At 67.7% G+C, this 40,797-nt stretch carries 33 protein-coding genes and 2 pseudogenes (1 of these 35 only partly in view); 24 read left to right on the top strand and 11 right to left on the bottom strand.

All coding sequences use genetic code 11. The features are described from left to right. The 4 genes and pseudogenes from GOALK_RS24240 to GOALK_RS24590 all read left to right on the top strand — a co-directional run. A pseudogene (locus GOALK_RS24240) lies at nt 1–233 on the top strand (Hsp70 family protein); the annotation flags it as partial. A 10-nt stretch (nt 234–243) separates the two neighbouring features. Continuing rightward, nucleotides 244–2,730, top strand: a complete 2,487-nt coding sequence (locus tag GOALK_RS24500) for a helix-turn-helix domain-containing protein (protein ID WP_040004125.1) — start codon at nt 244–246, stop codon at nt 2,728–2,730. A 224-nt stretch (nt 2,731–2,954) separates the two neighbouring features. Then, the gene (locus GOALK_RS24595) at nt 2,955–3,251 is read left to right on the top strand and encodes a hypothetical protein (RefSeq protein ID WP_306302398.1); all 297 of its coding nucleotides are present in this window, start codon (nt 2,955–2,957) and stop codon (nt 3,249–3,251) included. Between the two features lie 78 nt (nt 3,252–3,329). After that, nucleotides 3,330–3,620 carry a hypothetical protein gene (locus GOALK_RS24590; protein WP_006358889.1) on the top strand — a complete coding sequence of 97 codons (291 nt, stop codon included), beginning with the start codon at nt 3,330–3,332 and terminating at the stop codon, nt 3,618–3,620. A gap of 129 nt (nt 3,621–3,749) precedes the next feature. Here the strand turns inward: GOALK_RS24590 and GOALK_RS10980 are convergent, their stop codons facing one another. The 6 genes and pseudogenes from GOALK_RS10980 to GOALK_RS10960 form a co-directional block, all read right to left on the bottom strand. Continuing rightward, nucleotides 3,750–4,214, bottom strand: coding sequence for a hypothetical protein (locus GOALK_RS10980; RefSeq protein ID WP_006358888.1), 465 nt, complete (start codon nt 4,212–4,214; stop codon nt 3,750–3,752). Nucleotides 4,215–4,504: 290 nt separating this feature from the next. Further along, nucleotides 4,505–5,788, bottom strand: a complete 1,284-nt coding sequence (locus GOALK_RS10975; protein WP_006358887.1) for a sensor histidine kinase — start codon at nt 5,786–5,788, stop codon at nt 4,505–4,507. A 10-nt stretch (nt 5,789–5,798) separates the two neighbouring features. Next, entirely contained in the window at nt 5,799–6,437 is a 639-nt protein-coding gene (locus GOALK_RS10970) for a response regulator (protein WP_006358886.1), read from the bottom strand. Between the two features lie 57 nt (nt 6,438–6,494). After that, a complete protein-coding gene (locus GOALK_RS24230; protein WP_006358885.1) occupies nt 6,495–6,647 on the bottom strand; it encodes a hypothetical protein in 153 nt (50 codons plus the stop codon). A gap of 33 nt (nt 6,648–6,680) precedes the next feature. Continuing rightward, the gene (locus GOALK_RS24495) at nt 6,681–6,815 is read right to left on the bottom strand and encodes a DUF4286 family protein (protein ID WP_269724175.1); all 135 of its coding nucleotides are present in this window, start codon (nt 6,813–6,815) and stop codon (nt 6,681–6,683) included. Between the two features lie 31 nt (nt 6,816–6,846). Continuing rightward, a pseudogene (locus GOALK_RS10960) lies at nt 6,847–7,739 on the bottom strand (hydroxymethylglutaryl-CoA lyase). A gap of 239 nt (nt 7,740–7,978) precedes the next feature. On the opposite strand from GOALK_RS10960, the gene GOALK_RS10955 reads away from it, so the two are divergent. The 5 genes from GOALK_RS10955 to GOALK_RS10935 all read left to right on the top strand — a co-directional run bounded on the left by GOALK_RS10955 (nt 7,979) and on the right by GOALK_RS10935 (nt 13,423). Continuing rightward, nucleotides 7,979–8,674: a GntR family transcriptional regulator gene (locus tag GOALK_RS10955; RefSeq protein WP_006358883.1), complete on the top strand. Its 696-nt coding sequence runs from the start codon at nt 7,979–7,981 to the stop codon at nt 8,672–8,674. A 208-nt stretch (nt 8,675–8,882) separates the two neighbouring features. Further along, nucleotides 8,883–10,106, top strand: a complete 1,224-nt coding sequence (locus GOALK_RS10950; protein WP_006358882.1) for a CoA transferase — start codon at nt 8,883–8,885, stop codon at nt 10,104–10,106. Between the two features lie 46 nt (nt 10,107–10,152). Further along, entirely contained in the window at nt 10,153–11,190 is a 1,038-nt protein-coding gene (locus GOALK_RS10945; protein WP_006358881.1) for an ABC transporter permease, read from the top strand. Continuing rightward, nucleotides 11,190–12,764, top strand: a complete 1,575-nt coding sequence (locus tag GOALK_RS10940) for a sugar ABC transporter ATP-binding protein (RefSeq protein WP_006358880.1) — start codon at nt 11,190–11,192, stop codon at nt 12,762–12,764. The genes GOALK_RS10945 and GOALK_RS10940 overlap by 1 nt, the downstream gene beginning before the upstream one ends. After that, entirely contained in the window at nt 12,761–13,423 is a 663-nt protein-coding gene (locus tag GOALK_RS10935) for an isochorismatase family protein (RefSeq protein WP_006358879.1), read from the top strand. Before GOALK_RS10940 ends, GOALK_RS10935 begins: the two co-directional genes overlap by 4 nt. A 227-nt stretch (nt 13,424–13,650) precedes the next feature. Here the strand turns inward: GOALK_RS10935 and GOALK_RS10930 are convergent, their stop codons facing one another. Then, nucleotides 13,651–14,712, bottom strand: coding sequence for an alpha/beta hydrolase (locus GOALK_RS10930; protein WP_006358878.1), 1,062 nt, complete (start codon nt 14,710–14,712; stop codon nt 13,651–13,653). 585 nt (nt 14,713–15,297) lie between these two features. Between GOALK_RS10930 and gltB the strand changes: the two genes are divergently transcribed. From gltB to GOALK_RS10915, 3 genes are all read left to right on the top strand, one after another. After that, a complete protein-coding gene (gene gltB / locus GOALK_RS10925) occupies nt 15,298–19,881 on the top strand; it encodes a glutamate synthase large subunit (protein WP_006358877.1) in 4,584 nt (1,527 codons plus the stop codon). Next, nucleotides 19,874–21,328, top strand: coding sequence for a glutamate synthase subunit beta (locus GOALK_RS10920; protein WP_006358876.1), 1,455 nt, complete (start codon nt 19,874–19,876; stop codon nt 21,326–21,328). The genes gltB and GOALK_RS10920 overlap by 8 nt, the downstream gene beginning before the upstream one ends. Nucleotides 21,329–21,461: 133 nt before the next feature. Beyond that, the gene (locus GOALK_RS10915; RefSeq protein WP_006358875.1) at nt 21,462–22,349 is read left to right on the top strand and encodes a cutinase family protein; all 888 of its coding nucleotides are present in this window, start codon (nt 21,462–21,464) and stop codon (nt 22,347–22,349) included. A gap of 566 nt (nt 22,350–22,915) precedes the next feature. Here GOALK_RS10915 and GOALK_RS10910 read toward each other — a convergent pair. Continuing rightward, nucleotides 22,916–23,134: an RNA-binding S4 domain-containing protein gene (locus tag GOALK_RS10910; RefSeq protein ID WP_006358874.1), complete on the bottom strand. Its 219-nt coding sequence runs from the start codon at nt 23,132–23,134 to the stop codon at nt 22,916–22,918. Nucleotides 23,135–23,276: 142 nt separating this feature from the next. On the opposite strand from GOALK_RS10910, the gene lysX reads away from it, so the two are divergent. The 8 genes from lysX (at nt 23,277) to GOALK_RS10870 (ending at nt 34,741) form a co-directional block, all read left to right on the top strand. Then, the gene (gene lysX / locus GOALK_RS10905; RefSeq protein ID WP_040004124.1) at nt 23,277–26,690 is read left to right on the top strand and encodes a bifunctional lysylphosphatidylglycerol synthetase/lysine--tRNA ligase LysX; all 3,414 of its coding nucleotides are present in this window, start codon (nt 23,277–23,279) and stop codon (nt 26,688–26,690) included. 3 nt (nt 26,691–26,693) lie between these two features. Beyond that, a complete protein-coding gene (locus GOALK_RS10900; protein WP_006358872.1) occupies nt 26,694–27,611 on the top strand; it encodes an alpha/beta fold hydrolase in 918 nt (305 codons plus the stop codon). Between the two features lie 34 nt (nt 27,612–27,645). Further along, complete coding sequence (gene rraA, locus GOALK_RS10895) at nt 27,646–28,134, top strand: ribonuclease E activity regulator RraA (RefSeq protein ID WP_005200809.1); 489 nt, start codon at nt 27,646–27,648, stop codon at nt 28,132–28,134. Nucleotides 28,135–28,193: 59 nt separating this feature from the next. Then, nucleotides 28,194–29,747 (top strand): succinic semialdehyde dehydrogenase, encoded by a 1,554-nt coding sequence (locus GOALK_RS10890; protein ID WP_006358871.1) that lies wholly within the window; start codon nt 28,194–28,196, stop codon nt 29,745–29,747. 58 nt (nt 29,748–29,805) lie between these two features. Next, the gene (locus GOALK_RS10885) at nt 29,806–31,026 is read left to right on the top strand and encodes a PQQ-dependent sugar dehydrogenase (protein WP_040004123.1); all 1,221 of its coding nucleotides are present in this window, start codon (nt 29,806–29,808) and stop codon (nt 31,024–31,026) included. A 38-nt stretch (nt 31,027–31,064) separates the two neighbouring features. Further along, nucleotides 31,065–31,913, top strand: coding sequence for an alpha/beta fold hydrolase (locus tag GOALK_RS10880; RefSeq protein ID WP_006358869.1), 849 nt, complete (start codon nt 31,065–31,067; stop codon nt 31,911–31,913). Between the two features lie 246 nt (nt 31,914–32,159). Next, the gene (locus GOALK_RS10875; protein WP_006358868.1) at nt 32,160–33,257 is read left to right on the top strand and encodes a ferredoxin reductase; all 1,098 of its coding nucleotides are present in this window, start codon (nt 32,160–32,162) and stop codon (nt 33,255–33,257) included. An 83-nt stretch (nt 33,258–33,340) separates the two neighbouring features. After that, the gene (locus tag GOALK_RS10870) at nt 33,341–34,741 is read left to right on the top strand and encodes a fatty acid desaturase family protein (protein ID WP_006358867.1); all 1,401 of its coding nucleotides are present in this window, start codon (nt 33,341–33,343) and stop codon (nt 34,739–34,741) included. Nucleotides 34,742–34,745: 4 nt separating this feature from the next. On the opposite strand, the gene GOALK_RS10865 is transcribed toward GOALK_RS10870, so the two are convergent. Together GOALK_RS10865 and GOALK_RS10860 are read right to left on the bottom strand one after the other, a co-directional pair. Next, nucleotides 34,746–35,327 carry a hypothetical protein gene (locus tag GOALK_RS10865; RefSeq protein ID WP_006358866.1) on the bottom strand — a complete coding sequence of 194 codons (582 nt, stop codon included), beginning with the start codon at nt 35,325–35,327 and terminating at the stop codon, nt 34,746–34,748. A gap of 98 nt (nt 35,328–35,425) precedes the next feature. Further along, complete coding sequence (locus tag GOALK_RS10860; protein ID WP_006358865.1) at nt 35,426–36,118, bottom strand: DUF6474 family protein; 693 nt, start codon at nt 36,116–36,118, stop codon at nt 35,426–35,428. Nucleotides 36,119–36,234: 116 nt separating this feature from the next. Here GOALK_RS10860 and GOALK_RS10855 point away from each other — a divergent pair, with 116 nt between their 5' ends. After that, entirely contained in the window at nt 36,235–37,881 is a 1,647-nt protein-coding gene (locus GOALK_RS10855) for a TM0106 family RecB-like putative nuclease (RefSeq protein ID WP_006358864.1), read from the top strand. 23 nt (nt 37,882–37,904) lie between these two features. Here GOALK_RS10855 and GOALK_RS24225 read toward each other — a convergent pair whose 3' ends face one another. Continuing rightward, nucleotides 37,905–38,798, bottom strand: coding sequence for a hypothetical protein (locus tag GOALK_RS24225; protein WP_232283163.1), 894 nt, complete (start codon nt 38,796–38,798; stop codon nt 37,905–37,907). A 346-nt stretch (nt 38,799–39,144) separates the two neighbouring features. Here GOALK_RS24225 and GOALK_RS10845 point away from each other — a divergent pair, with 346 nt between their 5' ends. The 3 genes from GOALK_RS10845 to GOALK_RS10835 all read left to right on the top strand — a co-directional run. Next, the gene (locus tag GOALK_RS10845) at nt 39,145–39,720 is read left to right on the top strand and encodes a helix-turn-helix transcriptional regulator (RefSeq protein WP_040004141.1); all 576 of its coding nucleotides are present in this window, start codon (nt 39,145–39,147) and stop codon (nt 39,718–39,720) included. A gap of 182 nt (nt 39,721–39,902) precedes the next feature. Further along, nucleotides 39,903–40,415 carry a hypothetical protein gene (locus GOALK_RS10840; protein WP_006358861.1) on the top strand — a complete coding sequence of 171 codons (513 nt, stop codon included), beginning with the start codon at nt 39,903–39,905 and terminating at the stop codon, nt 40,413–40,415. Next, nucleotides 40,406–40,797, top strand: partial view of an MAB_1171c family putative transporter gene (locus GOALK_RS10835; RefSeq protein ID WP_035754201.1) — the beginning only. It continues 829 nt past the right edge of the window; 392 of the gene's 1,221 nt are visible here — the first part of the coding sequence; its start codon is at nt 40,406–40,408; the stop codon falls past the right edge of the window. Before GOALK_RS10840 ends, GOALK_RS10835 begins: the two co-directional genes overlap by 10 nt.

Below are 40,797 nucleotides of genomic sequence, written 5' to 3'. Positions count from 1 at the left end.
CGGCACCGGCGGCTCCACCGGCCGCATCACCTGCGCCCGCGCCCGCGCCGGCGCCGGCGGACCCCGGAAGCGCACCCGTCCCGGATACGAACCCCGCCCCGGCGAATCCCGGACAGCCGAGCACGGGAGGCGATTCGGGCGGCGGCCGGCCGGGCGGTGTCCTGCAGGTGCCCGGCAAGATTCTCGACGGCACCGGTCAGGTCCTGTGTGGCGTCACCCGTGTCGTCTGCTGAAGCCGGGCGGGTGACTGCCTCGCCCTCGCCGACGGTCGGTGATCGTCGGGACTCCGTGTCGGTGTGGGTCGACGACGTCCTCGACCGTGCGCGCACGAGGCTCCCGCTCTGCGCGATCGCCGTCGGCTTCCCGGGAAGCGGACGCACCGGACTGCTGAACGTTGTGTCCGAGGGGTTATGCGAACTCGACGTCCCGGTCAGCGTCGGCATGCCGACCGGGGGCGATTCGGCCGGTCCGACGGTGGTCCTGGCCGACGACCTCCACACCTGGCCGAGTGACCTCGTCGCACGGATGGCGACGATGGTCGATGCCGGAACCATCGGACTGATCGCCACGGCGGAACCACGTGAAACCGACCCGATCCTCCGCGCGGTGCTGGATCTCGCCCGCCGCTCCGCCACGGTTCTCGACCTCGGCACGATGAGCACGGCAGACGTGCTCATCCGCGCGGCTCGGGCCGGTCTCACACTCACACCGGCAACCGCGTCGCAGATCCGCCGACGCTGTGGTGGCGTGCGCAATGTCGTCACCGCTGCGCTGCTCGCGATCCGGGAAGAAGCCGCGGCCGCGGGACTCGGAGAGACCGTCGACGAGCCGGCGGTGGTCGAACGCGTGGCGCGCGACCATCACCATCGCCTGCTCCGGGGCCTCGATCCGACGACCCTGTCCGTCCTGGCCCTCGCGTCGTCACGCGCGCCGCTGGACCCCGAGAGTCTGGCCGAGACACTCGACGTTCCCTACGAGACGGCGGTCGAGGCACTCGACCGGGCGCGGGGGAGCGGCCTGCTGCGCGGAGCCGACGTCTTCGTGTCGGCCGCTGCCGATCCACTGCGATCGGTAGTCGGGAACCGGCGCCTCGAGCAGCTCCGCCGCACGTCGATCGCGGTGCGGCTGCGGGCGAGCGAACTGACCGTCGACGACGCGTTGCATGCCGCGGAGTCGGGGATCGAGGACCCACGGCTGGTCGACACCCTGCTCGCCGGTGCGGTTGATGCCGGCGCGGCGCGCGCGGTGGTTCTGCTCCGTGCCGCCGATCGCGTCGAACCGGGGCGTGACGACGTCCGTCTTCTGATGGCCCAGCGCGCCTTGGCTTCTGGCGATGCCGACGGCGCGGGTGAGGTCGCGGACATCCGGCTCGAGTCCGCTCATCCCGCGGAGAAGGGGATCGAGTGCTGGGTGGGGATCGCTGCTCTCGTCGCGGCCCAGCGCGGTCTCGGTTCCCACGCGGCTGATCTCTACCGTTGGCTCGGTCCGGACCACGTTGCGGCCGAATCCCTTTCCGCGGTCACGGCACTCGTGGCGGTCGGGGACCGTGCAGGTGCCGCGGCGGTCGCGGCCGCCGACGGTGGACGCCCGCCCGTGGGTGCTCGAGCAGTGCGGTCGCTGGCGGCCCGGGGTCTGCTCGCGTCGGTCTCCGATGACTTCGGAGATGGCGACGGCGTGGCCGGCGACGCGGTCGGTCTCGTGGTCCGCGGGCTCACTGCGACCATGCCGGGCCGGTGGGATCCGGCGGCCGCGAGAACCCTGCACGCCGCGACCGCACTGGCGTTGAACAGCGGCGACCTCAACGCGGCCCGCGCACTTCGGAAAGCTGCGGGTGACTGCGCGACGGGGACCCTGCTCGATGCCGAGATCGCGCTGACCGGCGGTGACCTCGAGACGGCCACCCGTCTGCTGCCGACCGCCGAGCCCGCCGGTGCGGTCGACCGGCTGCGGGTGCACGCCGTCCGCCTCGGCCTCGCTCATCGCCACGGCGACACCTCGGCGCTCGCCGCGCTGTGGCCGGAAGCGTCGGCATTGCTCGCCGCGACCGAGGTCGACCTCTATCTCCTGCGATCCCTCGCCGAGTTCTGGCAGGTCGCTGCGCGTCTTGACGACACGGCGTCGATCGACCGGTACATCGCTGCGGCAGACAGGTTGCTCGATGCACTGGACAACCCGATGATCTGGGCGGCACCGTGGCATTTCGCCGGAGTCCAGGCAGCGGTCATCGCCGGCGATGCCGAGCTCGCGACCGGGCGACAACGACACCTCGACTCGATCGCTGCGCGCAACGCGAGCGCATCAGGTCTCGTGACGGCCGCCCGCGCGTGGTCGGCGCTCACCTTCGAACAGGCCGGCACCATCGACGACGCGCAGGTGGCCGACGCGATCGCCGCGCTGCGGTTGCGCGGATTGGATTGGGAAGCAGGCCGTTTGGCGGGGATCTCGGCGCTACGTTCCGACGACCCGCATGCTACGGCGGGCTTACTGGAGACGGCCCGGTCGGTCGACGCGGATCGGCGGCGCCCCCGACCGGTCGACGGCCTGTTGACCGAGCGGGAGGCCGAGGTCGCGCGAGAACTTCTGCAGGGTTTCACGTATCGCGAGATCGGCGCCCGGCTGTTCATCTCGGCGAAGACCGTGGAGCACCATGTTTCCCGTATTCGACGCCGATTGGATGCCGGGTCGCGTTCGGAATTGATGGCCGCGTTACGAGCCGCGGGATATAGCTGATTTAGGACATATTCATTCCCACAGAAGAACAATGTGAGGGTCGTGCGCTCTGTCCGGATTGTCGCGAATCGATGTTGTTCGATTGAATATTCGCCAATTTCAATAGTGTGATGTGTTCCTCAAGGGGGGTGGTACCTCTACTTTTCGTTTGTTACGTTCGCCGATGTCCATAGATCGAAATATAAATGGAGGTCGGGAAACACATGAAACGTAATCTGATACGTGTGACCACTGTCGGTGCAGCTCTCGGAATCGCGGGACTCATCGCGCCTGCCGGGGCAAATGCCGCGCCGGTGGACGAAAACAATTGCGCAAAGGTTTCGAGCCCGGGTAGCCCCGCCGGCTGGGGAAATACCTTCTCCGATGAGCGGGGCCAGGCCGGAAAGCATTCCGACGTCAAAGTCAACGACGATGACGGATCACTGCAGTTCGTGACCACCGGCGACACGCCACGACAGGCTTCCTACCACACGGCCGGCCGGCTGCCGCTCGCTGACGTGGCAAAGAAGCCGTTGACATAAAAGTCCGACGGCCAGGCGAACTGGCAGATCCGACTGCTTGACGCAGAGAGCGGGGAACCGGACGGCTTCGCCACGCTGGTGTGGTCCGCCCCGGAGGGAAAGGCGAAGGCTGACCCGGCCGGCTCGAACGAGTGGTGGGCGACGAGAGCCTTCCCCGGTATCCCGAAGGGCTCGAACGCGACCTTGGACAAGTTCATCGAAGCCGCTGGCGACAAGGCCGTGGTCAACGACTACGGCATCTCGAGCCAGCCCACGAGCAAGGCCGGGACCGTGAACATCGACAACGTCTCGTTCAACGGTTGCACCACGAACTTCACGGCCACGGATGTTGCCGGTGGCTTCGGCTCGCTGGAGAATCTCTTCCCCTGATGCGGTGATTCGAGCTCATATCCCAGCGCTTCTCCCCGCTGGTCGAGCTCGTCGAAACCACCGCAGGCCCCGCGACCGTCTCGGTCGCGGGGCCTGTGGTGTTTCCAGTGATCAGCAGGCGTCCTCCACTCACCACTGGTCGAATCCGACGTTGGCTTGCGGGAAGCCGGTGTCGATGTGGCTGTTCATCCAGTACTGCTGCGACTGGGGTCCCCAGATACCGCTCATCCCGGTGTTCACGTTGTACTTGTGGTTGGTGAGCTGGTAGTTGGCGGTCGGGCCGAAGAGGCCGATACGGTACATGGCGTCGACGTCGAGATGATTGTTGAACGGTGCGACGGCCGTGATGGTTTCGCTGGCACCGGGGTAGAGGACCTGCTTCGGAGCGTTGACCCACTGGCCGCCATCGGCATTGCTGCCGATCAGGTATTCGGGCTTGTCGGTGTGGTTGGTGATCGTCATCGCGACCGTCGGCTCTCCCGGGCGGGTGATCGGCATGGTGCCGGCGTGGGCTGCTCCGGCGGCACCGAGTGCGATGCCGGTGGCGGCGGCGAGTCCGAGGGTTCCGGCTGCGATGCGGGACGCGATCTTCATGGGGTTCTCCGAGTCTCTGAGGTGGGGTTTCTCTGTTTGTGGTTGTTCCGGGCTGTCCCGGTGACACCAATGACTTTCCTCGGAAACGACCCCGCCGGGATTCCGCCGACCGGGTGATCCACCGGTGGATTCGCGCATCCACCGATCGGTGGACAGGGGCAGAGGCCAGCGCTGAAAACCGCCCCAACGGATCCGCCCCCGAAAGGCACCCCCCACAGCCCGCCCGACGACACCATGTCGCCGAATCCGCTGTACAGGGCGGGTTTCGGGGGCGCTTCCCAGTGGCGGAGTCAGACCTCGCGCGCTGGCACCTCGACCACGACGGCGGTCCCGCCGCTGGGCCGGTTCTCCAGGGAGAACGTGCCGCCGACCCCCTCGATGCGTACTCGCCGCGAGGCCAGGCCGATGTGGCCGGCGGCCTGGCGTCGTCGCATAAGTTCCTCGACCTCGTTGGAGAGTCCGACGCCGTCGTCGACGACCACCAGCCGCGCGACCCCGTCGACGAACTCGGCCGTGACCTCCGCCGTCTCGGCGTCGGCATGCTTGACCACGTTGGTGAGGAGCTCGCGCGCCGCGGCGAACAGCAGCGAATCGGCGGTTGTGCGGAGCTCGGTAGGCCAGGCGGCAGTGTCCACCGAGATCGACGGTGCGCCGGCGCGACTGCCGTACGACGAGGCGAGGTCGGTGAGGGCGACGGCGAGGCCGGCCTGCTCGAGGACCGCGGGGTGCAGTTCGCTCAGTGTCGACCGGAGCAGCCGTGCCGAGTCGCGCAGGGCGCCGTCGACCCGGTCCAGGGTCACCGGATCGGCCGAACCCCGCAGTGTCGCAAGCTCTTGCCGTGCGGCGAGCACATACTGCAGGGCGCCGTCATGGAGGTTGTCGGCGAGGTCGCGGCGCTCGCGTTCCTCGATCTCCATCGTCGCGTCGAGCAGCCGGGCCCGTTCGGCGGCGAGCGATCCGATGGTCGTCACCCGTGACCGTTGCAGCTGGGACAACAGGACCGCCCCGACCGCGAGAGCCGCGACGACGAGGATGCGCAGGACGATGATCGACCACGGCTCGCCGTTCGAGTCCCGGGCGAGGATGTTCGCGACCGCGTAGACCACCACGGTCGACGCCACGACCATCGCGCAGAGGCGCGGCTGCAGCGAGATGGCCGCGATCATCGGGACCAGAGCGAAGCCGGCGATCAGCGCATCGGTGGTCCAGCTGACCTCGTTGGACATACCGGCGACGACGGCCAGGATCGTCAGCAGCAGAAGGTCGATCGGCAACGCGATCCACGAGTAGCGGACCATCCAGGACTGGTGACTCCGGGCCACGACCGCTCCGGCGACACACCATGCCGCATAGAGAACGGCGGTGACGACGCTGAACACAGCCGCATGGTCGGGCGGATCCAGACAGACCGTCAGGAGCACGAAGAGTGCCAGGAAGAGTCGCAGGAGCACCTGGATCCGGATTCCGCGGATCGCGTGGTCGACGAGGATTCGGTGGATACGCGGCTCGTCGGCGAACTCGCCGAAGCCGAGATAGACGGTCAGACCGGCGATCTCGACGTCGGAGTTGCGCATCACCCGCCGGTTATTCGAGAAGGCCACGACGCATCGCCTCGGCCACCGCGGCGGCACGGTCGGAGACCCCGAGCTTCTCGTAGAGACGCTGGGTGTGGGTCTTCACGGTCGCGGCCCCGATGTACAACTCGGCGGCAACCTGCGGAATCGACTGTCCGCGTGCGAAACCGGCGAGGACCTGCCGTTCGCGTTCACTCAGGGCCGGTGCGTCCCGCTGGGTCTGGGCTCTAATCTCCCCGGCCAGGCCGGCCGCGAGCCCCGGGGGTACCACGGTCTCGCCCTTGGCGACCCGGGTCACCGCGCCGACGATCTCGTCGCGGTCGGCATCCTTCGACAGGTAACCGGCGGCGCCCTCCTGCAGCGCCCGGAAGACGATGGGTCCCTCGGTGACCGCGGACAGCAGGAGGACACGCGTCGGCAGCTTGTCGCGGGTGACCGCGTGGGCCAGCTCGACGCCGGTCATCCCCGGCATCTGATGGTCGACGACGGCGACGTCGGGGTTCTCGCGCCGGATGAGTTCGAGGCCGGCGGCGCCGTCAGCGGCCTCGCCGACCACCCGCACCCGACCGCTTTGCGTGAGACCCCGCGACACCCCGTCCCGGAAGAACGGGTGATCGTCGACGACGACCGCGGTCACGAGGGTTTCCATCGCCCCAGAATACGGTGCATACAACGCGTTTCACCCGGTTACACGGGTTTCGGGGCCTTACTCGGCGTGCTGCTCCTCGATGAACTCGAACAGACGGAACTCCGAGCCCGGGTCGGTGCGCGAGGCGGTGGTCGGCGTCCGGTTGCCCGCGTCGGCATGGATCCGGGCGACGATCTCGGGGAGATCACCGTCGAGCGTGTAGGCAGCCATGTACCGGGGGGTGGCCTCGGGATCGGCCGACTTCTATCGCACCGCGCTCGTGACGCCCTCCGTTGCAAGTATTTCCGGAAGGTGATGGGTGGTGTACCACTCGTTGAACTCGTCCTCGACGGACTCGTCACGCGGATGGGTGAAGGCGATGTAGAGGCCTCGTGCCATGGTCTTTCCGCTTTCTCGAACCGGGATCTGATCAGGCGGACGGGAGTTCGGCCGGGGGAAACAGGCCCGCGCGGGACAGCTGGCCCGGCACCGTCGTCCCGAGCATCTCGCCGAGCCGGCGGGCGCCGTCGATGAGTACGGACGGGTCGACGCCGGTGTCGCATCCGCTGCGGTCGAGGAGGTACCAGAGGTCCTCGGTGGCGATGTTGCCCGTCGCGGCCGGGGCGAACGGGCATCCCCGATACCGCCGAGGCTCGCGTCGAGGGCCGACGCCCCGAGCTGCAGCGCAGTGAGAGCGTTGGCATAGCCGGTGTTCCGTGTGTTGTGGAAGTGCCAGCGCAGCGGCATCCCGGGGGCTTCCCGGCGGGCTGCGTCGGCCAGTGCGACGACCTGTGCCGGAACTCCGACGCCGATCGTGTCGGCCAGGGCGATCTCATCGGGCTGTACATCGCTGCACCGTCGGAGCAGGTCGGCCACCCGCTCGACGGGGACCTCGCCCTCGAACGGGCAGCCGAAGGCGGCGGCGATGGTCACGGTGGTCTTCAGGCCCGCATCCGATGCCCGCTTGGCGAGACGATTCCACAGGTCGACGCCCTCGTCGGTGCTGGTTCCCTGGTTGCGCCGGCTGAAGGTGTCCGACGCGACGACCACGATGTTGACCTCGTCGAGACCGGCCGCGATGGCGCGATCGAGTCCGCGCTCGTTCAGGACCAATCCGATCCAGGAGACCTCGCCGCGCGGCAGGGCAGCGGAGACCGCCTCGGCATCGGCCATCTGCGGGACCCGCTTGGGATGGACGAAGCTCGTCGCCTCGATTCGACGGAGACCCGCTGCCACCAGATGATCGATGAGTTCGAGTTTGGTCTCGGTCGGCAGGAGCGTCGCCTCGTTCTGCAGGCCGTCGCGCGGCGATACCTCGACGATCGTGACCGACTCGGGCGTGACCGACGAGGAGGTTACGGAGGACGGGTGTGGGGCATGACTGTGTCCGGCTGCTCGGACGCCGTGTTGTTTGCCATGCCCGGATGTTCCCCCAGCCGCAGAATGTATGCAAGTGGACGGACGTCATGTGTCCATTACGTAAGAAGTTCCAGTAATTAACGAGTTTTCGGTTGTAGGCCGACTGTCGCCGGGCTAACATGTATGCAATCTAGGAGGTAAGAGTGTCTCAGGCATCACAGCGCGCCACGGATCTCCTCCGCGCGAAGATCCTCGAAGGTCGATGGAAACCGGGTGATCGGCTCGCCGAGGTCGAACTGGCCGAGATCCTCGAGGTCAGTCGTACGCCGGTGCGAGAAGCGCTGTCGCGATTGGCCGTCGAGGGTCTGGTCGAGATGTCCCCGAACAAGGGCGCCCGCGTGGCGACCTGGTCGGAGGCCAGGCTGAACGAGATCTTCGATCTCCGTTTGCTTCTCGAGCCGGTGGCCACCGGCAAAGCGGTGGGCCGGCTGAACGACGACGAGATCGACGAACTCGAAGAACTCGCCGTTCGTATGCACGAGCACGGCCGCCCCGGTGGAGATCGTGACTTCAGCGAGATCGCCCGGTTGAACCGCAAGTTCCATGCGACGTTGATCGAGAAGGCCGAGAGTCTGCAGCTCGAGGCGACGCTGACGTCGGTCCGGCACATCTCCTTGGCGACCCGCAACTACCAGCACTTCACCGAGGACAGCTTGTCGCGCAGCCTTTCTCATCATTTCGAGATCGTCGCGGCGGTCCGGGCCGGCAACTCCGACTGGGTGGAGGCGGTCATGCGCTGCCACCTGCACAACGCCCGCACCGCGATGCTGGGCGCGATGAGCAACCCGACCATCGGTACAGACAACACCCGTGACGGCATCGGCGCCATCCTCGCCTGACGCCCCACCGACGTAACCAGACCGACCCGGAGAACATCCGGAACCCACTCCGACAGACCACATACCGCTTGCGAACAAAGGGGCCGTCGACGGCCCGGTGACCCCTTCTTCATCCCGAGCGCCCGCGCAAACCCCTGCGTGTGGTGGCGATGACGCATACATCCATCCGGCCCGGCGCATCGGACTCCCAACGAACAGGAAGTACGAGATGAGCAACGAGACCATTCAGACCGCCCCCGAGCACGACCAGGTCGGACCGCTGTCCGATCTGCGCGTCGTCGAGATGGGCCAGCTCCTGGCCGGACCGTTCTGCGGCCAGCTGCTCGCCGATTTCGGCGCCGAGGTCATCAAGCTGGAGGATCCGGGCCGTGGTGACCCGATGCGTCAGTGGGGCCGCAAAAGCGCTCAGGGACAGTCACTCTGGTGGCCTGTCGTCGGCCGGAACAAGAAGTCGGTGACCTGCAACCTGCGGACCCCGGAAGGCCAGCAGATCGCCCGCGACCTGATCGCGACCGCCGACATCCTCATCGAGAACTTCGACCGAGGAGTGCGCCGCGTTCACCAAGGCGGTGCACGACTCACCCGACCTGAAGTCGTACAGCGTCGCCACCCTCCGCATCGAGAACTTCGCCGGGGCCAGACGAACAAGTTCAACGAGGGCATGGCGCAGGCCATCGCACAGAAGGCCGACGCGATCGTCCTGCTGGGCATCGAGCCGGCCATGCTGTCCGGCTCGCTCAACGACGCTGCGCGCGCGGGCATCCCGGTCATCAACGCCCTGTCGGGTGACGCATCGGCGCCGCTGGCCAACGGCGTCTTCGCGAACGTGAGCGCCGACTACACCGCCGACGGCGCCTCCCTCGCCGCATGGACGCTGGTCGACTCCAACTGCTCGGCGTCGACGTTCTTCGCGCAGCCGACCGCGATCGAGATCTACCAGAACATGGCCAATGGAGCCGAGAAGGTCTACCGCGAGAACTGCCCGGACGACTGCTCGCTGGACATCCAGGAGATCGACCTGGCCAACGCCGCGACCGACCTCCCCCAGAAGGTCGAGACGGCGATGAAGCGCAACCCGGACACCACCTACGTGATGACCAACTGGGACTCGGGCGTCACCTTCGTCGAGCCGACCGTCGCCATGACCAACCCCGACGCCAAGATCCTCGGCCGCGACGGCATCGCGACCAGCCTCGACTCGATCCGCTCGGGCAAGGGCCAGGACGTCACCATGGCGGCCCCGCCGGAGGCGTGGCTCGGCTGGGTGATGGTCGACAACGCGGTGCGCGCGGTCACCGGCGCCCAGCCCTCGGGCATCGTCATCCCCACCCGTCTGGTGGACGAGACCAACATCGGCGGCTCGAACGCCGAGGTGAACCCCAATTACAAGGATTTCCAGAACTCGTTCAAAGAGGCCTGGTCCAAGAACTGATCCGCGCGCGGGCTGAGCATGCCCGCGGCACACACACGGAGACATCATGAGCAATGACCTCGGCACCGCTGCGGCGCCCCCCTCACGCCCACCGGCGATCCAGAAGTCACCGACCGAATCGGTGGCGGGCTCCACAAGAGCCCGCCAGAGCACATCGTTCGTGGAACGCTATGCGCTGGTAGGACTCCTGGTGCTCGCGTTCGCGCTGCGCGCCGTCTTCCTGCCCGAGTTCCGGTCGACGGGCATCGTCTCGGCGATGGTCAACTCGCAGGCGATCATCCTGCTCCTCGCGCTGGCCGCGACCCTGGCGCTGCGGACCGGTGACTTCGACCTCGCCATCCCGGGCGTCATGGTCACCAGTGCGTGTGTGGTCGCGGTCATGTCGACCAACGGGTACTCGCCGGCCGCGGTGATCCCGGCTGCTCTGGCGGTCGGGCTCATCGTCGGCCTGATCAACGCCCTTCTGGTCGTGAAGGTCGGGGTGGACTCGTTCATCACGACACTCGGCATGTTCACCGCCCTCTCGGGCATCGGATACGCCATCACGGGGTCCAAGATCGTCACCGGCGTCCCGGACTTCTACGTGGAGCTCTCGCGGGCCAAGCTCCTGGGCCTGCCGATGACCACCTGGTACGGCTGGCTGCTCGTGGCCGTGCTGTGGTTCGTGTACCAGCGCACCCCGATGGGCCGCTACATGCTGTTCATCGGCGGCAACCGTGATGCCGCTCTGCTGGCGGGTATCTCGGTGGCACGTATCCGCACGATCACCTACGTGGTCTCGGGTGTGGCCGGTGCCCTGATCGGCATCATCCTGGTCGGCAACCTCGGCGCGATCGATCCCGGCATCGGCAGCCAGTACCTCCTGGCCCCGTTCGCCGCGACGTTCCTCGGTGCCACCGCGATCACCGTCGGCCGCTTCAACGCGATCGGCACCCTCGTCGCGGTCTACCTCCTGGTCGTCGGCATCACCGGCCTCCAGCTGGCCGGCGCGGCATCGTGGGTCAGCCCGCTGTTCAACGGTCTGGCACTGATGATCGCCGTCGCCCTCGCCAAGCTCGTCGGCAAGCGTCGCGGAGCCGCGTGATGACGCCGGAGTCGGCGGCCGCCACCCTCCCGGGTCGGGGAGGGGGCGGTACCGCGGGTCCCGCACTGCAGATCGAGGGTCTGTCGAAGCAGTTCGACGGCAACTACGCGCTGCACCCGCTCGACTGGGAGGTCAAGCGCGGCGAGGTTCACGCCCTGTGCGGACAGAACGGCAGTAGCAAGTCGACGATGATCAAGTGCCTGGCCGGTTACTACCGGCCGGACAGCGGTCGGGTGCGTCTGTTCGGTCGCGAGCTCGACCTGCCGGTGCGCAACCCGGCCGAGCACGGCATCGCCGTCATCCATCAGGACCTGGGTCTCGCCCCGGAGATGACGGTGCTCGAGAACATCGGCGTCGCAACCGGTTACGGCACCCGTGGCTTCGGCTGGGTGCGTGATCGCCAGGAGGCCAAGGCCTGCCGCGAGATCGCCGAACGTCTCGGCATCGAGCTGCCGCTCAACACCTTGGTCGCCGACCTCAGCCCTGCGCAGCGTGCGCTCGTCGGTCTGGTCCGAGCGGTTCGCGCGCTCGGTGACGGGCACGAAGGTCACCTGTTCATTCTCGACGAACCGACGGCGTCGCTGTCGCACAGCGAGGCGGCACAGGTCACCGCCATGATGCGCAGTGTCGCCGAACTGGGTTCGAGCGTCATCTTCGTCAGCCACCGGCTCAGCGAGGTGCTCGACGACTGCGACTCCGTCACCGTGCTGCGTGACGGCAAGCGGGTTCTCACCCGGTCCACCGCGGGACTCACCCGCTCGGACCTGGTCGCCGACATCCTCGGACGGCGGCTGACGGACTACTACCCGGATCCGCCGGAACGCGCCGGTGCCACACCTGCACAGCTCGTGCTGGAGAACGTGAGTGGCGGTGTGGTGAAGGATCTCTCGGTCACCGTCGAGAAGGGCGAGATCGTCGGGTTCACCGGCCTGGCCGGCATGGGTCACGAAGAACTGCCGCTGGTCCTGGCCGGCAAGCTGCCGCGCACCGGGGGCACGGTCACCGTCGACGGCACCACCGTCGAACCGAACCGACCCCGGGCCGCCATCGCCGCCGGCCTGGCGTTGGTCCCGGGCAACCGTCATCGCGACGGAGTCTGGCTCGACGCATCCGCCGCCGAGAACGTCACGCTGCCGAGCCTGGGTTCGTTCACCAAGTTCGGTGTCGCGACCAACTGGCGCAAGGAACGGTCGACCGCGGTCGACCTCGTCGAGGAATCCGGTGCCGTTCCGGCGCAACCGCATTGGCCGATCCGCCAGTTCAGCGGCGGCAACCAGCAGAAGATCGTGTTGTCCAAGTGGTTGCACCTCGACCCGACCGTGCTCCTGCTCGACGAGCCCACCCAGGGCGTCGACGCCGGTGCGTCACGTCAGCTGTTGGACCGGGTCGCCGACCTCGCCGCCGACGGTGCGTCGGTCCTGGTGTTCTCCGGTGATCACGAGCAACTCGCGGCGATCTGCCACCGTGTCCTCGTCCTGCACCATGGAGAGGTCGTGGCAGAACTGCCGCGGGCCGAACTCAGCGAGCAGGCTCTCCTGGAGGCGTGCGAACAGAAGGTGGAGGTCGTCGCGTGAGCGATCACGGGAACACGGTCACCGACGCGGACGGCATCGCCGCCGACTACGCGAAGGCGGGATTCGGTGGCGCGCTGGGCTGGGGTTCCCGGCCCGCGCTGCTGATGATCGACATGATCGAGGCCTACTTCCGGCCGGGATCGCCGTTCTGCCTTCCCGATCCGGAGGTCGTCGACCGGTGCGCCACGCTCCTGGAGGCCGCTCGCCGTGCGGGCATCCTGATCGTCCACACGCGGGTGGAGTACACGCCCGGCCTCGCCGACGGCGGTGTCTTCGTCCGGAAGGTGCCCGCACTGGGTGTCCTCGAGGCCGGTCATCCGGACGGCCTGGGTGAGTTCGTCGAGCCGCTGCGTCCGCAAGCGGGCGAGGTCGTCGTGGTCAAGCAGTACGCCTCGGCGTTCTTCGGCACGTCGGTCGCGGCAACACTGGTCGCCAACGGCGTCGACTCGGTGCTCGTCGCCGGCGTCTCGACCTCGGGGTGTGTGCGTGCGAGTGCCACCGACGCCATGCAGCACGGGTTCATCCCGAAGGTCGTCGCCGATGCCTGTGGGGATCGCAACCCCGCGGTGCACGACGCGAATCTGTTCGACCTCGACGCCAAGTACGCCGACGTCATCGATCTCGACACGGCGTGCGCGCGAATGGCGTTCACGGACTGACCATCCAGGCGCCCCGGACGGCGCCACCGCGCACGATCCCCCACGTGGCGCGACGGTGCCGCCGGGCGTGTCCATCACGTCGACGGGTCGAGGATCACTCCATACATGCCCACCATCCCCCGGTGGTGGAGCGATCCTCGTGGGTCCTCGTCCGGATGGACACCGCACGGCCGGTGACGATCTCCCAATGTCGTCACCGGCCGTTGTGTCTTTTCCGGGTCGGCGCCTCAGCTCGCGGAGTCGGTGCGAGTGGGTGCCGTCACCGTGATGAACCGGGCCGCGGTCTCCACGGCCTGGCGGGCCTCGAAGGACAACCGCGGCATCAGCTGGAAGACATGCCCCTGGTCCGGCCACGCCTGGATCACCGAAACGCCACCGGCACCCACGATCTCGGCGTGGGTGGCCCGGGCATCGGCACCCATGACCTCGAGGGCCCCGTACTGGATGAGCGTCTTGGGAAGCGTCATCCCCGGGGTCAGACGGATGCGCATGCGCGGATGGTCGGGGTCGGCGGTCCGGGTGTACAGACGGAGGATCTTGCGCGCGGTGACCGCGTTGATGATCGGGTCGTGGACGCCGCTGCGCTGATTGTCCACCGCCAGATCGAAAGTCGGGTCGTAGAGCGGGGAGAAGAGCACCATCGAACCGGGCTGCGGGGTGCGGGTCGCGTGGTTGACGGCGAGGATGTCGAGCGCGAGGTGTCCGCCGGCGGAGTCGCCGGCGATCACGATGTCCTCGGCGCGATAACCCTGTGCGAGAAGCCACCGGTAGCCCCGGATCGCATCGTTTCCCGCGCAGGGCCACGGATGTTCGGGACCGAGCCGGTAGTCGAGGCTGAATGCCGACAGCTCCGTCAGATTGCCCAGTCGCGCGACGAGCCCGCGGTGGGTGCGCGGGGAACACACCACATATCCGCTGCCGTGGAGGTAGTAGATGACCCGGCTGCCCGGTCGCGGCTCCGCGGCACGACGACCCGTCACCCATTCACCGCGGATCTGGCCTCCGCGGAACGTCTCGCGAACCGGCACGACGCTCGTCCCCGACGGCGGCGGGTTGAGCCGTTCGATGGTCAGGTTGAGTCCGGGGCGGGCCCGCTGGATCATCTGCGCCGTCACCCACGGATGGCTTCGCCGCGCGGCGAGCATCATCGGCCAGGTCACGCGGGCGAGGTAGGCGTTGACGGCACGTGACCGACGGGATCCGTGCGGGTTCACACCGAGTCGGCCGAAGGGGTTCTCGTCGTCCGCGGGCGGGGTCGGGGCACCGCCCGTGATGGAAGTGACGCTCATCACCCGACGGTATCGGTACCGGATGTCCGATGCGCGGCGATCGTCTGCGGTGACACCGGACCGCGACCCCGCCGCGATCGAGTGGCCGCCGCGATGGATCCGTGTCGTTACCTACAGAAGGCCGACAGCTCACTTCGCAGGGACGTCGCGGTGATGTCCGTACACGCCCGATTTCTCCTCTGACGTGCAGGAGCGGGGTCGTTGTGGTAGCCGGATTTCGATAGTGGGCACCCCACGTGGAAAAATGACACACAATGCTCATACGGCAGCCGCGGGCGCCCTTTGTAGTGCTGCGCGTAAAGCCGAGATGAGCAGGGTGTTCGGGCCCCGACGACGCGGCCCGGGAGAATCCGTCAGCAACGGCGCTGACGGGGCCACCGCCATGTGATTGTCGGCTCTGCCCCAGGTCAGCCCCTTGAGGGCGGCAGACGACGACGCTGTTGGGGACAGCGAGGTCCGCACGGCGACGGACAGTGACGTCCGAGGCGAGAAGGCCGGCAACGGAGCCGGTGATACAGGCGGGGTGGCCCCCAAACATTGACGACGGTTAGTGCGTGCACCCTTCGCACGCAAAGTGAGGCGAATATGAAGCAGGCTCCGGGACCGGTCGGTCTCTACGACCCACGCAACGAGCACGATTCGTGCGGCGTGGCGTTCGTCGTGGACATGCACGGACGACGCAGTCGCGACATCGTCGACAAGGCGATCATGGCCCTGGTCAACCTCGAGCACCGCGGTGCCGCGGGTGCCGAACCGAACACCGGTGACGGTGCCGGGATCATGATCCAGGTTCCCGACCGCTTCCTGCGGGAGACGGTCGACTTCGAGCTTCCCGCCGAGGGCAGCTACGCGACCGGTATCGCATTCCTCCCGCAGGGCTCCGAAGACGCGCGGCTCGCCTGCGCGGGCGTCGAGAAGGTCATCGAGTCCGAGGGCCTGACCCTGCTCGGCTGGCGCGAGGTGCCCACCAACGAGAACTCGCTCGGTGCGCTCGCCCGGGACGCGATGCCCACCTTCCGCCAGGTCTTCATCGGCGGCGCCGAGGGCATGGAACTCGAGCGTCGCGCGTACGTCGTGCGCAAGCGCGTCCAGTACGAGCTCGGCAACAAGGGCGCGGGCGCCGACGGCCCCGGCCGCGAGACCGTCTACTTCCCGTCCCTGTCGGGACGCACCTTCGTCTACAAGGGCATGCTCACGACGCCGCAGCTGCGGGAGTTCTACGTCGACTTGCAGGACTCGCGCGTCGAGAGCTCGCTGGGCCTCGTCCACTCGCGCTTCTCCACCAACACCTTCCCGTCGTGGCCGCTCGCGCATCCGTTCCGCCGCGTCGCCCACAACGGCGAGATCAACACCGTGACGGGCAACGAGAACTGGATGCGTGCCCGCGAGGCGCTCATCGACACCGAGGCCTTCGGTGCCGACGCGGCGTCGAAGATCTTCCCGGTCTGCACCCCCGGCGCATCGGACACCGCACGTTTCGACGAAGTGCTCGAACTCCTGCACCTCGGCGGCCGCAGCCTGCCGCACGCCGTCCTGATGATGATCCCGGAGGCCTGGGAACGTCACGAGTCGATGAAACCGGCGCACCGGGCGTTCTACCGCTATCACGCCACGATGATGGAGCCGTGGGACGGCCCGGCGTCGGTGTGCTTCACCGACGGCACCGTCGTCGGAGCGGTGCTCGACCGAAACGGCCTGCGCCCCAGCCGTATCTGGGTGACCAAGGACGATCTCGTCGTGATGGCCTCCGAGGTCGGTGTCCTCGACATCGACCACGCCGACGTCGTGCAGAAGATGCGTCTGCAGCCGGGCCGCATGTTCCTCGTGGACACCGCCGCAGGCCGCATCGTCGACGACGAGGAGATCAAGGACGAACTGGCCGCCGAGCACCCGTACCAGGAGTGGCTCGACGAGCACCTCGTCGACGTCAACGACGTGCGGGCACTGCCGCATGAGCACATGGCTCACGAGCGGGTTGCGTTGCGCCAGCAGGTCTTCGGCTACACCAGCGAGGAGCTGAACCTCCTCGTCGCGCCGATGGCCAGGACGGGGGCCGAGGCGCTCGGTTCGATGGGCACCGACACCCCGATCGCGGTGCTGTCCAAGCGTCCGCGCATGCTCTTCGACTACTTCCAGCAGCTCTTCGCGCAGGTCACCAACCCGCCGCTGGACGCCATCCGCGAAGAGGTGGTGACCGGTCTCGGCGACACGATCGGTTCCGAGGGTGATCTCCTGCATCCCGGTCCGAACACCTGCCGCAAGATCGAGATCCCCGAACCGACCATCGACAACGACACGCTGGCGAAGCTGGTCCGGATCGAGGAGGACGGCCGCTACCCGGACCTGCGCAGCAAGCAGATCCACGGGCTGTACCCGGTCGCCGAGGGTGGCGCCGGTTTGCGCGCCGCGCTGGACCGGATTCGCGCCGAGGTGAGTGCCGCGATCGACGACGGTGTGACCATCGTGGTGCTCTCCGACCGTGAGTCGGACGAGACCAACGCGCCGATCCCGTCGCTGCTGCTGACCGCGGCGGTGCACCATCACCTGGTCCGGGAGCGCAAGCGCACCCGAGTGGGCCTGGTGGTGGAGTCCGGCGATGCCCGCGAGGTCCACCACATCGCCGCACTCGTCGGCTTCGGCGCCGGCGCGGTCAATCCGTACATGGCCTTCGAGTCGATCGAGGACATGGTCGAGCGCGGCGTGCTCGGCGACATCGACTTCGCCACCGCACGCAAGAACTACATCAAGGCCGCCAGCAAGGGTGTGCTCAAGGTGATGAGCAAGATGGGCATCTCGACCATCGCCTCGTACACCGGTGCACAGCTCTTCCAGGTCATCGGCCTCTCCCAGGCGACCGTCGACGAGTTCTTCACCGGCCTGATCAGCCAGCTCGGCGGCATCGGTCTCGACGAGATCGCCGCCGACGTCGCCACCCGGCATGCACTGGCCTTCAGCGACCGGCCCTCGGAGCGCGCACACCGCGAGCTGGAGGTCGGCGGTGAATACCAGTGGCGCCGTGAGGGTGAGTACCACCTGTTCAACCCGGACACGGTGTTCAAGCTTCAGCACTCCACGCGCACCGGTCAGTACGGGGTGTTCAAGGAGTACACGAAGTTGGTCGACGACCAGTCGACCCGTCTCGGTACGCTGCGCGGCCTCTTCGACTTCAACTTCGGTGACCGCGACCCGATCCCGATCGAGAAGGTCGAGCCGGCCAGCGAGATCGTCAAGCGGTTCTCCACCGGCGCGATGAGCTTCGGTTCGATCTCCGCCGAGGCCCACGAGACGCTGGCCATCGCCATGAACCGTCTCGGTGGTCGCTCGAACTCCGGTGAGGGCGGCGAGGATCCGCGTCGTTTCCACCACGACGAGAACGGCGACTGGCGGCGCAGCGCGATCAAGCAGGTCGCGTCGGGACGTTTCGGTGTCACCTCGCACTACCTGTCGAACTGCACCGACATCCAGATCAAGATGGCGCAGGGCGCCAAGCCCGGTGAGGGCGGCCAGCTCCCGCCGCACAAGGTGTACCCGTGGGTCGCCGAGGTCCGCGGTTCGACGCCGGGCGTCGGCCTCATCTCGCCGCCGCCGCACCACGACATCTACTCGATCGAGGATCTCGCCCAGCTGATCCACGACCTGAAGAACGCGAACCCCAAGGCGCGCATCCACGTGAAGCTCGTCAGCGAGGTCGGCGTGGGCACCGTCGCCGCCGGTGTGTCGAAGGCACACGCTGACGTCGTGCTCATCTCGGGTCACGACGGTGGTACCGGTGCGTCGCCGCTGACGTCGCTCAAGCACGCCGGTGCGCCGTGGGAGATCGGCCTCGCCGAGACCCAGCAGACGCTGCTGCTCAACGGTCTTCGCGATCGCATCGTGGTCCAGGTCGACGGTCAGATGAAGACCGGCCGTGACGTCGTGATCGCCGCCCTGCTCGGTGGTGAGGAGTTCGGTTTCGCGACCGCGCCGCTCGTCGTCTCGGGCTGCGTCATGATGCGCGTCTGCCACCTCGACACCTGTCCGGTGGGCATCGCCACCCAGAACCCGCTTCTGCGTGAGCGTTTCGCCGGCAAGCCGGAGTTCGTCGAGAACTTCTTCCTGTTCATCGCCGAAGAGGTCCGGGAACTGCTGGCACGCCTCGGTTTCCGTACGCTCCAGGAGGCCGTGGGTCACGTCGAGGCTCTCGACACCACCAAGGCGCTGGCGCACTGGAAGTCGGAGAAGGCAGGCAAGCTCGACCTGACGTCGATCCTGACCATGCCGGAATCGCCGTTCATGAACCAGGACCTGTACTGCTCGGGCGTGCAGGACCATGCGCTCGAGAAGGCGCTCGACCAGCAGCTCATCGCACAGAGCCGCGACGCGATCGACCACGGCACCCGGGTGTCGTTCACGTCGAAGATCACCAACGTGAATCGCACCGTCGGCACCATGCTGGGTCACGAGGTCACCAAGACCTATGGCGCACAAGGTCTGCCGGACGGCACGATCATCGTCGACTTCACCGGATCGGCGGGCAACAGCTTCGGTGCATTCGTCCCCAAGGGCATCACCCTGCGCCTCGAGGGCGACGCCAACGACTTCGTCGGCAAGGGCCTCTCGGGCGGTCGCCTGGTGGTCCGTCCGGCGCGCAACGCGCCGGCCGACTTCGTCGCCGAGGACAACATCATCGCCGGCAACGTGATCGGCTTCGGTGCCACCGCGGGCAAGATCTTCCTGCGCGGCATCGTCGGCGAACGCTTCTGCGTCCGTAACTCGGGTGCGACGGCGGTCGTCGAGGGTGTGGGCGACCACGGTTGTGAGTACATGACCGGTGGACGCGTCGTGGTGCTCGGCGAGACCGGGCGCAACTTCGCGGCGGGCATGTCGGGCGGTATGGCGTTCGTCTACGACCCGGACGCCAAGCTGGCCGACAACCTCAACACCGAGCTCGTCGACCTCGAGCCCCTCGAGGACGAGGACATCGAGTTCCTCGCCGCCATCATCGACGAACACCGTGCCGAGACCGAATCCCCGGTCGCCGCAGCGCTGCTCGCCGATTGGGACACTGCCCAGACCAAGTTCGCCAAGGTCATGCCGCGGGACTACAAGCGCGTGCTGTTGGCCATCTCCGAAGCGGAGAAGACCGGGCGAGACGTGAACGAAGCGATCATGGAGGCCGCACGTGGCTGACCCCAGAGGATTCCTCAAGCACCCCGAGCGGGAGCTGCCCGACCGTCGTCCGGTCGAGCTGCGACTGCTCGACTGGAATGAGGTCTACACCGACTTCGACAAGGATCACCTGAAGACGCAGGCGAGCCGTTGCATGGACTGCGGTATCCCGTTCTGCCACAACGGCTGCCCGCTCGGCAACCTGATCCCCGAATGGAACGACCTGGTCTACAAGGACCAGTGGCGCGACGGTATCGAGCGTCTGCACGCGACCAACAACTTCCCGGAGTTCACCGGTCGCCTGTGCCCGGCACCCTGTGAGGCGTCGTGCGTGCTCGGCATCAACCAGCCGCCGGTGACCATCAAGCAGGTCGAGGTCGAGATCATCGACAACGCCTTCGACAACGGCTGGGTCACCCCGGTCCTGCCGTCGAAGAAGACCGGCAAGTCGGTGGCCGTCGTCGGTTCGGGTCCCGCCGGACTCGCTGCCGCACAGCAGCTCACGCGTGCCGGACACGACGTGACGCTGTTCGAGCGGGCCGACCGCATCGGCGGCCTGCTGCGCTACGGCATCCCCGAGTTCAAGATGGAGAAGCGCCACATCGACCGCCGACTGGCGCAGATGGAGGCCGAGGGCACCGTCTTCCGCACCGGCGTCAACGTGGGTGTCGACGTCACCGTCGAGCAGCTGCGGGCCGACTTCGACGCGGTCATCCTCGCCAACGGTTCGACCATCGGCCGCGACCTGCCGATCCCGGGCCGCGAGCTCGACGGCATCCACCAGGCAATGGAGTTCCTGCCGCAGGCCAACCGGGTTCAGCTCGGCGACACCATCGAGGGTCAGATCACGGCCAAGGGCAAGAAGGTCATCATCATCGGCGGTGGCGACACCGGCGCCGACTGCCTGGGTACCTCGCTGCGCCAGGGCGCCGAGATCGTCCACCAGTTCGAGATCATGCCGAAGCCGCCGATCGAACGCGCCGAGTCGACCCCGTGGCCGACCTACCCGCTGATGTACCGCGTGTCGTCGGCCCACGAAGAGGGCGGCGAGCGCGTCTTCTCGGTCAACACCGAGGAGTTCATCGGCGAGAACGGCAAGGTCACCGGGCTCCGCGCCCACGAGGTGGTCATGCGTGACGGACGCTTCGAGAAGGTCGAGGGCTCGGACTTCGAGCTCGAGGCCGATCTGGTCCTGCTGGCGATGGGCTTCGTCGGCCCGGAGCGCGAGGATCTCCTCGACAAGATGGGTGTCGAGTACGACGCCCGCGGCAACGTCAAGCGCGACAACAGCTTCGCTGCTGTCGGCCAGCCGGGCGTGTTCGTCGCCGGTGACGCCGGCCGTGGCCAGTCGCTGATCGTCTGGGCGATCGCCGAGGGTCGTTCGGCTGCCGCGGCCGCCGACGAGTACCTCACCGGTGCGTCGGATCTGCCGGCCCCGATCGTGCCGACCCAGGTCGCGCAGCGCTGACCTGCCGGCCACCACGAACGAGAACTCCCGCCCACCGAGAAGGTGGGCGGGAGTTTCGTTTTCTCGGCTACACACCCGGGGGGTGTGGCCATACACTCGGCCTATCGCGATCCATCCGTCGAAGGGGCAGCCCATGCGTCGAATCCTCGCCATCATGTGCACTCTGCTGTGTGCCGTATTGGGAGGGTTCGGGTTGAGCACGCCGCGTGCGGACGCGGCACCGGCCGGTTGCCCGAAGATCTACGTCCTCGCCGTTCCGGGAACCTGGTCCAACGGCGTGAGCCCGGGTGTCCTGGGTGCGGTCACCTCCGGGCTGGGGCCGGAGACCAAGGTCCCGTACGTCGGTTACGACGCGACCGCGTTCCCGTGGGAGAAGGCGATCTACGGGAAGTCGAAGGCCCAGGCCGTCGCCAACACCCGCGGCCTCGCCCTGCAGATGCTGGCGCGGTGCCCGGGCACCCGGATCGCTCTCGTCGGGTACAGCCAGGGCGCCGACGCCGCGGGTGACCTCGCGTCGGAGATCGGCACCGGGCGCGCCTTGATCCGCCCGGGTCAGGTTGCCGGCGTCGTCCTGATCTCCGATCCCCGACGATCCCGCAAGGACAACGTCGTCGGTCCGGCCCTGCGCGGTGAGGGCAGCGGCGGACCCCGCATCGACGGCATGGGCTGGCTCCTGCCGCGGGCGTTCACTCTCTGCGAGCCGTCGGACATGTACTGCAACACACCGCGGGACTTCTACATCACCCGCATCGCCGGATACCTGGCCGAGACCAGCGACCCGACGCCGAGCCAGATCCTCCAGTACCAGGCCGAGGCGGCGGTGATCGTTCGTGAGCTGCTCACCCTCGGTGGGCCCGGCGCGATCGTCCAGGAACTCGGCAACAAGCGTGCGCGCGACCAGATCATCTCGTTCAACAAGTTCTTGCAGTCGGGATCGCACGGCACCTACGGCGACTTCCAGGTCAGGCCCGGTGTCAGCGCGGTCACCTGGGCCAACCGTTTCCTCGCCGGACTGGCCTGAGCCGGTCGTTCCTCAGCTTGAACCGCGCATGCGCTGCGGGTTCGAGCGATAGAACCCCAGGATGAATTGGTCCGAGTGGATGGCATACGCCGCCGCGTTCGCTGCGTAGCATTGGTGCTGGTAGATGCCGCGTCGCTACCCGGGACGTAACGCTCGGCGTGTCATGATCGATCTAGTCGACAGGTACGACGGTCACGGTTCCGGGACACCGGGGACGTGCAATCTCACATGTCGACGGGGCTCGGGGTGAGTGGTGCAAACCACGGAAAACCCGGGAGACAGAGATGAGTACTGTCGCTACAGTAGATCAAAGTCAGAGTCCGTTGTAACGAAGTGAATGCACCAGGAAGTGATTGGTCATGAAGTTGGCTGACACCTTTCAATCGCCCCGCCGGGGCTCATTGCTCAATTCGCTCACCGGGGGGCGACTCGGCGGCCGCCGAGTCCATACGTCGACCTTTCCCGCCGAAGCGGAACGCCTCATCACGCCGGCCGAGCTCAGGCGTTTCGGCGTGAGTTCCTGATCCGGGAGGATCGGCACCGGGGGTTTCGGTAACGGGGGATTCTCACACCTCTTCGCGGGCGACCCGCACACTCATCCCGCCCACCTCGACCACGTCGCCGAGGGTGAGCTGACGACCACGCCTGATCTCGACCTCACCGTTGACGGTCACCAGACCGTCGGCGATGACCTCCTTGGCCTCGGCGCCGGATTCGATGAGGTTGGCCAGTTTCAAGAACTGGCCGAGGCGGATGGAGTCGTCGCGGATCGTCACGTCGTACACAGTCTGAGATCATGCCCCGTGACGGCGGAGTCGGCCACACCGGCACGACCGCACCGGCTTCTCGATGCAGATATGTGCCGCCGCAGGATCCAATCAGCGTGGAGTGCCGAGTCGCACCCGTGCGGACGACTACCGTCGACGCATGGCCACCGACACCCCCCTTGCGCCGGTCGACCCGTCCAGCCCCGACGAACATCCCGAGGCACCCCGGCGGACCCCCACCGCGGCTGACCGGCGCTCCCTCGTCCTCCTCGACAAGATCAGGCGCCCTACCGGATTCGGCCGCAACGCCCCGCACATCGCGGGCACCGTCGTCGGTGTCCTGGCGACGATCGCGTTGCTGTCCAGCCTGTTCCCGGCCTTTCGTCGTCTGATTCACGACCCTCGGCGTTACGTCGACGACTACGTCATCACGCTGCCCGACACGAGTTTTGCGTGGGCTTTCGTCTTGGCGCTGATCGCGATCGCGTTGTCGGCACGCAAGCGGATCGCCTGGTGGATCAGCGTGATCTATCTGGTGCTCTTCATGGTGGGCAACGTGCTCTATCTGATCCCGGCGCTCGAGGACGACCTCGACGTGACGTCGTGGGATCGGACGAACCTCTACATCGGCCTGGTCATCGACCTCGCCGCGTTGGTCTTCCTCGTGGCGACCTACCGGCAGTTCCACACCAGGGTGCGCCGGGGTGCGATTCCCGCGGCGATCGCCACGCTGGTCGTCGGTCTCGGCATCGCGACATTGCTCGGCTGGGCGCTGGTCTGGGCCTTCCCTCACACGCTGACGCGCGGCGATCGCCTTCCGTACGCGTTCAACCGTGTGGTCGCCTTCGGCGCGATCGACCAGGAGGCGTCCTTCGACGGTCGCCACGCCCCGATCTTCGTGAACGGCCTGCTGGGTCTGTTCGGTGCGCTCGCGCTGATCGCCGCGGCGGTCGTACTGTTCCGGTCGCAACGACTGCGCTGGTTGATGACCGCGGAGGACGAAGCGCTCATCCGTGCGCTCATCACCCGCTTCAACGACGACGATTCGCTGGCCTACTTCTCCACCCGTCGGGACAAGGCGGTCGTGTTCTCGCCCGACGGCCGGGCGGCGATCACCTACCGGGTCGAGGTCGGCGTCGGAATGGCCGGCGGTGACCCGATCGGCGATCCGGAGTCGTGGCCCGACGCCATCACGGAGTTCCTCACCCTCTGTGAGAAATACGGGTGGCATCCGGCTTCCATCGGGTCGAGTTCACGCGGCGCCGCGGCCTACGACGCCGCCGGCTTCATCTCGCTGAACATCGGTGACGAAGCCATCCTGCACACCCGTGAGTTCAGCCTGAGCGGGCCGGTGATGAAGGCCGTGCGCCAGGCCGTCACCCGCACCCGGCGAGCCGGTGTGACCGTCCGGATCCGACGCCACGGCGACATCGGCGATGCCGAGATGGAGAAGGTCGTCGCCCGCGCCGACGACTGGCGCGACACCGACGAGGAGCGCGGTTTCGCAATGGCGTTGTCGCGCATCGGCGATCGCGCCGACGACGACTGCCTGCTGGTCGAGGCCGTGGTCGGCGAGGGCACCCCGGACGAGCAGGTCGTCGGCATGCTCTCGTTCGTCCCCTGGGGTCGCCGCGGCGCCTCCCTGGACCTGATGCGACGCGATCGGCAGGGACCGAACGGCGTCGTCGAGACGATGGTGGCCGAATTGTGCCGCAACTCCGAACAGTTCGGCATCACCGAGGTCTCGCTCAACTTCGCGGCCTTCCGCGCGTTCTTCGAGCAGGGCCCGCAGATCGGTGCGGGGCCGGTCATGCGTGCCGGCTACTCCGTACTGATGTTCGGCTCGCGGTTCTTCCAGATGGAGTCGCTGTACAAGTCGAACGCCAAGTACCTACCGGACTGGCAGTCGCGGTACCTGTGCTTCGAGGACAACCGCATCCTGCCGCGCGTAGGACTCGCCGCGATCGTCACCGAAGGGTTCATCACCCTGCCCAGGTTCGGGCGGGCCAAGCACTATTCCGAAGGCCAGCCGTCGATTCCGGCCGGCGTCGACGCGCCCGCGCTGATCGCCGAGCTGGAAGCCGAGGCAGCAACTCCCGAGGGTGCCGTCGTGCACCGTCCCGAGCAGGTGCGGGTCCGACTCGACAAGATGGACCGGCTCGTCGAGCGTGGTTTCGATCCCTATCCGCCCGCCGACCAGCCGACGCACACCATCGCGCAGGCGCGGACGGAACCCGAGGGCACCGTCGTCACCGTCGCCGGCCGCGTCACGCGTCTGCGTGACTTCGGCAAGGTGGTGTTCGCCGACATGCACGACTGGTCGGGCGAGGTGCAGATCCTCGTCGAGGAGTCGCGGGTCATCCCGGGCACTCCCGACTTCGGTACCGACGTCGACCTCGGTGACCTGATCCAGGTGCGCGGTGTCGTCGGCACCAGTCGCAAGGGCGAACTGTCGATCCTGATCGACGCCTGGCGGATCAACGGCAAGTGCCTGCGACCACTGCCGGACAAGTGGGCGGGCCTCACCGATCCCGAGGCCCGCGTGCGTCAGCGCTACGTCGATCTCGCGATCAACGAGGAGAGCCGGAAGAACCTCGCGATCCGCAGTCTGGTGGTGAAGTCGTTGCGCGACTTCCTCGCCGCGCGAGGTTTCCTCGAGGTCGAGACGCCGATCCTGCAGCAGATCCACGGCGGCGCCAACGCGACACCGTTCCAGACGCACATCAACGCCTACAACCTCGACCTCTATCTCCGGATCGCGCCGGAGCTCTACCTCAAGCGCCTGTGTGTCGGCGGCGTGGAGAAGGTCTTCGAGATCGGACGCAACTTCCGCAACGAGGGCGTCGACTTCAGCCACAACCCTGAGTTCACGAGCCTGGAAGCCTATGAGGCGCACAGCGACTACCTCAAGATGCTGGACCTCACCCGCGAGATGATCCAGCACGCGGCGACGGCGGCCTACGGCGAACCGGTGATCATCCGCACCGACGCCGACGGAAACGAAGAGCGCGTGGACATCTCGGGCGAGTGGCCGGTGAAGACCGTCCACGAGGTGGTGTCCGAGGGGGCGGGCGAGGAGATCACGCCGGAGACGTCGGTCGAGCAGCTCCGGGCGGTGTGCGATCGCCTCGAGATCAACTACCGCCCGGACTGGGACGCCGGACAGGTCGTGCTCGAACTCTACGAACACCTCGGCGAGGACCGCACGACGTTCCCGACGTTCTACACCGACTTCCCGACGTCGACGTCGCCGCTGACCCGCGCACACCGCAGCAAGCCCGGCGTCGCCGAGCGCTGGGATCTGGTGGCGTGGGGAGTGGAGCTCGGCACCGCGTACACCGAGCTGACCGATCCGGTCGAACAGCGCAAGCGTCTCACCGAGCAGTCGATCCTGGCCGCCGGCGGCGACCCGGAGGCGATGGAGCTCGACGAGGACTTCTTGCAGGCACTCGAGTACGCGATGCCACCCACGGGTGGTCTGGGCGTGGGCGTCGACCGCGTGGTCATGCTGATCACCGGTCAGTCGATCCGCGAATCGCTGGCCTTCCCGCTGGCCAAACCGCAGGACGCCTGACGCATGGCTCCCACCGACGGTGACGAACCCGCAGCGCCGGGCACGTTCGTCACTGTCGGGGATCATCGGCTGCACGTGCTCGACGAGGGGTCGGGGCCGCCGCTGCTTCTGATGGCGGCGCTGGGCAGCAACTGGTTCGACCTCGACCCGCTGGTGGCCCGGCTCTCGGCGTCGTGGCGGGTGATCCGCTACGACCGCCCGGGTTACGGGTTGTCGAGCCCGGTCGGGCGGCAACATCTTCCGACCCTCCTCGGCGAGGTCGACCGGATGGTCGCGGTACTCGATGCCCGCGGTGTGACCGAACCCGTTGTCGTGGTGGGTCATTCGCTGGCATCGCTGTATGTGGAGGCCTTCGCCCGGCAGAATCCCGGCCGGACTGCGGGCGTGGTCGTGCTCGACGGCTCCTATGTGCTCGTGCCGTGGCGCCTGGTGCCGTTGTCGTTCCGGGTCGGGAACGCACACCGGCTGATGGGGGCGGCGCGTGCGGTGACGAGTCGCGTCGGTATCCAGCGCTGGCCGAGCCTGCAGGTGTGGAAGCGGGTCGTGCCGGCGCCTCCCGAGGGTCGCGGTGAACAACAACGACGTTGGGGAGCCCGGATCTTCGGGCAGCCGCCGTTCCTGCTGGCCATGCTCGTCGAGAACGCCGCCTTCGGTTCGATGAACAAGACTCTGCGCGGCCTGCGTCGAACCGCCCCGATGCCCCGCGTGCCCGTCGTCGTCGTGGTCGCCTCGTCGACGCTGCGCGGCTGGCGGGTGTTATGGGAGTGGAAGCAGCGGCGCTATTCGGACATCCTCGGCGCCGATGAGGTCGTCGTCCTGCCGCGGGCCAAGCACTTCCTGGTCTCGGAGCGCCCGGACGAGGTCGCGGAGATCATCGACGGTCTCGGGGGAGAACGGCTACCCGAACCTACCCGGGAGTAACCCGGAACTTGCGGTAACACCTAAACTGGTCGGCATGAGCGAGCTGACCTTCACCCCGACGGCTGATCTCGTCGACGAGATCGGGGCCGACGTCCGTAGTTGCGACACCCAGTTCACGCAGTACGGCGGGAACCGCGAGTTCGTCGGACGCGTCACCACCGTCAAGTGCTTCCAGGACAATGCCCTGCTCAAGTCCATCCTGAGCGAGTCCAACCCGGGCGGCGTGCTGGTCATCGACGGCGACGCGTCGGTGCACACCGCGCTGGTCGGCGACATCATCGCCGAACTCGGCCGATCCAACGGCTGGGTGGGGATCATCGTGAACGGCGCCATCCGCGACGCCAAGACCATCGGCGGGATGGCGATCGGCGTCAAGGCGCTGGGCACCAACCCCCGCAAGTCCACCAAGACCGGCGCCGGCGACCGTGATGTGCCGCTGTCGATCGGTGGCGAGACCTTCAACCCGGGCGACATCGTCTACTCCGACGACGACGGCATCGTGCTCGTCGGTCCCGAGAGCTGATCGCGCCGGTCCGCGACCGTCCATCGTAACGACCCGAGCCTGCACTGAGGAGACCCGAAATGCCGAAGCCCACCGCCGATTACTTCACCCGTCTCGGAGCCCTCGTCGCGATCGACGACGCCGCGAGTCGTCCCACGCGCCCGGTGCTGGAAGCGTTCAGCGGCTCCGAGATGGCCACCATCCCGGTCGCGACGGCAGAGGACCTCGAGACCGCGGTCGCCCGCGCCCGGCAGGCCCAGCAGGGGTGGGCGGCCCGGACCCCGGCCGAACGCGCCCAGGTCATCGACAAGTTCTCCGACCTCGTCTTCCGCAACTCCGAGTCGTTGATGGACATAGCGCAGGCCGAGACCGGCAAGGCCCGGATCTACGCGCAGGAAGAAGTGATCGACGTCGCGATCACCGCGCGCCACTACGCGACCACCGGACCCAAGCTGCTCGCCGACCGCAAGGTCAAGGGCATGCTGCCCGGCGCCACCAGCGTCCGGGTGCGGCATCTGCCCAAGGGCGTCATCGGTGTCATCAGTCCGTGGAATTACCCGCTGACGCTGGCCGTGTCCGACGCGGTCGCGGCGCTCGTCGCCGGCAACGGTGTGGTCATCAAACCCGACAGCCAGACCCCGTACTGCGCTCTGGCGCTGGCGGAACTGCTCTACGAGGCGGGTCTTCCGCGGGAGCTGTACGCCGTGGTCCCGGGACCGGGCGGCGTCGTGGGCCAGGCGATCATGGCCTCGACCGACTACGTGATGTTCACCGGGTCGTCGGCCACCGGCGCCACCCTCGCCGAGCAGGCGGGTCGTCGGCTGATCGGCTTCTCGGCCGAGCTCGGCGGCAAGAACCCGATGGTCGTCACCGCGAACGCCGACATCGCCAACGCCGTGCAAGGCGCCGCGCGCGCCGCGTTCTCCAACTCCGGTCAGCTGTGTATCTCGATCGAGCGGATCTACGTCGACAAGCGGATCGCCGACGAGTTCGCCGAGCGTTTCGCGGCTTATGTCTCGATGATGAAGCTCTCGGGCACCTACGATTTCACCGCCGACATGGGTTCGCTGGCGTCGGCCGCGCAGATCGACACCGCCGAGGCGCACGTCCAGGACGCGGTCGCGAAGGGTGCCAAGGTCCTCGCCGGCGGCAAGCGGCGTCCCGATCTCGGCCCGTTCTTCTTCGAGCCGACGGTTCTGACGGATGTCACCGACGACATGGTCTGCTACGGCAACGAGACCTTCGGGCCGGTCGTCTCGATCTACCCGGTCGACTCCACGGACGAGGCCATCAAGCTCGCCAACGACACCGAGTACGGGCTCAACGCAAGCGTTTTCGCGGGGAGCAGCGCCGAGGCCCAGGCCGTCGCCGAACGGCTGCGGGCCGGCACCGTCAACATCAACGAGGGGTACGCCGCCGCCTGGGCGTCGACCGCCGCGCCGATGGGTGGCATGGGCATCTCCGGTGTGGGCCGACGCCACGGCGAAGAGGGCCTGCTCAAATACACCGAGGCACAGACGATCGCCGAGCAGCGCTTCATCGGCATCGACCGCGCCCCGCTGGTCCCCAAGAACATCTACCGGGCCATCACGCCGACCGCGGTGCGCGCGCTGAAGTACCTGCCCGGCCGTTAGATCTCGATCTCACCGTTTCGCCCCAACCCGGCACCGCGTCGTGGCTACCGTGACTTCTGTGACCCCGACACGTCGTGAACGCAGGAAGCACAGTCGATCGCCGGCGCGCGGGCTCGCGGCGGTCATGGTCTCAGCGGCGACGATCGCCGGGATGGTCGTCGGGGCCCCGGCGGCTCACGCCCAGGCGCCGCTCAAGGTGACGACCGTCGCGGGTGGGCTGACCATCCCGTGGGGCGTCGTCGTCGCACCGGACGGCACGGTGCTCACCGGGGAGCGCGCGGGGAGGTTCGTAGCGGTGCGCCCTGGTGGGACGCGCGTCAACGTCACGGCCGATCTGTCGAACATCTTCGCGTTCCACGAGGCCGGGCTGATGGGACTCGCCATCGACCCCCGCTTCTCCGAGAACCGACGGGTGTACTCGTGTCAGGCCGAATACGCCGTGCCGGGCGCTTTCACCGTGCCGGAGCCGCTGGCTGGTGCGCCCATCCCGGCGCCGCAGACCGGTCAGACCACCAAGGTGGTGTCATGGCGGGTCAGCGCGGACTGGACGAAGATGGCGCGCGAGCGGACGATCCTCGGCAACATCCCGGTGAACTCCTCGGGAAGTCGTGCCGGCTGTGGACTCGCCGTCACCCCCGACAGCATCTGGGTCGGCACCGGTGACACCGGCACCCCGTCGTTCGCCCAAGCCCGGAAGTCGCTGGGCGGCAAGGTTCTGCACATCACGCGCGATGGCACCCCGGCACCGGGCAATCCGGACCCGCGCAGCCCGGTATACAGCCTCGGCCACCGCAACGTCCAAGGTGTCGCGGTGGCCCCGGGCAGTGGCCGCGTCTACGCGGTCGAGCAGGGGACGACCCGGGACGACGAGCTGAACCTGATCGTCGCCGGCGGCAACTACGGCTACAAGCCGGACCGCACCCCGCTGATCTACGACGAGTCCGTGCCCATGACCGACACCGGTCGCGTCCCGGGCGCGATCGGGCCGGTGTGGTCGTCGGGTGACTCGACGATCGCGACGCCGGGTATCGCCTTCCTTCCCGCCACGGGCTGGGGCCCGTACAGCGGTGGACTCGTCCTCACCGCGCTGAAAGGGAAGCGGCTCGTCTTCCTGAAGCTGTCCGACGACGGACGCCGCGTCGTGTCGAAGACCGAGGCCCTCGAGCAGAAGCACGGCCGTCTGCGGAGTGCCGCCGTGGCACCCGACGGGTCCCTGGTGCTGACGACGAGTGACGGTGACGGTTCCGACCGCATCCTGCGGGTGCGCTGGGAGGACTGAGGCGTGTGCGGTGACGCGCTGGGTGTGAGAGTGCGGCGATGACCGACAGGCTGACCACGTTCCGGCGCGGCGCGTACACCTTCGACGTGCTCGACGCCGGTCCGCTCGACGGCGAACCGATCGTCCTGCTGCACGGCTTCCCGCAACGAGCGCGCTCGTGGGATCTCGTCGCCCCGCGTCTGCACGCCAGGGGTTTCCGCACGATCGCTCCGGATCAGCGCGGTTACTCACCCGGGGCGCGACCCACCCGGCGCCGAGAGTACGTCCAGGGAGAGTTGGTGGCGGACGTGCTCGCGCTGTTCGACGACGCGGGTGTCGAGGATGCGCACGTCGTCGGACACGACTGGGGTGCGGCGGTGGCGTGGACACTCGCGGCCCACCACCCCGATCGGGTGCGAACGCTGACCGCGCTGTCGGTCCCGCATCCCGGTGCGTTCCTGCAGGCGATGCCCCGCGGTCAGATCCTCCGGTCCTGGTACATGTTGGCGTTCCAGATCCCGGCGCTGCCGGAGAAGCTACTCGGGCGGTTGATGACCACGCGACCGGATTTCGGTGTGCGGATGGGGTTCCCGGAACCGTTCGCCTCCCGCGTGGTTCCCGACATCGCCGAGTACGGGGCACTGCCCGGAGCACTCGGCTGGTACCGCGCGATGGCCATCCCCGACAAGAGGTCGACGCCTGCGCAGGTGAAGGTGCCCACGTCATATCTGTGGGGCGACCGCGACATCGCCCTCGGCAGGGTCGGTGCGCAACTGACCTCGGGGTGGGTCGACGCTCCCTACGACTTCGTCGTCCTGCCGGGTGCCGACCATTGGCTCCCGGAATCCCGGCCCGACGACGTGGCGGTCGCGATCTGCAGGTGCATCGACTCGTCCGTTGCCCGATAGATCCCACTTGCCGGAGAACGTGGCCGGATTGATGCCCCGACCTGGGTTTGAAGCGGCTTTCCGGTGGTAATACGGCCGTTGTGAGCCGATCTGATCGAGTGACTCACCCTGCGGCGCCAGAGGTCGTAGGGTCAGACTCAGATCGCTCGGAGGGTACCCATGAAGCAGCTCGTGGGCACCAAGAGGCAACCGACGACCCATTGCGAGGTCTCGTGACACGAATCGAATTGCGACAAAGGCTGTTCCGTGGCTGAGCGCGGCGCAGCACCCAAGGTCTCCCCGCTGCGTCGAGGTTTTCTCGGCGCGATCCGACACCTGTTCAATCCTCTGCACCCCGACGACTACCTGGAGCTGATCAATCCGCTCTGGACCACGCAGGAGCTGCGCGGACGGGTCGTCGAGGTACGTCCCGAGGGCGCGGATGCGGCCACGGTGTGGATCAAACCGGGCTACGAGTGGCCTGGTCACCAACCGGGGCAGTATGTCCGTCTCGGCGTGGTCATCGACGGCGTGTTCCATTGGCGCGCTTACTCGCTGACCTCCGATCCGCATCCGCGTGACGGTCTGATCAGCGTGACGCCGAAGCTGGTGGAGGAGGGGACGGTCTCGCCCTATCTCGTCCACCGCGTGCGCCCGGGGGAGATCGTGCGGCTCGGTGAGATCGAGGGCGTCTTCACGCTCCCCGATCCGTTGCCGGAGAAGATGCTGTTCATCAGTGCGGGCAGCGGGATCACCCCGATCATGAGCATGCTCCGCGACCTCGACCACCGCGATCGGGTCGACGATGTGGTCGCCATCCACTCGGCGCACAGTGACGAACAGGTGATGTTCAGATCCGATCTCGAGTCGATGGACGAGCGGCACGACGGATTCGACCTGACGCTGCGCATCACGAGCCGGGACGGCCGGATCAAGGCGGCCGACCTCGACGAACTCTGTCCGGACTGGCGTGAACGGCAGGCCATGTGTTCCGGACCGCGTGAGCTTCTCGACAGCCTCGTCGAGCATTTCGAGTCCGAGGGTGTCGGCGACCGGATCCATCTCGAACGTTTCCAGCCGATCATCGGCGGGAATGCCGGTGAGGGTGAGGGGGGCACCGTCCGGTTCACGCGCAGTGACACCGAGGTGACCTGCGAGCCGGGCCAACCGATCCTCGTCGCAGGCGAGGAGAACGGTATGCAGCTGAAATTCGGCTGCCGGATCGGTATCTGCCACACCTGCACCGGGGTTCTCAAGCAGGGGAGCATCCGGGACCTGCGGACCGGCGAGGTCAGTTCGCCGGAGGGATCGAGCATCCGCATCTGCGTGAACACCGCCGAGGGAGACGTCGACGTCGAGCTCTGATCGGCCGTCACACCTACTCCACCGACCGAAGGTCAGGATCTACACCGTCGACCGAAGGTCAGGATTGACCGGGAGGAACAATTATGACAACCACCGATTCCGGACAGCGCGTGACCAACCCGTTGGCGCACCTCGATCAGGAGACGATCGACAAGCTCGCCGAGGAGTTCGACGCCATCCACGACGAGGTCTACAGCGACCTCGGCGACCGCGACCGGCGCTACATCAAGACCGTCATCGCCACCCAGCGCCAGCTCGCTGCGCTGGGACGCATCGTGCTGCTCAACTCGCGTTCGCGGGGCGCATGGGTCGCCGGGACGGCGTGCCTCGGTATGGCCAAGATTCTGGAGAACATGGAGATCGGCCACAATGTGATGCACGGCCAGTGGGACTGGATGAACGATCCCTACATCCATTCGTCGGTGTGGGACTGGGACACCGCCTCCACGGCCGAGGCGTGGAAGCATTCCCACAACTACATCCACCACACGTTCACCAACATCCGCGGCAAGGACAAGGATCTCGGCTACGAGATCATGCGGATCGACCCGAACCAGAAGTGGCATCCGGTCTATCTGCTCCAGCCGTTCTACAACGTCCTGCTCACCGCCTTCTTCGAGTGGGGTGTCGCGCTGCACGATCTCGACCTCGAGGCGATCCGGCGCGGTGAGAAGCCGATGTCGGAGCTGGCCAAGGACCTCAAGGGCATCGCGGGCAAGATGCGTCGCCAGGTCGTGAAGGACTACGTCGGCTGGCCGGCGATCAGTGCGGGCGCATTCCTGTTGAGCCAGGCCGCGACCGGCGGGGCGATCCGTCAGCCGTCGACCTCACGGATCGGCAACGTGATCCGACGCCGCGGCGGCCGGCGCGGGAAGGCCGCGGCGAAGTTCGCCGATCAGGTCCTGCCCGGTGCGGAGAGCACTTTCCTGCGAACACTGACCGCGAACTTCACCGCCAACATCATCCGGAACGTCTGGGCGCACGCGATCATCTTCTGCGGCCATTTCCCGGACCAGACATACACATTCAGCAAGGAAGAAACCGAGAACGAGACCCGCGGCGGCTGGTATGTCCGCCAGCTCGTCGGTGCGGCGAACATCGAGGGCAGCCCGCTGTTCCACATCATCAGCGGCAACCTCGGCTACCAGGTGGAGCACCACCTGTACCCCGACATGCCGAGCACCCGGTACGCAGAGGTCGCACCCAAGGTGAAGGACATCTGCGAACGCTACGGATTGCCTTACAACACAGGACCTTTCGGACAACAGTGGGGCCAGGTCCACCGCACCATCGCGCGCCTGGCGTTCCCCGGCGGCAAGGCGCGCCCGAAGCCGGGACCGTACCACCGGCCGCCGCACTCGCGGGGCGAGGAACCGGGTCCGAGCGAAGCCGCACGCTTCCGCGGACGGCTCCCCGCCGAACACCCGAACGCCGGACCCGAGCACGAGTCGGGCGGCGTCGAGGTCTCACCGCCGCCGCGGTAGCCCCTCAGCGCAGGACGCGCCGCAGCACCACGAACACCAGCATCGCCACGACCGCCGCCAGCCCCGCGTAAGCGGGGGGGAGGTTGGTCGTCGGCGGCTCGGTGGGTGCACCTGATCGCAGCTGGGCGAAAGTGGCTCGCGCAGCATCGGATTCGGCGACGACGTCAACCGGCGGATGCGCCGGTGTCGGCGCGGGGGCGGGGGCGGGAGCCGGCATCGGGGTCTCCGGGGCGGCCGGGGTTTCGGCGACGGGCACCTCGGTGACGGGAGGTACCGACTTTGGGGGTGCCTTCTTCTCCGGCGCCTTCTTCTGGGCGGCCTTCTTCGCGGGTGCTTTCTTCGCGGCCTTCTTGGTGGGTGCTTTCTTCGCGGCCTTCTTGGTGGGTGCTTTCTTCGCGGCCTTCTTGGTGGGTGCTTTCTTGGCCGGGGCCTTCTTCGGCGCAGGTTTCGGTGGGGTCGCCTGCTCGGGGGCCGGCGTCGCATCCGGTTGAGCCGGTCCGGGATCGGCCGCCGCCGACTCCTGGGGAGGTTCGTCGTTGTTCGCACCGCCGTCGGACGGCGTGACGTTCGGCTCCTGCTCGGTCATACGGCGCTCCCTTGCGTGAGTCCCGGCCCTGCGTGTGTTTCCGGGGTGTGCGCACCGGGCGGACCCCCGACGCGACGCGTGGAACCCATCTTAGAGGTTCAGGAGCGAACGCCCAGCCGCGCGAGGATGTCGGCGTCGATGGCGACGAGTTCGTCGTCGATCGACTGGTGTGCCGTCCGGCGCTGTGCGGCGGACATGGTCTCGGCCGCGCCGACCGCGATGTCGAGGTTGTCCAGACGCTGGGTCATTGCCGCGACGAAGTCCTTGGCGTCGGCGCTGGTGTCCTGAGCGACGACCTTGTCCAGGGCGGTGCGCGTCGTGGCGATCCGCGCGGACAGCGCCGCGCCGTGGCCGCTGAACTGGCGCAACACTTCTGGCGACACACCTGCACGACTGGCCTGCAGAGCCGAGAGCTGCGCGCGGCCGGCGACCGCGGCGCGGTAGGCGATCGGGACGGCGATGGGCGCCACGAGGCGAGCGACCGAGAGGTACCGCTTGACGCTGGCCGGGCTGAACACCTTGGCGTCGGCGGCCGCCTTCGCTTCGGCACTCACCTTCTTGGTCTCGGCCTTGACGACCTTCTCCTGGGCCTTCGCCAACTGCTTGGCGGTCTTGCGCTCCGCCTTCAGATCCTTCTGGAGGTACTTGTGCTCGGTCTTGCGACGAGCCTTCTGTTCCTTCCGCCGGTGCTTGGCGTCGAACTTCGCCTCGAGCTTGGCTTTCGTCTTGAGAGCCTTGGCCTCTGCGCGGCGCTGAGCGCGAGACCTACCGTCGGAGGAGAACAAACCCATCGAATGACCTTTCGCTGCTGCCGAGTGGACCGCTGCGGGCGTGGTAACAAGTACAAGCATGACACGTGGCCCGGTGGGGCCACGCGTCCGACTGCTCGAGCCGAGAAAGGGATGGCGTGGCCTCTGTGGTGTTGTCGCCGCGCGATCTGGCGGGTTGCGAGCACCGGGTCGCTCTCGACTTCGGTCACGAGGGGCGTCCCGGTACCGAACCGGACCCGCCCGGCGTGCAGCGACGCAAGGAGGCCGCGGCCGATCATCGGACCGCGGTCCGGGAACTGCTCCGCGGCATCCACAGCGATCAGCCGGGTGCGTTCGTCGCCGTCGACCCGGAGTCCAGGGCCGCGGACCGGGTCGCCGCCACCATGAAGGCGTGCGACGCGGGTGTCGCGTGGATCTGGAATGCGGCGCTGCCCACCGACGTCGAACACGGGCGGCGCGGCCATGCCGAACTCCTGGTGAGGGTGGGCGACGGGTACGTCCCGGTCATCGTCGTCAATCACCGGATCACCCAGCCCGCGAAGACCACCCCGGATCCGAGCCGCCCGCCCACACTGGTCACCAGTCCGCTCTGGGGGTGGGCGCCCACGCCCGATCCGTATCGCACCGGCCGTCCCAACCGGCGCGACGCCCTGCGCCTCGCCCAGCTCACCGCGATGCTGGTCGAGATCGGCAGCGCCGCGTCGTCGGAGAGCGGTGACCTGCGCGGCGGGGTGATCGGCGTCGACGCCGACTGCATCGTCGTGCACGACACCGGTGCGATGCTCGAGGACTACAACGAGGTCCTGGACCGGCGCCGGGCGATCGCGGCGCAGCAGGTGCCGACCGAACCGCGACGCGTCGCCGAATGCCGCTCGTGCCCGTGGTGGGTGAAGTGCGGCCCGGAACTGGAGGCCGTCCGCGACGTGTCCCTCGTCGCCACCGGGAACCAGGGCGCCGCACTCATCGAGGCGGGCATCACGACGATCGACCAGCTCGCCGCGCAGCGCGGAGATCCGCCGGAGAACTGGCCGGGCAGTGCACGATTCGACGACGCGGTGATCGGTGCGATCGCCTGGCTGACCGGAACCGAACTCGTCCGGCGCCTCGACACCCCGCGGGTGTATCGCGCCGACATCGAGGTCGACGTCGACATGGAGAGCTTCGGCGAACACGGCGCCTACCTGTGGGGCACGCTGCGCACCGACACCACCGCGCCCGACGAGCCGGTGGTCTACCGGCCGTTCGTCACCTGGGATCCGCTGCCCACCCGCGACGAGGCGAGGTCGTTCGCCGAGTTCTGGGCCTGGCTGACCGCCGAACGGCTCGCCGCCCGGCAGAGCGGGAAGACCTTCGCGGCGTACTGCTACTCACAACAGGCCGAGAACCGTTGGCTGCTGGGCTCGGCCGACCGGTTCGCCGGCGAACCCGGCATCCCGACGCGACGCGAGGTGGAGGCCTTCATCGCCTCCGACGAGTGGGTCGACATCTACGAGGCCGTCGGCGAGAACTTCATCTGTCCCCGCGGCAAGGGACTGAAACGGGTCGCGCCCGTCGCCGGGTTCGCGTGGCGCGACGACGACGCGAGCGGCGAGGCGTCGATGGAGTGGTACCGCGCCGCGGTCGCTCTGGGTGGCGGCCGCCCTGATCTCGGTCAGCGGCAGCGACTGCTGGAGTACAACGAGGACGACGTCCGGGCCACAAAGGTGTTGCGGGAGTGGATGTCCGGGGGCGCCGTCGACGACGTCCCGCACGAACGGGATCTGCTGGCACGGACCGACGACTGACCCGACGAGCCGGCGGGCGACCGTCAGGAACGCAGGGTGCGCAGCGACTCCAGGAACGATCCGCTGCCGAACAGGGCGACCGCGCCGAGCAGCATCAGGCCACCGGGGGCCACGCCGACCAGGAACTTCTTGACCCCCGTCAGGATCGTGTCGGGGGACGAACTCGGCAGGGCCTGTGCCGGACCGTCGGACGGTGCCGGTGGACTCGACACCAAGGCGGCGGACTCGGACTCGTCCGAGTCGGTCGAAACAGCTTCCGGCGTCTCCGCATCCGGGGTGGTCTCGCCGGCGCGAGGAGCTGCGGCTCCCACACCTGCCGGCGCGCCTGCTGCAGATGCCCCGGGAGCCGCGGCGGCAGGGGGACCGCTGGGGGCGGCGACCGTCGGGACGTCGGCGGGTGGGGGCGGGGTTCCCTCGCCGTCGGGTGACGGGTCGGCGCCGGTCGGGTCCTGCGGAGCCGGCGGCACGTTCGGCCAGACGTTCACGGGCGGCACGGGGATCACGATCCCGGTCGTCGAGGTAGCCGACGTCGCCGGGCTCTCCGACGGAGAGGCTTCGGTCGTCGAGCTCCCGGTGTCAGGTGGCCCGGTCTCGGCGGACCCGGTCACCGAACTGCCCGTCGTCGTGGTCCCGGACGGTGTTCCGGTGCCCGACGGGGTGCCGTGACCGTGATGGCCGTGTCCGTGTCCGTGGCCGTGGTGCCAGGAGCTCCCCGGGGTGCCGTTGCCGGTCGGGGGTGACGCCCCGTAGTCGTCGTCATCATCATCGGAGTCGTCGTCGGCGCTGTGCGCGCCGTAGCCGCCCGACCCGCTGTTGCCGGGTCCGGAGTCACCAGAGCCGATCGGGGCCGTCGAGCCGATGCCGGGGGCGAGAGCGAGGAACGCGATCATCGCGAGGACGGCACCGACGGATGCCACGGATCGACGCCGCCGACGGTTGCCGTGAGGCTCCGGAATGCGGTGGGTCATCGTTCGGCTCCGGGAGTACAGTTGTGTACAAGATCCAGTGGTTCGGGGCGCGACCTCATGACCCCGAGTGCATCACGGTCAGGCCTCCAGTTCATGTGTCGTCGGCAGGCCGACACCGTGTTACCCCCCGAAGTGTGAAGAACGCCACACTATCGTTCGTTACATCATGACCACAGGTGATACGCATGGCGTGCGACGGTCCGGTACGTTCTGACCGTACCGGTCGTTGCAACGGCCGAGTGCAGCGGGCTTTAATGTTTGCAAATTCAAGTTTCGCATTTCGGAGAACATGGTCATGACTTCAGGAGGGGCGGAGAAGCCTATGGGCGACACCGGACGCACCGACTCCGATCGTTCGAGAGCGAAGGAATCGGATGCACTCGATCCGGGGTTGTTCGCCCGGCGACTCGAGGAGCTTTTTCGGACCGTTCCCGGTCCGAACGGGAGGGCATACAGTGCCAAGGCGATTGCGGCGCGGTCGACGGAACGGGGATTCCGTCTGGGTGAGTCGTATCTGAGCCAGTTGCGGTCGGGGAAAGCGAAGTCCCCGTCGTTCCGAACCGTCGAGGGGATCGCGGCCGCATTCGGGGTCGACGTGCATTACTTCCTCGAGGATCGGGCCGCGCAGCGCACCCGCGACGAGATCGATCTGATGCGGTTGCAGGCGGACACCAACGTGCAGTTGGCGGCATTCCGACTTGCGGGCCTCTCGAGCGATTCGGTCACCGTGGTGAACGAACTGATCAAGGTACTGCGCGAGCAGCAGGGTCTTCCGAAAGACCCACCGGACGTCATCGCGGCGGGACTCAGCGACGAGAAGCCGTCGGCTGATTCGCGTCTGCGTGTGGTCGGGGAGACGAGCGAGGACTGACCTGGTTCTCGGCCTGACGGCCGAAAACCGCGTCGCACGGGTCGCCGGGCGTCGGACAGGAGTATGGGCCGTGGGGTGTCGGCCCAAGACCAGTCCGAGCCGGTGACCACCTCGTGGCGTCTGTTCCCTCGGTCGGTGGCACACATCGCGTGCCCTTACGAAGTCGTGGTTCGATTGTGCACATGCGTCGATCCGAGCGTGCTCTGCGTGTGCTGTGTCGCACCACGTTGCGTGGACTCGATCTCGATCTCCCGCTGGATGTCACGCAGTTGTGTGACCGGTACGGCGAGCGGCGGGGTCGTCCGATTCGGCTGCTCGCCCATCCGTTGCCCAGTGGCGCGCCCAACGGGATCTGGTTGGCGGCTGCCGACGCGGACTACTTCTTCTATCAGGCGAACACGTCGCCGCTGCATCGCGACCAGATCGTCATCCACGAATTCGGGCATCTCATCGCCGGGCACCAGATGCTGGCCGAGGTGTCCGTCGAAGGGTTGGCCGCTCTCACGCAGGATTCGTCCGACGCGGCACTGCGTCGTACCTGTTACTCCGATGACCGCGAGTGGGAGGCCGAGATGTTGGCGTCGATGATCCTCGCCTGGGCCGAGGAGGCCGGCACCGGCGTCGGGAGCACTGCCGCGCACGACGAGCTCCGGGGCCTCCAGCGGCTGCTGGGTGGGCACCGCGGATGGTTGTGACCGGGTCGGCCGGCGACGCCGTCACTGCCCTCGTCCTCGCTCAGGGTGTCGAGGCGGGGATCGGCATCGTCAATGCGCTGGCGGGCGTGGTCTTCGCGATCGCGTTCTGCTGGCGACTGGACCAGATCCGCCGTACCGGATGGGGACTCCAACCGCTGGCGATGATGGTCGCGGTCGCGTCGTTGACGGTCGCCTTCGTCGTGGTGAACGAGGCGGTGGCGTCCACGCTCAACACCAGGGGATTCGCCGGACTGTCGAGGGTGGCCTTCTACGCGCTCCTCGCGATCGGGGTGGCCGCGCTCGTCGTGGTCTTCTTCTTCCCCGACCGGGTGTCCCGCGAACGACGCGCCGGCTGGGAGGCGCTGCCGCTCGTCGCGTCGCT

The organism is Gordonia alkanivorans NBRC 16433 (assembly GCF_000225505.1).
GTDB lineage: Bacteria > Actinomycetota > Actinomycetes > Mycobacteriales > Mycobacteriaceae > Gordonia > Gordonia alkanivorans.
Note: the sequence above shows the minus strand (reverse complement) of the source record. Positions and strands in the feature narration are given on the sequence as shown.

Coding starts and splice junctions, on each gene's coding strand:
- GOALK_RS10900 (WP_006358872.1), top strand. CDS start 26,694: ATGGCTCCCACCGACGGTGACGAACCCGCAGCGCCGGGCACGTTCGTC.
- GOALK_RS10860 (WP_006358865.1), bottom strand. CDS start 36,118: ATGGGTTTGTTCTCCTCCGACGGTAGGTCTCGCGCTCAGCGCCGCGCA.
- GOALK_RS10950 (WP_006358882.1), top strand. CDS start 8,883: ATGAGCAACGAGACCATTCAGACCGCCCCCGAGCACGACCAGGTCGGA.
- GOALK_RS10845 (WP_040004141.1), top strand. CDS start 39,145: ATGACTTCAGGAGGGGCGGAGAAGCCTATGGGCGACACCGGACGCACC.
- GOALK_RS10870 (WP_006358867.1), top strand. CDS start 33,341: ATGACAACCACCGATTCCGGACAGCGCGTGACCAACCCGTTGGCGCAC.
- GOALK_RS10930 (WP_006358878.1), bottom strand. CDS start 14,712: ATGAGCGTCACTTCCATCACGGGCGGTGCCCCGACCCCGCCCGCGGAC.
- GOALK_RS10975 (WP_006358887.1), bottom strand. CDS start 5,788: ATGCGCAACTCCGACGTCGAGATCGCCGGTCTGACCGTCTATCTCGGC.
- gltB (WP_006358877.1), top strand. CDS start 15,298: ATGAAGCAGGCTCCGGGACCGGTCGGTCTCTACGACCCACGCAACGAG.
- GOALK_RS24230 (WP_006358885.1), bottom strand. CDS start 6,647: ATGGCTGCCTACACGCTCGACGGTGATCTCCCCGAGATCGTCGCCCGG.
- GOALK_RS10840 (WP_006358861.1), top strand. CDS start 39,903: ATGCGTCGATCCGAGCGTGCTCTGCGTGTGCTGTGTCGCACCACGTTG.
- GOALK_RS24495 (WP_269724175.1), bottom strand. CDS start 6,815: ATGGCACGAGGCCTCTACATCGCCTTCACCCATCCGCGTGACGAGTCC.
- GOALK_RS10980 (WP_006358888.1), bottom strand. CDS start 4,214: ATGAAGATCGCGTCCCGCATCGCAGCCGGAACCCTCGGACTCGCCGCC.
- lysX (WP_040004124.1), top strand. CDS start 23,277: ATGGCCACCGACACCCCCCTTGCGCCGGTCGACCCGTCCAGCCCCGAC.
- GOALK_RS10915 (WP_006358875.1), top strand. CDS start 21,462: ATGCGTCGAATCCTCGCCATCATGTGCACTCTGCTGTGTGCCGTATTG.
- GOALK_RS10865 (WP_006358866.1), bottom strand. CDS start 35,327: ATGACCGAGCAGGAGCCGAACGTCACGCCGTCCGACGGCGGTGCGAAC.
- GOALK_RS10970 (WP_006358886.1), bottom strand. CDS start 6,437: ATGGAAACCCTCGTGACCGCGGTCGTCGTCGACGATCACCCGTTCTTC.
- GOALK_RS10890 (WP_006358871.1), top strand. CDS start 28,194: ATGCCGAAGCCCACCGCCGATTACTTCACCCGTCTCGGAGCCCTCGTC.
- GOALK_RS10880 (WP_006358869.1), top strand. CDS start 31,065: ATGACCGACAGGCTGACCACGTTCCGGCGCGGCGCGTACACCTTCGAC.
- GOALK_RS10945 (WP_006358881.1), top strand. CDS start 10,153: ATGAGCAATGACCTCGGCACCGCTGCGGCGCCCCCCTCACGCCCACCG.
- rraA (WP_005200809.1), top strand. CDS start 27,646: ATGAGCGAGCTGACCTTCACCCCGACGGCTGATCTCGTCGACGAGATC.
- GOALK_RS10940 (WP_006358880.1), top strand. CDS start 11,190: ATGACGCCGGAGTCGGCGGCCGCCACCCTCCCGGGTCGGGGAGGGGGC.